Raw genomic sequence first — 55,780 nt, 5'->3', positions numbered from 1 at the left:
CGCTGGCCCTGGGCGGTGCGCTGGGCACGATCGCGGTCATCGTGCGCCAGGAAATCGTGCTCTTCATCATGGGCGGCGTGTTCGTGGTCGAGACCCTGTCCGTGATGATGCAGGTGACGTGGTTCAAGTACACCAAGCGCCGCTACGGAACCGGCAGGCGCATTTTCCGCATGGCCCCGCTGCATCACCATTTCGAAGTGGGCGGCTGGAAGGAGACCCAGGTGGTGGTGCGGTTCTGGATCATCACCATGATGCTGGTGCTGATCGGTCTTTCTACCCTGAAGTTGCGATGAATACGATGGAAACCTCCCGCGCCGATGCGCCGCTCGTCCTGATCCTCGGATTGGGAGAGACGGGCGTGGCCGCCGCGCGCTGGCTCGCCCGCGAGGGCGCCCGGCTGCGCGTGGCGGACACCCGTGCCGAGCCGGGCGGTCTGGAGGCCCTGCGCGCCGCGCTGGCCGATGCGGACGTGGAATTCCGTCTGGGCTGCGACCAGTTCTTCGAACTGGCGCTGCTGGACGATGTGGACCAGGTGGTGGCAAGCCCGGGCCTGGCGCCGCGCCAGGCGCCGGCCGGTCCGCTGCTGGCCGAGGCGCGCGCGCGCGGCATCGAAATCGTGGGCGAAATCGAGCTGTTCGCGCGTGCGCTGGCCCAGCTGGCCGAGCAGCGCGAATACCGGCCCCGCCTGCTCGCCGTCACGGGCACTAACGGCAAGACCACGGTCACCGCCCTGACGCGCGCGCTGGTCGAGGCCAGCGGCCTGTCCGCGCTGGCCGCCGGCAACATCGGTCCGGCCGCGCTCACCGCGCTGATGCGCGCCCTGGACGAAGACGCGCTGCCGCAGGTGTGGGTGCTGGAACTGTCGAGCTTCCAGCTGGAAACCACGCGCAGCCTGATGGCCGACGCCGCCGTGGTGCTGAACGTCACGCAGGATCACCTCGATTGGCACGGCGGCATGGAAGCCTACGCCGAGGCCAAGGCCCGGCTGCTGGGCATGGCGCGCATCGCCATCGTCAACCGCGACGACCCGCTCACGACCCGCATGGTGAAGTCGCTCAACGCGCTCAACGTGCGCAGCTTCGGCCGCGACCTGCCCGCGCTGGTGGGCGACGTGGGCCTGGAGCCGGGACAGGGCATGGCCTGGCTGGTGGCTTGCGAGCCGCTGGATTTCTACGAGCCGGCGCCGCCGGCGCGCCGCAAGAAAGACGCGCCCGAGCCGGCTCGGGCGGCCGGCCGCCCGAGCCGGCTGATGCCCGCCGACGCGCTGCGCATCCGGGGCATTCACAATGCCCTGAACGCGCTGGCCGCGCTGCAGCTGGGCCGCTGCCTGGACCTGGGCTGGGCCGCCATGCTGCGCGCGCTGCGCGAATACGCCGGAGAACCGCACCGCGCCGCTTTTGTGCGCACGGTCGGCGGCGTGGACTACATCAACGACAGCAAGGGCACCAACGTGGGGGCCACCGTCGCCGCGCTGGAAGGGCTGGGCCAGAAGGCGGTGCTGATCGCCGGAGGCCAGGGCAAGGGCCAGGATTTCTCGCCGCTGGTGCCGGTGGTGGCGCAGCATGCGCGCGCCGTGGTGCTGATCGGCCAGGACGGGCCGGAGATCGGCCGCACGCTGGAAACCACGGGCGTGCCCTGCGTGTCCGCCCACGACATGCGCGAAGCCGTGCGCCGCGCCGCCGAGCTGGCCCGGGAGGGCGATGCCGTGCTGCTGTCGCCCGCCTGCGCCAGCCTCGACATGTATCGCAACTATCCGCATCGCGGGCAGGTGTTCGTGGAAGAGGTCGAGGATCTGGCCCGCGACCGGGGAGAGGTGGCATGAGCCTGTTCGCCGAACTCACTGCCAGCGTCAACGCCGTGCGGCCCGGCCGCACCCGCATGCGCAACTACGACCTGCCGCTGGTGCTGGCCGCGTCCACGCTGCTGCTGCTCGGCCTGCTGATGGTGTATTCGGCGTCTATCGCCCTGGCCGACGGCCCGCGCTACGCCTCCTACGGGCGCTATTACTTCGTGCTGCGCCACGGCCTGTTCATCTGCGCCGGCCTGGTGGGCGGCGCGGTGGTGCTCACCATTCCCATCCGCTTCTGGCAGCGCATGGCCTTCCCCCTGTTCGCCGTGTCGCTGGTCCTGCTGGCGGCGGTGCTCATTCCGGGCATCGGCCGCGAAGTCAACGGCGCGCACCGCTGGATTCCGCTGGGGCCGCTGAACTTCCAGCCGTCCGAGCTGATGAAGGTCGCCGCCTTGCTCTACGCCGCCGACTACACGGTGCGCAAGCAGGAGCACATGCAGTCCTTCCTGCGCGGCTTCGTGCCCATGGCCTGCGCCCTCGGCGCGGTGGGCCTGCTGCTGCTGCTCGAGCCCGACCTGGGCGCGTTCATGGTGATCGTGGCGATTGCCATCGGCATTCTTTTCCTGGGCGGCATCAACGGCAAGTTCTTCAGCAGCCTGCTGGGCGTGCTGATGGGCACCTTCCTGCTGCTGATCTGGTTGTCGCCTTGGCGCCGGGCCCGCCTGTTCGCCTACCTGGATCCCTGGAACGAGGACAACGCCTACGGCAGCGCCTACCAGCTCTCGCATTCGCTGATCGCGCTGGGCCGCGGCGAATGGCTGGGCGTGGGACTGGGCGCCAGCGTCGAGAAGCTGCACTACCTGCCGGAGGCCCATACCGACTTCCTCATGGCCGTGGTGGGCGAGGAACTGGGCTTTGCCGGCGTGATGCTGGTGATCTGCCTGTTCGCCCTCATCGTGCAGCGCGGTTTCGACATCGGCCGGCAGGCCATCGCCATGGAGCGCACCTTCGCCGGCATGGTCGCGCAGGGCGTGGCGATATGGTTCGGCGTGCAGGCCTTCATCAACATGGGCGTGTGCCTGGGACTGCTGCCCACCAAGGGGCTGACCCTGCCGCTGATGAGCTACGGCGGCTCGGGCGTGGTCATGAACGTGTGCGCGCTGGCCATGCTGATCCGCGTGGACGTGGAAAACCGCATCATGATGCGCGGGGGGCGGGTATGAGCGCGGGCACCATCCTCATCATGGCGGGCGGCACGGGCGGACACATCATGCCCGGCCTGGCCGTGGCCGAGGTGCTGCGCGCGCGCGGCTGGCGGGTGCTGTGGCTGGGCAATCCGGAAAAGATGGAAGGCCGCCTGGTGCCGCCGCGCGGCATCGAGCTGGTGCCGCTGCGCTTCGCGGGCGTGCGCGGCAAGGGATTCTCCACCTTGCTCAAGCTGCCGTTCATGCTGCTGCGCGCCTTCGCGCAGGCATGGTCCAGGCTCTCGTATGCGCGCCCCGACGTGGTGCTGGGCATGGGCGGCTACGTGGCATTCCCCGGGGGCGTGATCGCGGCCCTGCGCGGCCTGCCGCTGGTCGTGCACGAACAGAACGCGGTGGCGGGCACCGCCAACCGCTGGCTCGCGCGCATGGCGCGCCGCGTCCTGAGCGGGTTTCCGGAGGTGCTGCCCAAGGGCGAGGCCCTGGGCAACCCCGTGCGGGCCGATTTTTGCGCGCTGCCCGGGCCGGCGCGCCGCTACGGCGAGCGCACCGGCCCGTTGCGTCTGCTGGTGGTGGGCGGCAGCCTGGGCGCGCACGCCCTGAATACCGTGCTGCCGCCGGCGCTGGCCGCCATGGCTCCCGAGCGCCGGCCGGAGGTCGTGCACCAGGCCGGCGAGCAGCACCTGCCGGCGCTGCTGCAGGCCTACGCCGGGGCGGGCGTGCAGGCCGACTGCCGCGCCTTCATCGACGACATGGCGGGCGAGCTGGGCGCGGCCGACCTGCTGATCTGCCGCGCCGGCGCCATGACGGTGTCCGAAGTGGCGGCGGCGGGCGTGGCCGCGCTTTTCGTGCCGTTTCCGCACGCCATCGACGATCACCAGACCGCCAATGCGCGCTTCCTCAGCGACGCGCAGGCCGCCTGGCTGCAGCCGCAATCCGCCCTCACGCCCCAGTGGCTGGCGGACTGGCTGGGCCAGCGCACCCGGGAAGAACTCCAGGCCGTGGCCGAACGGGCGCGCGCGCATGCGCGCCCCGAGGCCGCGGCCCATATCGCCGACGTTTGCGAACAGGCAGCGGGGCGTCAATCATGAAACACAGAATTCAACACATCCATTTCGTCGGCGTGGGCGGTTCCGGCATGAGCGGCATCGCCGAGGTCCTGCTCAACCTGGGCTACGCCATCAGCGGCTCCGACCTGCACGAATCGGCGGTGACCCGCCGCCTGGCCGGCCTGGGCATGAAGATCTCCATCGGCCACGTGGCCAGCAACGTGACGGGCGCCGACGCCATCGTGACCTCCACGGCGGTGGCGGGCGACAACCCGGAAGTCATCGCGGCGCGCGCCGCGCGGATTCCGGTGGTGCCGCGCGCCATCATGCTGGCCGAGCTGATGCGCCTGAAGCGCGGCATCGCCGTGGCCGGCACGCACGGCAAGACCACCACCACCAGCCTGGTGGCCAGCGTACTGGCCGCGGGTGGCCTGGATCCCACCTTCGTCATCGGCGGCCGCCTCAATTCGGCGGGCGCCAACGCGCGGCTGGGGCAGGGCGACTACATCGTGGTGGAAGCGGATGAATCCGACGCCTCCTTCCTCAACCTGCTGCCCGTGATGGCCATCGTCACCAACATCGACGCCGACCACATGGACACCTACGGGCACGACGTGGCGCGCCTGAAGAGCGCGTTCATCGAGTTCACCCAGCGCCTGCCCTTCTACGGCAGCGCGGTGCTGTGCGCGGACGACGCCAACGTGCGCGAGATCATGCCGTTCGTCTCGCGGCCGATCACCACATACGGCCTGGGCGAAGACGCGCAGGTGCGGGCCTACGAAGTGCAGCCCGAGGGCACGCGCATGCGCTTCAACGTGCAGCGCAGCCATCGCGACACGCTGCTGCCGCCGCTGCGCGTGGAGCTGAACCTGCCGGGCCTGCACAACGTGCGCAACGCGCTGGCGGCCATCGCGGTGGCGACCGAGCTGGGCGTGGAAGACGACGCGATCTGCGAGGCGCTGGCCTCTTTCCATGGAGTGGGACGCCGCTTCACGCAGGTCGGCGATTTCCCGGTGCCGGCCGCGCACGGCGGCGGCACCTTCACGGTGATCGACGACTACGGCCACCACCCCGTCGAAATGGCGGCCACGCTGGCCGCCGCGCGCGGCGCCTGGCCAGACCGCCGCATCGTGCTGGCGTTCCAGCCGCACCGCTACACGCGCACCCGCGATTGCTTCGAGGACTTCGTGCGCGTGCTGGGCACGGCCGACGCGGTGCTGCTGACCGAGGTCTATGCCGCCGGCGAGGCGCCGCTGGTTGCGGCCGACGGCCGTGCGCTGTCGCGCGCGCTGCGGGTGGCGGGCAAGGTGGAGCCGGTGTTCGTCGAGGACGTGGCCGAGCTGCCGCAGGCCGTGCTGGACTTCGTGCGCGACGGCGATGTGGTGATCGTGATGGGCGCGGGATCGATCAGCAAGGTCCCGGCCCAGGTGGGAGAGCTGGCATGAAAGCGGAATTCGGCAAAGTCGGCGTGCTGTACGGCGGACGCTCCGCCGAGCGGGAAGTGTCCCTGATGTCGGGCGCGGGCGTGCATCAGGCGCTGTTGAGCGCCGGGGTGGACGCGCACCTGTTCGACACGGGCGAGCGCAGCCTGGCGGAACTGGCCGCCGAGGGCTTCGAGCGCGTGTTCATCGCGCTGCACGGCCGCTACGGCGAAGACGGCACGCTGCAGGGCGCGCTGGAACTGCTGGGCATCCCCTATACGGGCAGCGGCCCGCTGGCCTCGGCCCTGGCCATGGACAAGACCATGACCAAGCGCATCTGGCTGCAGCACGGCCTGCCCACGCCGGCCTTCGAGGTGCTGGACGCCGACACCGAGCTGCGCACCGTGCCCGACCGCCTGAGCCTGCCGCTCATCATCAAGCCGCCGCACGAGGGCTCGACCGTGGGCATCACCAAGGTCGTGGGCTATTCCGACATGAAGCGGGCCTACGCCGAGGCGGCCCGGTTCGACGAAGTGGTGCTGGCCGAGCAGTTCATCAGCGGGCGCGAGCTGACCGTGGCCGTGCTGGGTTCGGGCAGGCAGGCCCGCGCGCTGCCGGTGATCGAGATCGCGGCGCCCGGCGGCAACTACGACTACGAGCACAAGTATTTTTCGGACGACACCCAGTACTTCTGCCCCGCCGACCTGCCGCCCGACGTGGCGCGGGAAGTGGCCGACATCGCCGTGCGGGCCTACCAGGCCCTGGGCTGCGAGGGCTGGGGGCGCGCCGATTTCATCCTCGACCGCGAAAACCGGCCGTGGCTGCTTGAAATGAACACTTCGCCCGGCATGACCAGCCATTCGCTGGTGCCCATGGCCGCCAAGGCCGTCGGCATCAGCTATGCGGAACTGTGCGTGGCGATCCTGTCCGAGGCTGCGTGCAAAGTGCGCAGCCCCGGCCGCAACGCCTGACCTGGACGCCCTGTGTGGAACGACGCCCGAACGACCAACCTGATCGCCAACACGCTGGCCGTGCTGGCGGTGTGCGCCTTGCTGCTCGCGGGCGTGGCCTGGGTTGCGCAGCGTCCGTACTTCACGCTGTCGGCCATCGAGCTGGAGCCCATGCCGGACGGCGAGCTGCACTACGTGTCGCCGGGAGCGGTGCGGGCGGCCATCGCGGGCCGGTTCAAGGGGAACTTCTTCACCGTGGACCTGGACGAAGCGCGCGAGCTCTTCGAGTCGGTGCCCTGGGTGCGGCATGCCAGCGTGCGGCGCATCTGGCCGAACGTGCTGCGCGTGCGCATCGAAGAGCAGCAGCCCCTGGCGCTGTGGAACGAGAACCAGATGATCAACACCTGGGGCGAGGCGTTCACGGCGAATACCGGCGAGGTGGACGACGAGACGGTGCTGCCGCAGTTCTCCGGCCCGGAAGGCACGGAATCGCTGGTGGTTCAGCGCTACGCGGAACTGGCCCGCTGGTTCGCGCCGCTGGACCTGCACGTCGCCAAGCTCGAGCTCAGTCCGCGCTATGCCTGGCGGGCGGTGCTGTCCAACGGCCTGCTGCTGGACCTGGGCCGCGATCCGGGCGCCGACGCGCCGGATCCGCACGGGCTGCCCGGCGCCTTGCCCTTCGCCGCCCGCATCCAACGATTCGTGCAGGCCTGGCCCACGGTGACGGCGCGCCTGGAAGGGCGCACCGTCACGCAGGCGGACCTGCGCTACCCCAATGGTTTCGCCCTGGCGCTGGCCCCGTTGCCCGCGTCGGAAACCCAATCCAAATCCACACCCAAACCCAAGAAACGCTAACGCCATGACCCGTGACATCAAGGACCTTATCGTCGCCCTCGATATCGGCACCAGCAAGGTGGTGGCTGTGGTGGCTGAAATCCTGCCTGAAGGCCGATTCGAAGTGCTGGGCCTGGGCCAGCACGAGTCGCGCGGAATGCGCAAGGGCGTGGTCGTCAATATCGAGACCACGGTGAATTCCATCCAGCGCGCGCTCGAAGAAGCCGAGCTGATGGCGGATTGCAAGATCCGCGACGTTTACACCGGCATTGCCGGCAGCCACATCCGCAGCTTCAACTCCAGCGGCATGGTGGCCGTGAAAGACAAGGAAGTCACCGCCACCGACGTCGCCCGCGTGATCGAGACCGCCAAGGCGGTGAACATTCCCACCGACCAGCAGGTGCTGCACGTGCTGACGCAGGAATTCATCGTCGATGGCCAGGAAGACATCCGCGAGCCCATCGGCATGAGCGGGCTGCGCCTGGAAGTGCGCGTGCACATCGTGACCGGCGCGGTCAGCGCGGCCCAGAACATCGTGAAGTGCGTGCGCCGCTGCGGCCTGGAAGTGCAGGACCTGATCCTGCAGCCGCTGGCCTCCAGCCTGGCGGTGCTCACGGCCGACGAGAAGGAGCTGGGCGTGGTGCTGGTCGACATCGGCGGCGGCACTACCGACGTGGCGATCTTCACCGGCGGCGCCATCCGGCACACCGCCGTGCTGCCGATCGCCGGCGACCAGATCACCAACGACATCGCGGCCATGCTGCGCACGCCCACGCCGGACGCCGAGGAAATCAAGCTGCGCTACGGCGTGGCCAAGCAGGTGCTGGCCAGCCCGGACGAGTCGGTCGAAGTGCCCGGCCTGGGCGACCGTGGTCCGCGCCAGGTCAAGCGCCAGGCGCTGGGCGCCGTGATCGAGCCGCGCGTCGAGGAGCTGTTCACCCTGGTGCAGCAGGTCGTGCGCGATTCGGGCTACGAAGACCTGCTGGCGTCGGGCGTGGTGCTCACCGGCGGCTCGGCGCAGCTGCCCGGCATGGTGGAGCTGGCCGAGGACGTGTTCCTCAAGCCGGTGCGGGTGGCGGTGCCCGACTACGAAGGCAGCCTGGCCGACGTGATGCGCAATCCGCGCTTCTCGACCGTGATGGGGCTGCTGCAGGAAGCGCGCATGCAGCGCGTGCGGGGCCGCAAGGTGGCCGCGCAGACGGGCAACTTCAAGAGCCTGCTCGCGCGCATGAAGGAGTGGTTCATGAATTGAGTGGGGAGGCGGGTTGGGGCCCGCTTCCTGGCCCGCACGGCGGCGGTATCGCCGGACGGGCCGCAAGGGGAGGCGTCTCACACGTGTTGCGGGCCAGGCCGGCAACGTGTTTGAGGCGATTCACAAAAAATAGGTTGTTGGGGAATTTTGTGATTTGCAAATCGGACTTGTGAGGGAGTCATCATGATGAACTTTGAGATGCTTGAGAACACCACCAAAGGGACCGTTATCAAGGTCGTTGGTGTCGGGGGCGCGGGCGGCAACGCCGTCGCGCACATGATCCGCAGCGGCGTGAGCGGCGTGGACTTCATCTGCGCCAATACGGACGCGCAGGCGCTGGCGGCGACCAATGCGCCGGTGCAGATCCGCCTGGGCCGCACCGGCCTGGGCGCGGGCGCCAAGCCCGAGCAAGGCCGCGCCTCGGCCGAAACGGCGCGCGAGGAAATCCGCGCGGCGCTCAACGGCGCGCACATGGTGTTCATTACCGCCGGCATGGGCGGCGGCACCGGCACGGGCGCCGGCCCCGTCGTGGCCGAAGTGGCCAAGGAGCTGGGCATCCTGACCGTCGGCGTGGTCACCAAGCCTTTTTCCTTCGAAGGCACGAAGCGCCTGAAGATGGCCGAGGACGGCATCGCCGAACTGGGCAAGCACGTGCACTCGCTCATCGTGGTGCTCAACGAGAACCTCTATGAGCTGATGGACGAGGACGCGACCCAGGAAGACTGCTTCCGCGCCGCGGACGATATCCTGCACAACGCCTGCGCCGGCATTGCCGAGATCATCAACGTCGAAGGCAATGTGAACGTCGACTTCGAAGACGTGAAGACCATCATGGGCGAGCAGGGCCAGGCCATGATGGGCACCGCCACGGCTTCGGGCGCCGACCGCGCCCGCGTGGCCGCCGAACATGCCATCGCGTGCCCGCTGCTCGAAGGCGTGGATCTCAACGGCGCCCGCGGCGTGCTGGTCAACATCACCGCCAGCCGCTCGCTGAAGATGCGCGAAACGCGCGAAATCATGGAAACGATCCGCAGCTACGCTTCGGACGACGCCACCGTGATCTTCGGCACCGCCTACGACGAGTCCATGGGCGAGAACCTGCGCGTGACCGTCGTCGCCACCGGCCTGGGCCGCGCCCAGTCGCGTCCGCAACTCGTGCAGAACACCGCCGAGGCGCTGCGCACCGGCACCGACAACCTGGCCATGGACATGATGCCGTCCACGCAAGGCGACTACCGCAACCTGGACATGCCCTCGGTGATGCGCAACCCGCGCAGCCAGGCATCGGCCCAGGTGCGCGCGCTGGAAAGCTCGGGCATGGACCACTTCGACATTCCGGCTTTCCTGCGCAAGCAGGCGGATTGAACCTGGAGCCCGATCCGGGCTCTAACCTTGCTCCCTCATCTCCGGTCCGCCTGTCCCCGCGGGCGGACCGGAGGCGGAGAGGTCTGTTTTCTTCGTGCAAGAAAACAGGGACGGTTTTTTCGGCCAAATCCGCCGCCTCGATGGCGCCCGGATGCGGACAGCGTTACAATAGTTCGGTTATGGCGGCAATTTTCCAGCCATTTTGCCGGCTTCTGACTCAAATTCCAGATCATGGTCCGACAGCGCAGCATACAGAATCTCGTCCGCACGACAGGCGTCGGCGTCCATTCCGGACGGCGGGTCGAGCTGACGCTGCGTCCGGCACAACCCAATACCGGCATCGTTTTCCACCGCGTCGACCTGCCTGAAGTGGTCGACCTGCCCGCACAGGCCGAAGGCGTGGGCGATACGCGCATGGCCTCGGTGCTGCAGAAGGGCAACGTACGCGTTTCCACGGTCGAGCACCTCATGTCGGCGCTGGCCGGCCTGGGCATCGACAACCTGCACGTCGACCTGACGGCCGAAGAAGTGCCCATCATGGACGGCAGCGCCGCCACGTTCGTCTACCTGCTGCGCTCGGCGGGCATCGTGGAGCAGAACGCGCCCAAGCGCTTCATCCGGGTGCTCAAGCCCGTCGAGGTGCGCGAAGGCGAGGGCCGCAACGAGAAATGGGCGCGCCTGGAGCCGCACGAAGGCTTCGCGCTGGCCTTTTCCATCGACTTCCGCCATCCGGCCATCGATTCCACGGCCAATTTCGCCGAGATCGACTTCGCCACTCATTCGTACGTGCGCGAGATCGCCCGCGCCCGCACCTTCGGCTTCGTGAACGAGGTCGAGGCGCTGCGTTCCATGGGCCTGGCGCGCGGCGGCAGTCTGGACAACGCCATCGTCATGGACGAATACCGCGTCCTCAACAGCGACGGGCTGCGCTACGACGACGAATTCGTGAAGCACAAGATCCTGGACGCCATCGGCGACCTGTACCTGCTGGGCAAACCTCTGGTTGCCCGGTATGTGGCCTGCAAATCGGGCCACGGCCTGAACAACCAGCTCGCGCGCGCCCTGCTGGCGCAACGCGACGCCTGGGAACTCGTCACCTACGACTCGCAGGCCGAGGCGCCGCAGGCGTTCCGCCACGAGTGGAAGCTCGCCTGACCCGCTGATCTGAGGTCCGGCCGGGCCTTCCCAGCCGCGGCTCCCGCTGGTTTCGGGCTTCAGGGGTTTCAGCCTGCCTGCCGAACGCCCGGCCTCCAATGGCCGAGGGCCGTGGCGGCGGACGGCATCCGCACGATACGCGGACGCATCCCGCCAGGCGCCGGATACCGGCCGGCGCTCCGCCATTCGGCTCTTGCTGGTTTCGCTTCGTTTCCCCGGGTGCCGGACGGCGCGCAATGACGTTATAGTCAGCCAGACCTGTGATGCCTGAGCAGGCGCGCGACGGCGTCGGCCAGCGGGCCGGGCCGCAGCCGCTCCTGCAGTTCCTCGAAGGCGTGGAGCGCGGTTTCGTCCAGGGGCTGCGCCTCTTTGGGCGGCGGCGGCTGGCGCATGCCGGGCTTGGGCAGGCCGGCTTGTACCTTCACGGCGATTTCGCTAAGGTTCCAGCCTCGGTCGGTGAGCGCCTGCGCGATGCGCGGGGCGAGCTGCCGCAGCTTGGCCGCGTGCGCCGCCGTGGGCACCACGAGCTGCAGGCGCTGGTTTTCCAGCCTGGCCACCTGGCACACGGAACCCAGCGGCGCGGGCAGCACGGCCGCCACCGCGTATTGAATCTGTAGATGCTTGCGGGCGGTCGCCAGCACGCCGGCGCCCCGCGAGTCATGACCCAGCCATCCCAGGGCGGTATCTTCGCCGCGCCGGCTGGCATTGGAACGTTGACGGTATGAAGCGGGTCTATTCATGCCGGCTGCAAGACATAGGATGTGAACCTTGAAAATAGTCATTATGCACGCCCGGGACGGGCGGGCCGGGAGTTTCACTCTCGGCGGGGCCAGGCTGGCCCTTTTCATGGGGGCCGCACTCGTTACCGCAGCCATCGCCGGCGCCGCCGTCCAGCGCTATCTGAGTCCCATGCTGCCGCAGGTGCACGCCGTGGGCTGGCCGCTGGCGCAGCAGCCCGCCCGCGATGCCGACTTCCTGCGCGAGAGCATGAACCTGCTGGCCGCCAAGGTGGGCGCCTTGCAGGCCAGGCTGGTCAGCATCGACGGGCTGGGGCAGCGCGTCGCCCGCGCGGCGGGCGTGGCCTATACCGACCCGGAACTGGCCACCCAGATCGCGACGGGGCCCCAGGCCGCCATTGCGGCCGGCCAGCCCGAGGCCACTCAGGTCATGGACGACCTCTTTACCGACCATCCGCCTCCCAGCGCCGCCTCGGCCGAGGCGCTGGGCCGCCAGCTCGACGAGATCCAGGCGCGCCTGGCCCAGCAGGCCGACAATCTCAAGCTGCTGGACGCGGCGCTCACCCGGCGGTCGGCCGACCAGGCGCGCATGCCCACCGCGATGCCGATTACCGACTATCCCTACCTCAGTTCGTCCTACGGCTGGCGGCGCAATCCGGTGACGGGCCGCACCGCCATGCACGAGGGCCTGGATTTCGCCGCGCCGCCCGGCACGCCCATCCTGGCCGCCTCGGGCGGCGTGGTGCTGGAAGCGAAATTCCACCCCGGCTACGGCAACCTGGTCGAGATCGACCATGGCGACGGGCTCATCACGCGCTATGCCCATGCCTCCACGCTGCTGGTCCGGCAGGGCGAGCTGGTCGAGCGGGGCCAGCCCGTGGCGCGGGTCGGCAGCTCGGGCCGCTCCACCGGCCCGCACCTGCATTTCGAGGTCCGGCTGGCCGGCCAGCCGCTGGACCCGCGCCTTTTCCTGGGGCCGCAGCAGCAGCCCGCCCCGACGGCCGTGACGCGCCAGGCCGCTGCCCCCTGAACCCCGGCGCGACGGGCTTGTCATAGGTTCAGGCTATTGCGGTCCAGGTAAGTTAAACTGGTTCGTTTTCCAGCGGTCTCCGCTCAACCCAATAACAAAGTCACGGGCTTGCCCGGGCCCTTGCGGGCCGGGGCATGTTGTCCGTGTGGCCGACATACGCATGGTTTCTCTGCTCAAAAAACTCATAGGCAGCCGCAACGACCGGCTGCTTAAGCAGTATCGCAAGCTGGTTACCCAGATCAACGGGCTCGAACCCAAGATTTCCGCGCTTTCCGACGCGGAGCTTTCGGCCAAGACCGACGAATTCCGCAGCCGCCATGCCCAGGGCGAGTCCCTGGACGATCTGCTGCCCGAAGCGTTCGCGGTGGTGCGCGAGGCAGGCAAGCGGGTGTTCGGCATGCGCCATTTCGACGTGCAGCTGCTGGGCGGCATCGCCCTGCACAACGGCAAGATCGCCGAGATGCGCACGGGCGAGGGCAAGACGCTCATGGCCACGCTGCCGGTCTACCTGAACGCCATTTCCGGCAAGGGCGTGCACGTGGTCACGGTGAACGACTACCTGGCCCGCCGCGACGCCGAGTGGATGGGGCGCCTGTACCGCTTCCTGGGCATGACCACCGGCGTGGTGGTGCCCCAGCAGCCCAACGAGGAAAAGAAGGCCGCCTACGCTGCCGACATCACTTACGGCACCAATAACGAGTTCGGCTTCGACTACCTGCGCGACAACATGGAGTACCGCGTCGAGGACCGCCGCCAGCGCGGGCTGTCCTACGCCATCGTCGACGAAGTGGACTCCATCCTGATCGACGAGGCCCGCACGCCGCTCATCATTTCCGGCCAGGCCGAGGATCACACCGAGCTCTACATCCGCATGAACGCGGTGCCGCCGCTGCTCAAGCGCATGGCGTCCGAGCCCAAGCCGCAGGAGCCGGAACCCGAAGGCGATTTCTGGGTGGACGAAAAGAGCCAGCAGGTGTACTTGTCCGAGGCCGGGCACGAGAACGCCGAGGCCATCCTGGCGCGCCTGGGCATCCTGCCCGAGGGCGAATCGCTGTACGACCCGCGCCACATCGCCCTGATGCACCACCTCATGGTGGCGCTGCGCGCCCACACGCTGTTCTTCCGCGACCAGCAATACGTGGTGCAGGACGGCGAAGTCATCATCGTGGACGAATTCACCGGCCGCCTGATGGCGGGCCGCCGCTGGTCCGACGGCCTGCACCAGGCCGTGGAGGCCAAGGAAGGCGTGAAGATCCAGCACGAGAACCAGACGCTGGCGTCCATTACGTTCCAGAACTACTTCCGCATGTACGACAAGCTGTCGGGCATGACCGGCACCGCCGACACGGAAGCCTACGAATTCCAGGAGATCTACGGGCTGGAAACGGTCATCATCCCGACCAACAAGCCCATGATCCGCAAGGACCAGAACGACCAGGTCTTCAAGACCGACCGCGAGAAGTACGACGCCATCCTGGCCGACATCCGCGACTGCCACGAACGCGGCCAGCCGGTGCTCGTGGGCACGACCAGCATCGAGAACTCCGAACTGCTCTCGGGCCTGCTCAAGCAGGCCAAGCTGCCCCACGAGGTGCTCAACGCCAAGCAGCACGCGCGCGAAGCCGAGATCGTCGCCGAGGCCGGCAAGCCGGGCCGCATCACCATCGCCACCAACATGGCGGGCCGCGGCACCGACATCGTGCTGGGCGGCAGCGTGGACAAACAGGTGGATCTCATCCAGACGGACGAATCGCTGCCCGCGGCCGAAAAGGCCGCGCGCATCGAGCGCGTCCGCGACGAATGGAAGCCGCTCAACGAGCAGGTGAAGGCCGCCGGCGGCCTGCGCATCATCGGCACCGAGCGGCACGAGTCGCGCCGCATCGACAACCAGCTCCGCGGCCGCGCCGGCCGCCAGGGCGATCCGGGCTCCTCGCGCTTCTACCTCTCGCTCGAAGACCCGCTGATGCGCATCTTCGCCGGCGACCGCGTGCGCGCCATCATGGAGCGGCTCAAGCTGCCCGAGGGCGAGCCCATCGAGGCGGGCATGGTGACCCGCTCCATCGAAACTGCGCAGCGCAAGGTGGAAGGCCGCAACTTCGACATCCGCAAGCAATTGCTGGAATACGATGACGTGGCCAACGACCAGCGCAAGGTGCTCTACGCCCAGCGCAACGAGGTGCTGGAGGCATCCAGCGTGGGCGCCGTGGTGGAAAACCTGCGCGACGCCGCCGTGGTCGAGCTGTTCAATACCTACGTGCCGCCCGAGTCGGTCGAAGAGCAATGGGACGTCCCCGGCCTGCAGAAGGCGCTGGAAGGCGACTGGCACCTGCAGCTGCCGCTGGTCGAAATGCTCGAGAAAGAACCCAACCTCACCGACGACGATCTGCGCGAGCGCGTGGTGGCCGCGGCGCGCGACGTCTACGCCGGCAAGGTGGCCATGGTCGGGGCGGAAGCCTGGTCGCAGTTCGAGCGTTCGATCATGCTGCAGGCCATCGATACGCATTGGCGCGAGCATCTTTCGGCGCTGGACTACCTGCGCCAGGGCATTCACCTGCGCGGCTATGCGCAGAAGAATCCCAAGCAGGAATACAAGCGCGAAGCCTTCGAGCTGTTTTCCGGCATGCTGGACCGCATCCGCGACGACGTGGTGCGCGTGCTGATGACGGTGCGCGTGCAGTCCGCCGAACAAGTGGAGCAGGCCGAGGCGGATGCCGCGCAGTCACACGTGCAGAACGTGCAGTACCACCACTCCGACTACGACGAGGCGCTGGCGCAGGGCGCCGGCGAAACGGGGCAGCAGCCCGTGCGCAACGTGGTGCCGAAGGTGGGGCGCAACGATCCGTGCCCGTGCGGCAGCGGCAAGAAATACAAGCAGTGTCACGGCAAGCTGGTCTGATCCGGGAGCGCGCGCCATGCTGCATGCCGTAGGACGCACCGAGTTCGACCATGCCGTGATCATGGTGCGCGACCGGCTCGACGAACTGGCGCCGCACTTCGAGCGCCAGGGGTTCCACCTGAGCGAAAAGGCGGTGCACAACCTCGGTTCCTGCAACCGGCTCATCGTGCTGGAAAGCGCTTACATCGAGCTGCTGGGCTGGCCGCAGGGCGCGCCGCCGGCCCGCAAGGAAATCGCCGACTCGCCCTTCGGGCTGGAAGCCCTGGTGTTTCGCACGCACGATGCCCAGGCTACCTACGAACGCCTGCGCGCGGCGGGCTTTGCGGTCAATCCGGTGCAGGAACTCACCCGCCCGGCCCTGGTCGACGGACGCGAGATGCAGGCCCGTTTTCACACGGTGCGCTTTGCCGAGCAGCCGCTGCCGGGCATACGCATGTACTTCTGCCGCCACCTGACGCCGGAGTGCGTGTGGTCGCCCGGGCTCATGGTTCATCCCAACGGCGCCACCCGCATCCTGCGCATCGACGCGCGGGCCGCGGACCCGCGCGCGGCGGCCGAGCGGCTGGCGCTGGTGGCCGACGCGGCCGCCGAACCCGGCGCGGGCGGCTGGGACGTGCCGCTGGCCAACCTGCGGTTGCGCGTGCGCGAAGACGCATCCGCGGCCACGCCCGCCCTCGAGTCCCTTACCCTGGAGAACCGGGGCGGCTCGCACTACACGCTCGATACCGGCCTGTAGCGGGAGAGGCCGGCTCCCTATCCGAATACCTACCAGCAGACAGGGGAATCAGCATGACCATGACATTTTTCAAGCGCGCGCTGGCTGCGGCCTGCATGCTGGCCGCGGCGGGCGGCGCATTGGGCACGCCCACGGCGGCGATGGCCGCCGACCAGCGGCCCCTGGTGCTGGTGGTGCCGTATCCGCCGGGCGGCAGCACCGACATCCTGGCCCGCATCCTGCAGCCGCGCCTGTCCAAGGAACTGGGCGGCCGGCCGGTGGTGGTGGAGAACCGCCCCGGCGCCGCCAGCCAGATCGCCACGGCCTTCGTGGCCCGCGCCGAGCCCGACGGCAACACGCTGCTGGTGAGTTTCGACAATCACGGCATCAATCCGGCCGTCAAACCCAACCTGCCCTACGACACCTTCAAGGATTTCGTGGCGATCACGCAGACCGTGCGCTTTCCGCTGGTGATCGGCGCCAATCCTTCGGTGCCCGGCAAGACGCTCAAGGAATTCCTGGCTGCAGCGGCCAAGCAGCCGCCCAACAAGTTCAACTATGCCTCCACCGGCGTGGGCTCGCTGAACCATCTGGCTCCGGAAGAACTGAAACGCCTGTCCAAGGTGGATCTGCTGCACGTGCCGTATGGCGGCGGCGGACCGGCCATCCAGGCCGTGGTGGGCGGGCAGGCCGACATGACCTGGCTGAGCTTCGCCGCGCTGCGCGGGCAGATCCAGGCCGGCAAGATCAAGCCGCTGGCGGTGGCCGGCGAAAAGCGCCTGGCCGACCTGCCCGACGTGCCCACCGTGGCGGAGTCCGGCTTCCCGGGCTTCGTGGCGTATTCGTGGAGCGGCATGTTCGCGCCCAAGGGCACGCCGGCCGCGACGATCCAGAAGCTGACCAAGTCCTTCCAGACCGTGCTGGCTGATCCCGATGTGCGCCGCAAGCTGGCCGAGGCCGGGTTCGAGATCGTGGCCTCGGATGGGCCCGCGCTGGACGCCTACGTGAAGTCCGAATACCAGCGCTGGAGCACCTTCATCAAGAAGAACCACATCAATCTGGAGAACTGATCCGCAGGGGCCGCAAGGCCCCTTTTTCATGGGCGGGCGGAATCGGTTCGGCCCTCCGCCTGCACGAGGTGGTTCACGCCCGTGCAGATATCGGACTCGGCCACGCCGTAGATATGCAGGGACACCGCCACCTGCTCCGAGGCATTGCCCAGGCGGTGGATCTGGCGCAGCCCCTGGACGGCGGTGACCACGTCGCCGGGGCGGCGCACGACCCGGCCATGGGGGATGGCGGTCCGGGTGGACGGATCCCAGCGGTAGTGGGTTTCGCTCAGCTCGCCTTGCAGGACCTGGTAGGTGCACCAGGTCTTGTGGCCGTGCACCGGGCTGAACTGCCCCGGGCGCCAGATGAGATAGGCAATGGTGAATGCGCCGTGCGGATCGGCGTAGGCAATGTGCCGGGTATAGGATTCGGCGCGGCCGGCGCGCAATTCGGCGGGCAGGCCGGCCAGCATGTCGCCCGCGTCGGCCACGCGGCTGGCGAGCTCGCGCAGCAGCGTGCGCGCCGCGTTCATCTGGGCGGCTTCGACCGAGGCGCCCAGCGAGCGCAGGTCGGGTGAAGCGTGGGCAAGGATGGACATGGAAAAGTCTCGGCGCGAATCAGGGAAACCGGGGTGGAACCGTTTTCATCTTAGGGACTCTCGCGGGAATGCCTTTGCCAAATTCGGCGCGCCGCCGGCTTCGATTAGAAAAATATTCCATTTCCCGGGGCGGCGGCCCCACCTATACTGGTCGCTCGCGGGAAAGCGCGCCGTGGGGGCGCGCTGCGCGCCTAGGGAGTCAGGCATGGATCTGGGCATCGCCGGCAAGACGGCGCTGGTGTTCGGGGGGAGCCGCGGCATGGGCAAGGCATGCGCCTTGCAGCTCGCGCGCGAAGGCGTGCGCGTGACCATTGCGGCCCGCAATCCGCAAACGCTGGAAGCGGCGGCAAAAGAGATTTCGGAGGCGACCGGCATCGGCGTGGGCTGGGTTTCGGCCGACCTCACGCGCGAGGCCGGGCGCGAAGCCGCGGTGGCCGCCTGTCCGCATCCGGACATCCTCATCAACAACGCCGACGGCCCGCTGCCGGGAGATTTCCGCGACTGGACGCGGGAAGACTGGATCGCCGCGCTGGATGCGATGATGCTGGGGCCCATCGACATGATCCGGCGCGTGGTGGACGGCATGGTGCAGCGGCGCTTCGGGCGCATCGTCAACATCGTGTCGCGCAGCGTGAAGGCCCCGCACGCCGAGCTGGGGCTGTCCAACGGCGCGCGCTCGGGGCTCATCGGTTTCGTCGGCGGGCTGGCGCGGCAGACCGTCAGGCACAACGTCACCATCAACAATCTCCTGCCCGGCGCATTCGCCACGGACGCCCAGGTGCGGCACATCCAGGGCATGCTGGCCGACCACAAAGACAAGACCTTCGAGCAGTTGTGGGACGAACGCGGGCGCGCCAGCCCGGCCGGCCGCTATGGCCAGCCCGAGGAGCTGGGGGCGCTGTGCGCATACGTGTGCTCGGCCCAGGCCGGCTACATGACGGCGCAGAACATCCTGCTCGACGGCGGCGGATATCCGGGCACGTACTGAAGGAGAGGGGCGGGCCCCGCCGGCCGCGCCTCGCCGGCCGCGCCTGGCCGGCCGCGCCTGGGCCGGCCGCGCCTGGGCCGGCCGCGTCTTTACGCGGCGCGGCGGAACGGGCAAGATTGGGCCCTTATCGCGGCAGGACGGCGGCGTGCGCCGGGTTGCCGTCCCGAGGAAAGCCCATGGACCAGACCGACATCAAGATCTTGGCCTTGCTGCAGAAAGACGCTACCTGCTCGGTCGCGGAAATCGCCGAGCAGGTGAACCTTTCCGTCACGCCCTGCTGGCGTCGCATCCAGAAGCTCAAGGACGACGGCGTCATCGCGCGCAATGCCATCCTGCTCGATCCGCGGGCGCTGGGGCTGAACCTGACGGTGTTCGTGTCCATCAAGACCAGCCAGCACAATGCCAAGTGGACGCAGAGCCTCATCGGCGCGGTAATGGCCCTGCCGAACGTGGTGGAGTTCCACCGCATGGCGGGCGACATCGATTACCTGCTCAAGGTGGTGGTCGAGGACATGGCGGCCTACGACCGCTTTTACCGGCGGCTGATCGACGCGGTGGACCTGCTGGACGTGAGCGCCAGCTTTTCCATGGAAGTCATCAAGAGCACTACCGAGCTGCCGCTGGACGCCGTGTGAGGCGGGCAGCCCGCCGCGCGCCGGTTCGCGCGGCGCGCAAATTTATTTCCCCGGAAGGCCGCGCGGCGGATGCAATTTGCCGGCGGACGGCTGTCGCCCCCCTCATCGCGCAATGATTTTGCGTGGTCCGCGGCGTAGGATATCGCCCATTCCCGCATGGGAGCGTATTTCCGGGCTATCAGAGGAAGCTATGTCGTTGGCAGTGCCCGCCGGCTGCGGCGGATCGGACAAGACGCGCGGCGCGGCGTCGGTGGAGGAATTGCTCGCCGGCTGGAACGGCGTGGACGATCTCTGGGTGTTCGCCTATGGCTCGCTGATCTGGCGGCCCGGCTTTGCCTGGCGCGAGCGCCGCCTGGCCACGGTGCGCGGCTACCACCGCTCGCTCTGTCTCTGGTCGCACGATCATCGCGGGTCGCCCGACAATCCCGGTCTGGTGTTCGGGCTCGACCGGGGCGGCTGCTGCCGCGGGGTGGCGTTCCGGGTCGCTGCAAACGAGGTGCCGGACGTGTTCCAGATGCTGTGGCGGCGCGAAATGGTGTCGGGCGCCTACACGCCGCGCTGGCTGGCCTGCCATACCGATCCACAGCCGGTCAGGGGATTGGTATTCCTGCTGAACCGCGCATGCCGGCACTATGCCGCCGGCCTGAGCGAAGACCGGCTGCTGGCCTCGGTGCGCAATGCGGTGGGCCAGTCGGGTCCCTGCCTGGACTACGTGGTCGAAACGGAGCGGGCGCTGCGCGCGCACGGCATCGAGGACTGGCGCCTGGGCGAACTGGTGCGCAGGCTGGGCGGCGGCATGATGGGACGTCCTCTCGAAGAAGCCGGCGCGGGCGGCTAGAGCGCTTGCTTCAGAAGGCCCAGCGTCCGAACACGAAGAGCACGTTGCCCGCGCCCTGGCCGCCCGGGATGTAGGTGGCGTAGAGCATGGCGTTCCTGTATCCCGCGCCCACTAGCGGCAGCACGCCGGGAAAGGGCACGTAATGCATGATGTCGCGCCTGGCGGTGAGAAACACGGTGTAGCCCGCGCCGAGCCGGAAGTTCTCGCTCACCTGGCCGATTTTCAGGAAACCGTAGCCCGCGATGGGTTCGACCTTGCTGTGCGAATCCAGGAAGGCCATGGCGTACAGGCCCTGCCAGTCGCCGTCTTCGTCGTAAATGCTGCGCCCGTATCCGCCGCCGATGGCGAACTCGCGGAAGCTCCGGATCTTGTCCGCGCTGTACGCGCCGCGGTTGTGCCAGGCATAGCCGGTCAGATAGAGATCGTCGCCGCCCTGGCTCCATATCTGGTCCAGGCGGCCGCAGGCGGACCGGGCCCACGCGGGCACGCTGTCGCATGCGCGGGCGGCGTGGGGAAAGACGGAAAGGGAAAACAGGAAGCAGGCGAGGGCGATGCGGACTCTGGCGTACATGCGGCGGCAAACCGGGGCGGCCGTGGGCCGCGCGGCGGGAGAGAAAGACAACGCCCTCTACTGTAAAGGCGCTGTCACGGGTTTCCCTGTCGGTCGGCTTTCAGCCCGGCGCGCGCCGCCCGCCGGCGGCAAGATTCGTAGGTTTACGTTGTGCCGGCCCTACAAAAGAAAGAGCGTGGCCAGTCCCAGGAAAATGAAAAACCCCAGCGAGTCGGTGGCGAAGGTGAGCAGCACCGAAGAACCCATGGCCGGATCCTTGCCAAAGCGCGCGCGCACCATGGGCACGAGCACGCCGACGCTGGCGCCCACCAGCATGTTGCAGACCATGGCGGCCATCATGACGAGCGCGATGGAGATCGAATCGGAAATGGCCCAGGCGAAAAGCGCCGCGCCCACGCTGCCGCACAGGCCCACCATGAGGGTCACGAACAGCTCCCGCTTGATGAGCTGCCAGATGTTGCGCCCCGTGATGCGGCCCATGGCCAGGGCGCGGATGATGAGCGTCATGGTCTGGTTGCCCGAATTGCCGCCGATGCCCGCCACGATGGACATGAGGAAGGCGAGGATCACGATGTGGCTCACCGTGCTCTCGAACTGGGACGCCACGAAGGAGGCCGTGGCGGCCGTACAGAGGTTGAACAGCAGCCACGGCGCGCGGTTGCGCAACGCGGTGGTCACCGGCGCGAAGATGTCTTCTTCCTGCAGGCCGGCGCGCGAAAGCGCCTGCTCCTGGGAATCTTCGCGCATCACGTCCACCACGTCGGCGATGGTGACGCGGCCGATGAGGCGGCCCTGGTCGTCGATGACCGGCGCGGACACCAGGTCGTAGCGTTCGAAGGCGCCGGCCGCGTCGGCGTCGGAGTCGAGCGGGTTGAGCGTGAGGAAATCGGAGTTCATCACGGCCCGCACCTCGGTCTCGGGCTCGCTGACGAGCAGGCGCGAGAGCGGCAGGATGCCCTGGAGCTTGTCCTGGCGGTCCACGACGAAGATCTGGTCGGTGTGGTCGGGCAGTTCGTGCAGCCGCCGCAGGTAGCGCAGCACGACTTCCAGGGTCACGTCCTCGCGCACCCGCACCATCTCGAAGTCCATGATGGCGCCCACGCTGTCTTCCGGATAGCCCATGGCTTCCAGCAGTTGCGCGCGCTCTTCTTCGGTCAGGCCCTTCTGGACCTCGGCCACCACGTCGGGCGGCAGGTCCGGCGCCAGGTCAGCCAGCTCGTCGGCGTCCATGTTGCCGGTAGCGGCCACCAGGTCCTGGCGGTCCATCGCCTCGATGAGCGATTCGCGCACCCAGTCTTCGACCTCGAGCAGCACGTCGGCGTCGTGTTCGGGGCTGACCAGCTTCCAGATGGCCTGGCGCTCGTCCTTGGGCAGCGACTCCAGGATGAAGGCGATGTCGGCCGGATGCAGGCCGTCGAGCAGCTGCTTCAGCTCGGCCTCGTGCTGGCGCTGCACCAGGTCTTCGACCAGGGATGCCTTGTCGTCGCCTTCTTCCTGGCGGTGCACCAGGTCGGAAACCAGTTGCTGGCGGCGCAATCGCTCCTGGACTTCGGCCAGGGCGTGCTGGGCGTCTTCGGGGTCGAGGCGGCGGGGCGTCGCGGGCGGTTTCTGCGCGGCGGCGGACTGCGTCATGCGTTACGGCTCAAAGTTTGGGTAGGGGACGGCTGCGGCGCGCTTCGTCGGTGGCGACGTAGGTGAGGGTGGCTTCGGTGACCTTGACCACCTCGGCGTCGAGCCGCTGGCGTTCGGCATAGACTTCCACCGCGACCGTGATGGACGTGGTGCCGGTCTTGACGATGGCGGCGTAGAAACTGAGCAGATCGCCGACGAAGACGGGCTGCTTGAACTGGAACGCGTTGACGGCCACGGTGGCCACCCGGCCCGCGGCCCGCCGGGCGGCGGGAATGGAGCCGGCGATGTCCACCTGCGACATGATCCAGCCGCCGAACACGTCGCCATGGATGTTGGCGTCGGCCGGCATGGGCATGACGCGCAGCACGGGTTCGCGGTCGGTGGGAAGCGTAGTGAAGGGGACGGGGGTGCTGGAGGTCATGCGGCCGGCTCCATGGCGGGAAACCAGCCGATTATGCAGGAAAAATCAGACCCGGGTATGCCGCTTTGCGCCCGCCCGCCGCCGGCGGGCGGCGTCAGGCGGCGAGTTTGACGATGCCGTAGCCTCCAACCAACAGCCAGGCGTATAGGATGAGGCCCAGCGCCATTACGCGGGGGCCGGCCTTGCGGATCTGCGCGAAGCGGGTTTCGATGCCCAGGGCCGTCATGGCCATGGTGAGCGCGAAGACGTCGAGCCGGCGGATGGCGGCCACCGCGTCGGCCGGCAGGACGTGCAGCGAATTGATGATGGCCAGCGCGAGAAAGCCCACCGCGAACCAGGGAATGGGCAGCTTGGCGCCCTTGCCGTGGCCGCCGGCATGGCTGGCGGCGCTGCGCAGGTACATGCCCAGCACCAGCAGCACCGGCACCAGCAGGGCCACGCGCGTCATCTTGACGATGGTGGCGACTTCGGTGGTGGCCGGATCGATGTTGCTGGCCGCGCCCACCACCTGGGCCACCTCATGTATGGTGCCGCCGATGTAGATGCCCAGCGCCTGGGTGTCCAGGCCCAGCCAGCCCGCGTGGTAGAGCACGGGGTACAGGAACATGGACAGCGTGCCGAACAGCACCACCGTGGCGACCGCCACCGCGCTCTTGTGCGGGGCCGCGCGCAGCGTGGGCTCGAAGGCCAGGACGGCGGCGGCGCCGCAGATGGCGCTGCCCGCCGAGGTGAGCATGGCGGTGTCGCGGTCCAGGCCCAGCAGGCGCTGCCCCACCACGGTGCCGATGACCAGGGTGCCCACCACGACCGAGACCGACACCGCCAGGCCCGGCAGCCCGACCGCCATGATCTGCTGGATGCTGATGTTCAGCCCGTAGAACGCCACCGCGATGCGCAGCAGGCGGCGCGCGGTGAAGTTCACGCCCGCGCCCCATTCCGCCGGCATGGTGCCGCGCAGGAAGTTGCCGTACAGCATGCCGCAAACGATGCCCACCACCAGCGGCGAGAACCCGAGCTGCCGGATGAAGGGCAGGTCGGCGAGCTGCATGACGGCCGCGGCCATCAGGCCGACGAACAGCACGCCGTTGAGGCGGTCGCGCCATGGCGTGGCGGGCGCCGCGTGGGCGGGGCTCGCGGCGGGTGCGGAAAGCGGGGCGGCGGTGGAGGAGGAGCTCATGGCGGGCCTTTCTGGGCATAACTTAATAACTTCCCGAAATATTAATGAGGCCGCTATTATTTGAAAAATTTTTATTTTCTATAATTACTATCCAAATTACCGATATCGAGCCATGACGCCCGACCAGCTCCTCACCTTTGCCTGCGTGGCCGATGCCGGCAACATCAGCCGGGCCGCGCAGATTCTGCATCTGTCCCAGCCGGCGGTCTCGGGCCAGTTGCGAGCGCTGCAGGAGTGGTTCGGCGAGCCGCTGTACCGGCGCAGCGGCCATGGCGTGGCGCTCACGGACGCCGGCGAGCGGCTGGCCGAACAGGCCCGCCAGCTGCGGCAGGCCTACCGCCAGGCGCACGCGGTGCGCGATGCCTGGCGCGGCCTGGAAACGGGCGTGCTGCGCCTGGGCGCCAGCACCACGCCGGCCAGCTACCTGTTGCCGCGCCTGGTGGCGGATTTCCGCCAGTCGCATCCGGCCGTGAGCCTGCACCTGTCGGACGGCAACACGCGCGAAATCGTCGAGCGGCTGCCGGCGCTGGACCTGGCTTTCATCGAGGGCGACGTGCCGGCGGGCCTGCCGGCGGACACGGCCGTGCACGCCTGGCGGCAGGACGAAGTCGTGGCCGTCGTGCGGGCCGATCATGCCCTGGCCGGCAAAGGCGCCGCCACGCTGCGCGACCTGGCGGCGTCGCCGCTCGTCATGCGGGAGCCCGGTTCGGGGGTGCGGCGGCTGGTGGAGCGGGCTTTCGAGGATGCGGGCCTGGCACCCGCCGTGGGGCTGGAACTGGCGGGCGTGGAGGGGGTGAAGCAGGCGGTGCGGGCCGGGCTGGGCGTGGGGTTCGTCTCGGTGATGTCGATGCGTCACGAAGACGGCGCGCTGGCCGCGCTGCGGCTGCTGCCGCGGCCGCTCACGCGCACGCTCAGCATTCTGGTGCCGCATGCCGATGCGGCCGCCCGGTCTGCCGGGCGCTTTCTCGCGCTGTGCCTGGCCGCCCGTCCGGGCCAGGAAGCCTGATCAGGGGCGGGCCAGCCACTGCAGCGCAAGCTGCACCCAGTATGTGCCGCCCAGCGGCAGGAGCTCGTCGTTGAAGTCGTAGCTGCCGTTGTGCAGCATGCAGGGGCCCAGGCCATGCCCGCTGTCGCGGTGCTCGCCGGCGCCGTTGCCGATCCAGACGTAGCAGCCGGGTTTTTCCTGCAGCATGAACGCGAAATCCTCGGCGCCCATGGTGGGTTGCACGTGGTCGTTCACGTTTTCCGCTCCCACGATGCCGCGCAGCACCTCGGCACAGAATGCGGCTTCGTCGGCGTGGTTGATGGTGGGCGGGTAGTTGCGGTGGAACTCGAAAGTCATTTCGCAGCCCAGCGCGGCGCAGGTGTGGCGCGAGATTTCTTGCATCCGGCGCTCGATGAGGTCGAGCACTTCCAGGGTGAAGGTGCGTACCGTGCCGCGCAGTTCGGCGTGGTTGGGCACCACGTTGTCGGCGCTGCCGGCATGGATCTGGGTGATGCTCAGCACGGCGGCGTCGAGCGGATTGCGGTTGCGCGTAATGATGGTCTGCAGCGACTGGGCGAGCTGCACCGCGGCCATGACGGGGTCTATGCCCAGGTTGGGCATGCCCGCGTGCGAGCCCTTGCCCTTGATGACAATGGAGAACTCGTTGCTGGAGGCCATGATGGGGCCGGCGGTGAGGCCGAACGCGCCCACCGGCAGGCCCGGCCAGTTGTGCATGCCGAACACCGCTTCCATGGGAAAGCGCGTGAAAAGGCCGTCGTCGATCATGCGCTTGGCGCCGCCGCCACCTTCTTCGGCCGGCTGGAAGATCAGGTAGACGGTGCCGGCGAAGTCGCGGTGCTGCGACAGGTAGCGGGCCGCCGCCAGCAGCATGGCCGTGTGGCCATCGTGGCCGCAGGCGTGCATCTTGCCCTCGTGCCTGCTGGCGTGGGCGAAGGTGTTGGCTTCCTGCATGGGCAGGGCGTCCATGTCGGCGCGCAGGCCGACCGCGCGTTCGCCCGGCCGGTTGCCGCGCACGATGCCCACCACGCCGGTGCCGCCCAGGCCCCGGTCGGTTTCGATGCCCCATTCCTGCAGCTTGGCGGCCACCACGTCGGCGGTGCGGAATTCTTCAAAGGCAAGTTCGGGATGGGCGTGGATGTCGCGGCGGATGGCGGCGATGTCCTGGCGCCAGGCGACGATGGGTTCGAGCAGTTTCATAGGAATCGGCGCAAGAGAGGGAACGAAGGAAGGGTATCATCAATCCAAAAATCGATTAAGGGAGACAAATACGATGGACCGTCCCTGGCTCGCGCACTATCCCGAAGGGGTTCCGGCGGAGATTTCCACCGATGGCTACGGCTCGCTGGTCGACCTGCTCGACCGCGCGTGCCAGCGATATGCGTCGCGCATCGCCTGCACCGCCATGGGCAGCGACATCACCTATGCCCAGCTGGACGCCCACGCCCGCGCCTTCGCGGGCTGGCTGCAGGGCCTGGACCTGGCGCGGGGGGCGCGGGTGGCGCTCATGATGCCGAACGTGCCGGCCTACCTGGCGGGCATGCTGGGCACGCTGCGCGCCGGACACGTGGTGGTGAACGTGAATCCGCTCTATACGGCCGAGGAGCTGCAGCGCCAGCTGCTCGACAGCGGCGCCTCGGTCATTCTCATCCTGGAGAATTTCGCGCACACGCTTGAGCAGGTGCGCGACCGCGGCTCGCTGAAGCACGTGGTGGTGACGGGGCCCGGCGACCTGCTGGGCGGCCTGAAGGCGCCGCTGGTCAACCTGGCGGCGCGCTACGTGAAGAAGATCATCCCGGCGTGGCGCATCGACGGCGCCCGCAAGCTGGTCGACGTGCTTGGCGAGGGCGCGCGCCGCAGCTTCACTCCGCCCAGGCTGGCCATGGGCGACCTGGCGGTGCTGCAGTACACGGGCGGCACCACGGGCGTGCCCAAGGGAGCCATGCTGTCGCACGGCAACCTGGTCGCCAACGTGCTGCAGACCGAGGCGGTGGCGCAGCCCGTGGTGCACGACCTGGCCGGCCAGCAGCTCACCATTCTCAGCGCCCTGCCGCTCTACCACGTGTTCGCCATGACGGTCTGCGGTCTGTACGGGCTGCACGCGGGCATGCGCAACGTGCTCATCATCAATCCGCGCGACCAGGCCTCGCTCATCGCGGCGTGGCGCAAGACGCCCATCAACGTGTTTCCGGGGGTCAATACGCTGTTCAACGCGCTGGCCCACAATCCGGCGTTCGCCAGGCTGGATTTCTCGGGGCTGCGGCTCACCCTGGGCGGCGGCATGGCGGTGCAGCGCCAGGTGGCCGAACGCTGGCTGCAGATCACCGGCAGGCCGCTGGTGGAGGGTTACGGGCTGTCCGAAACCTCTCCCGTGGCCACGGTGAACCCCACCAACGCCACCGCGTATTCCGGCTCCATCGGATTGCCGCTGCCCTCGACCGACGTGGCCATCCTGGACGACGAGGGACGTGAAGTCCCGCGGGGCGAGCGCGGCGAGGTGGGCATACGCGGGCCGCAGGTCATGCTGGGCTACTGGCAGAAGCCCGAGGAAACGCGCCACGCCATGACGGCCGACGGTTTTTTCCGCACGGGCGACATCGGCATCATGGACGAGCAGGGCTACACCCGCATCGTGGACCGCAAGAAAGACATGATCGCGGTCTCGGGCTTCAAGGTCTATCCCAACGAGGTGGAGGCTGCCGTGGCCGCGCACCCGGGCGTGCTGGAATGCGCCGCCGTGGGCGTGCCCGACGAGCATTCGGGCGAAGCCGTGAAGGTGTTCGTGGTGAAGAAAGACGCCTCGCTGACCGAGGCGCAGATCCAGGACTGGTGCAAGGACAAGCTCACCGGCTACAAGCGGCCGCGCTACGTGGAGTTCCGCGACGAACTGCCCAAGAGCAACGTCGGCAAGATCCTGCGGCGCGAGCTGCGCGACGAGGCCGTGTCCGCCATGTCGGGCCATTGAAGCGGGCGTTGCGCTTCGGCCCCCCGCCTATTTCCGCAGGTGCGGGGCCACCATGTCGTAGAGGGCCTGGCCCACCCGCGGATTGCCGGCCACGAGCCGACCGCCGATGGGCCAGGGATCTTGCCGGTGCATGTCCCAGCACACGCCGCCCGCTTCGCGCACGATGACAGCGCCCGCGGCCACGTCCCAGGGCGCCAGCCCCATTTCCCAATAGCCGTCGTACCGGCCGCAGGCCGTCCAGGCCAGGTCCAGCGCCGCCGCGCCCATGCGGCGCACGCCGCGCGAGCGGTTGATGGCGTCGTGGAGCATGGGCATGTACTGGCCGGCGAAAGAGAAATCGCGGAACGGAAAGCCGGTGGCGAGCACCGCGTCGTCGATGGACGGGGTGCGGGAGACGGCGATGCGCCGGCCATTGAGCCAGGCGCCCAGGCCGTGGGCGGCGGTGAAGAGCTCTTCGCGGTTGGGGTCGTAGATCACGCCCACTACCGGGGTGTCCTCGGCCAGCGCCTGCTGCGCCGATACCTGGGCGCCGGCGCGCGCGACCAGGGCGATCGACACGGCGTAGTGGGGAATGTCGTGCAGGAAGTTGGTGGTGCCGTCCAGCGGATCGATGTACCAGGTGGCGGCGCCGTCGGCCTGCCCTCCGGTTTCCTCGGCCACGATGGCGAAGCCCGGCGCCCGCGCGCGCAGTTCCTCGATGATGACGGCCTCGGCCTCGCGGTCGGCCTGGGACACGAGATCGTTGCGGGCCTTGCGGTCGATGACCAGGTCGGCCCGGTGATGGGCATAGGATTGCAGCACGGCGGCCCCGGCGTGGGCCGCGTTGACAGCGGCGTCGATGGCTGCGCAGAGGTCGATCGGCAGCGCCTTGGGGCGGGGCGGGTCGTAGGTGTCCATGGGCCCAGTGTAAGCCCGAGCCTGCGCCTAAGGTCGCAATCCGCCGCCCGGGCTGTGGCGCGCATCCAACGCGGCGCGGGATAATGGCGTCCGTTTCATGTCACCCGCCCGTCCCTGCCGCGCCATGTCCGATTCCTACGAGCCCCTCATTCCCGCCGAGGCGGAAATCGACGAACAGGGGCGTCTCTATTGCCCCGCGTATGGCGACGTGTACCACTCCAGCGCGGGGGCGCTGGGCCAGGCCCGGCACGTGTTCCTGAACGGCAACGGCCTGCCCGCGCGCTGGCGCGGGCGCGATGTTTTCACGGTGTGCGAGACGGGTTTCGGGCTCGGGCTGAACTTCCTGGCGTTGTGGCAGGCCTGGCGCGAGGATCCGGCGCGCCCGGCCCGTCTGCACGTGCTGTCGATCGAGGGGCATCCGTTCCGGCGCGATGCGCTGGCCGCGCTGCTGGCCCGCTATGCGCACGGATCCCAGGCGGATCTGGCGGCGCAGCTGGCCGCGCAATGGCCCTTGCCTCTGCCGGGCCTGCACCGCCTGGAGTTCGAGGGCGGCGCGGTCACGCTCACCCTGGCCTTCGGCCGGGCCGAGGCGGTGGCGCCCTGGCTGGATGCGCGGGTGGACGCCTATTTCCTGGACGGCTTCGCGCCGGACCGCAACCCCGGCATGTGGTCCCCGGCGCTGATGCAGGCGCTGGCGCGGCTGGCCGCGCCGCAGGCCACGGTGGCCACGTGGTCGAGTTCGGGGGCCTTGCGGCGGGCGCTGGACGAGGCGGGGTTCGAGGTGCGCCGCGCGCCCGGTTTCGGGCCCAAGTGGCATATGACCCAGGGTGTCATCCGGGCGGCCCGGCCGCGGCCCGCGCCGTGGCCGGGCGGCGAGCGCCATGCGCTGGTGGTGGGGGCCGGCCTGGCCGGCGCCGGGGTGTCGCGCGCGCTGGCGCGGCGCGGGTGGCGGGTGACCGTGGTGGACGCGGGGCGGGCCGGCGGGGCGCCGGTCCACGCGGGCCATGCCGCGGCGGCCCTGACGCCGGTGATCGCGCGCGACGACAATGCGCGCGCCCGTCTGTCCCGGGCGGGCAGCCTGTGCGCGCAAGCCCGCTGGAGCGGCCTGCCGCCCTCGGCCGCGCCCCGGGTGTGCGGCACGATCCAGCTGGAACGCGATGCGGGCCGCGCCTCGGCCATGGCCGACACGCTGGCCGCGCTGCGTTTTCCCGAGCAATGGGTGCGCCAGGTGGACCGCGAGGAGGCCAGCGCGCTGGCGGGCCTGCCGGTGGCGCGCGGCGGGGTGTTCTTTCCGCACGGCATGCTGATCCGGCCCGGCGCCCTCATCGATGCGCTGCTCGCGGCCGACGGCATCGGCGTTCTGGGCGGCGAGGTGGCGCGCATCGCGCGCGAGGGCGGCGGCTGGCGCGCACTGGACGGCGCGGGGCGCGAACTGGCCCGCGCCCCGGCCGTGGTGCTGGCCAACGCGGCCGGCTCGCGCGCCGTGCTCCAGGCCAGCGGGCTGCTCGATCCGCTGCCCCGGATGGCGCAGATGCACGCCCTGGCGGGCGAGGTGACCCTCGTGCCTCCCGGGGCCCTGGACGGCGGGCCGCGCTGCATCATCGGCGGCGAGGGCTATCTGCTGCCCGACTCGGGCGACGGCTGCGTGGCGGGCAGTACCTATGTGCACGGCGCCCGGGCGGCGGCGGTGAGCGCCGAGGGCCAGCGGGTCACGCTGGGCAAGGCCGCCGGGCTTCTGGGGCGGCGGTTTCCCGGCCTGGAGGCGCTGAAGCCGGGCGCTTTGCCGGGCTGGGCGGGCTGGCGCGCCGTGCTGCCCGGCCGCCTGCCGGCGGTGGGCGAGCTGCCGCACGCCCCCGGCGTCTGGCTGGCGGCCGGTTATGCGTCGCGCGGATTGTCGTGGTCGGCGCTCATGGGCGAAGTGATCGGGGCGGCGCTGGCCGGCGAGCCCATGCCGCTGGAGTCGGATCTGCTGCGCCTGATCGGGCCGCGCTGACCCTTGGGGGCGGGGGGCGTAGCCCGGCGGTTATGGACAGTTGGGCGAGCTTGCGCGAATGTGGCGCCACAATGCCGCGAAAACCCCGCCGGCGGGCCGCGTCCGAAGGACGGAAGGCGCGCCGTTTTGCGGCCCTTTTTTTGGATGAGGATACCGCCCAGAAGAGGGACCGAGTTTATTTCAAAGCCCAAATCCGTCAAAATAGCGTCTTTTGATGGTTTTTGGCTTAAGCCGGGGGATGCTCTGTGCCGCCCAAGTTCGACTTTGCCCATACTACCCAGCTCGACAATGTCGACCTGCTGACGTCCCGTCCCAGTCGTATCGATTTCGACGCGGGCGATGGGTTGCACCTGGTAGTCGAGGCGCATGCGCCCGGCGTATTCCGCCTGCGCTGCGGCGCGGCCAACCTTCTTGCCGACGATATCAAGCCCGGCTCCCGGGCGCGCGTGGTGGCCGAGATGCTGCTCGCGCGCCAGGAGGCCGTGGGAGAAGCCACGGTTTCGCCCCGCGACGATGGCGAGGGCTGGCGCATCGCGCAGGGCGACGTGGCGCTCGAGGTGCTCACCAATCCCGTGCGCGTGGCGCTGGTGCGCAATGAAGAACGCGTGCTCGAATCCGACGTGTCGGCCCACGCGCCGGCCTTCGGCCACGATGGGCTCGCCGAGCCGGCGGATGCGGTCTGGACGGCCGCGTTCGCGCTGCACGGCGACGAGCGCGTCTACGGCCTGGGCGAAACTCCCGGAGACCTCAACCGCCGCGAGGAAACCGTGGTTTCCGACGACCCCGAGCATCGCGCCCTGCCGCTGGCATGGAGCCCGCGCGGCTGGGGCGTGTACGTGAACACCGTCAGCCGCGTCGAGCACGCGGTGGGTGCGGAGCCGGCGGAGTCGGCCTACGTGCTCACGGTGGAAGACAGCGTCCTCGACCTTTTCTTCTTTGCGGGCGAGCCCGCCGAGATCCTCAACCAATATTCGGCGCTCACCGGCCGCGCGGGCCAGCCCGTGCTGTGGGCCATGGGCGCCTGGCTGCAGCAGGCCGCCGGCGAGATGCCCACGCAGACCGCCGCCCTGGTGGCCCGCATGCGCGAAAACCAGATTCCCATCGACGCGGTGAAGCTGGCCCAGCCCGCCGCCTGGGGCTTCTCGCCCGACAAGGCCGTCTTCGAGTGGGACGCGCAGCGTTTTCCCGACGCGCGCCAGATGCTGGCGCTTTTCCACAAGCACAACGTGCACGTTGCGGCGTCCGGTTTCCCGGGCGTGCTCAAGAACAGCCCCTTGTTCGAAGAGCTCGAAGACCGGGGCTGGCTGCTCACCCGCGACGACGGCTCGGCCCAGGTGTTCGACGGCAACGCGGCCACCTCGGGCCAGCCCTACGGCCTGCTCGACCTCACCTACCGCGACATCTACAACCTCTGGGTGGAGCGTCACCGCCAGCTCATCGAAGACGGCCTGGACGCGCCCGCCTGCGACGCCCAGATCGCGATTCCCGACGGCGTGTCCGCGCGCGGCGGCGAAACCGGCGCCACGCTGCGCACGATCTACCCGCTGCTCGCGCGCCGCGCCCTGTTCGACGCCGTGGCCGGCCTGAAGGTGCCGCCGGAAGGCGTGGTGCCCAGCGGCGACCTGTTCCCCGCCGCCCAGCGTCTGCCGTGGCAGGCCGGCCCCGAGGTGGACAATACCTGGGAGGGCCTGCGGCACACGTTGCGCACGGCGCTGTCCATCGGCGCCAGCGCCGTGCCGGTGCAGGTGCACGGCATCGGCTCGGCCGCCCGCGACCGCGCCGGCATGACGCCCGAGCTGTACCTGCGCTGGCTCACCGCCGGCATCTTCTCGGCGAACTTCGCGTTCCAGGGCGCGGACGGCCTGATGCCCTGGGACTTCGGCGAGGAAACCCTGGCCCATGCCCGCACCTGGATGCAGTGGCGCTACCGCCTGGTGCCCTACGTGCTGGGCGCCATCGAGGATTCCGCCCGCACCGGCCTGCCGGTGCAGCGTTCCATGGCCATGTCGTTCCCGCACGACGCGCACGCGCACGACTGGGACCTGCAATACCTGCTGGGCCCCGCGCTGCTGGTGGCGCCCATCACCGAGCCGGGCACCCAGGCGCGCGTCTATCTGCCCAAGGGCGAAGCCTGGTGGGACCTCAACACCGGCCACCGCTACGAAGGCGGCACCACCTGGACGGTCGAGTGCGACCTGGGCCAGTACCCGGTGTTCGGCCGCGAAGGCCACATGCTCTGTCTCGGACCCGCCGCCCAGCACACCGGCGAGTTCAACTCCGCGCGCATCCTCGACGAGGTCTGGATGTTCGGCATGCCCATGCATAACCCCGTGGTCATGCGCAACAAGATCCGCGTCATGCAGATGCAGGGATCCAGCTACATCAAGGGCCTCGAAGGGCTGCGCATCTCGCCCTCCGAGGGGCTGGAAGTCAAGCGCCGCGGCGCCGAAGTCCGCATTTCACGGGCGCGCTAGCGCCGGCGCCGGCCGGCGGCATGCCGGGGCGCAGGACAAGGCGAAGGGCAGTCGGGAGGCCATGCCTCGCGGCTGCCCTTTCCGCGTTTTTGGCGGGCCCTCATTCCTGCCGCGAAGCGCGCTTGCACTGGACTTTATATAACCAATAGTTATTAAAAGTGGAACAAACTGTCGTTCTCTTAAGAAGAGAAAAGATACAAAATCGCTTGCCATGATTCACATCGAGAACCTATCCAAGACCTACGCGACGCCGCACGGCCAGTTCCAGGCGCTGCGCGGCATCAACCTGCGCATCGAGCAGGGCGAGGTCTTCGGCATCATCGGCCCCAGCGGCGCCGGCAAAAGCACGCTGGTCCAGTGCATCAACCTGCTGGAGCGGCCGAACGAGGGCAGCATTTCCATCGGCGGCACCCAGCTCACCGGCCTGACCGAAGCCCAGCTACGCAGCCAGCGCCGCCGCATCGGCATGGTGTTCCAGGGCTTCAATCTGCTGTCGCGCCGCACGGTGTACGGCAACGTCGCCTTGCCGCTGGAGATCGCCGGCGTGGCCAAGAGCGAGATTCCCGCCCGCGTGGAGCGGTTGCTCGCGCTGGTGGGGCTGGAGCACCTGCGCGACCGCTATCCCAGCCAGATCAGCGGCGGCCAGAAACAGCGCGTGGGCATTGCGCGCGCCCTGGCCAACGACCCCGACGTGCTGCTCAGCGACGAGGCCACCTCGGCGCTCGACCCGGAAACCACCCATAACATCCTGGCCCTGCTGCGCGACATCAACCGCAAGACCGGCGTGACCGTGGTGATGATTACTCACCAGATGGAAGTCGTGCGCGAAGTGTGCGACCGCGTGGCCGTGCTGTCGCAGGGCCAGGTGGTGGAACTGGGCAGCACCCGCGAAGTGTTCGCCCAGCCGCGCCACGAAGTGACCCGCGCCATGGTGTCGGCCGCCACCGCGTCCGATCTCACCGACGCCACTCTGGCGGCCGTCAAGGAGCGCATCGCCGCGCAGGCGCAGGCCCGTCCCGGCCACGCCGTGCGCCTGCTGCGCCTGTCGCTCAAGGGCAATGACGCCTCCGGCTCCTTCCTGTCCGACCTGGCCCGCCAGCACGGGCTGGACCTGGGCCTGGTGCAGGCGCGCGTAGAAGACATCCAGGGCGTGGCCGTCGGCACGATCTTCGTGCTGGCCCAAGGCGCGTCCGCCGCGGTCCGCGACGCCATCGCCGCCCTGGCCGCCCGTGACATTACCGTTGAAGAAATCGCTCATGAACCCGCAACTGATCGACCTGCTCATCACCTCGCTGCTTGACACCCTGCTCATGGTGGGCGTGGCCAGCGCCATCGCGGTGGCGATCGGCATTCCGCTGGGCGTGACGCTCACCGTGACCTCGCGCGGCGCCATGCTGGAGAACCAGCCCGTCAACCACGTGCTGGGGGCCGTCATCAACGCCACGCGCTCGGTGCCGTTCGTGATACTCATGGTGGCCATCATCCCGTTCACGCGCCTGGTGGCGCAGACCTCCATCGGCACCACGGCGGCCATCGTGCCGCTGTCCGTGGCGGCCATTCCGTTCATGGCGCGCATCGCCGAGAACGCCATGCGCGAAGTCGATCCGGGCCTGGTCACCGCGGCGCGCGCCATGGGCGCCTCGCCCATGCAGATCATCGTGAAGGTGCTGCTGCCCGAGGCGCTGCCCGGCCTGGTGGCCGCCACCGTCGTTACCGTCGTCAGCCTCATCGGCTACTCGGCCATGGCCGGCGCCATCGGCGGCGGCGGGCTGGGCGACCTGGCCATCCGCTATGGCTACCAGCGTTTCCAGTCCGACGTGATGGCCGCGGTGGTGATCGTGCTGATCGTGCTGGTGCAGGCCATCCAGAGCCTGGGCGACCGCTTCGTGCGGCGCATGTCGCACCGCTGACCCGGCAGGTTTTCTTCCTTTTCCTTTCCGTCTACCTGGAAATCCGCAACATGAGCATCAAGCTTCTGAAGTCGCTGGCCGCGTTCGCCCTGGGCGCCGCCGTATTCGCCCAGCCCGCGCTGGCGCAGGACAAGCCGCTGAAAATCGGCGTTACCGCCGGCCCGCACGCGCAGATCATGGAAGTGGTCAAGCAGGAGGCTGCCAAGCAGGGCCTGAAGATCGACATCATTGAGTTCTCCGACTACGTGCAGCCCAACGTGGCCCTGGCCTCGGGCGACCTGGACGTGAACAGCTACCAGCACCAGCCGTACCTGGACAACGCCAACGCCGACCGCGGCTACAACCTGGTCAGCATCGCCAAGACCGTCATCTTCCCGATCGGCATCTACAGCAAGAAGATCAAGTCGCTCTCCGAACTGAAGGAGGGCGCCCGTTTCGCGCTGCCCAACGACCCCACCAACGGCGGCCGCGCGCTGCTCCTGCTGCAGGCCAACGGCCTCATCAAGCTGCGCCCGGAGGCGGGCCTGAAGGCCACGCCCATCGACGTGATCGAAAATCCCCGGAAGCTGCGCTTCATCGAGCTGGACGCCGCCCAGCTGCCGCGCTCGCTGGACGACACCGACGCGTCGGCCGTGAACACCAACTTCGCGCTCGAGGCCGGCCTGAACCCCGCCAAGGACGCCATCGCCCAGGAATCGCCCGATTCCCCGTACGCCAACGTGCTCGCCGTGCGAGCCAAGGACAAGGATCGCCCCGAATTCGCCAGGCTGGTGTCCGTCTACCACAGCCAGCCGGTGAAGGACTTCATCCAGAGCAAGTTCAAGGGCGCGGTGGTGGCGGCCTGGTAAGCGCCAGCCCGCCGTGTTTTGACAGCAAGCGCGAAATCCGCCATAATTTCGCGCTTCGGTCGGGTGGTTAGCTCAGTCGGTAGAGCAGCGGACTTTTAATCCGTTGGTCGCGAGTTCGAGTCTCGCACCACCCACCACTTCCTCATTCCTGCCTCATTCGAGGCGAAGACGTTTCTGGCGTCGTTCAGTAGTATGTGGCCTGTGCGTACTACTTACTGTGTCCGATTCTGTGACCCCTTCCCTTTGAACACGACCCATAGAGTCGTCACCCTCTGTCGATTCATCGAATGGAGGCGATCCAGGGCATCCGCCGCGTCGGCTCCAGTCGCTTCAGGCGACAAGTGCGCGTACTTCTGAGTCATTACGACGGTTGCGCGCCACAGGAGCTTCGACACCTTCAGCAGCGATCCGCCCTTCGCCTGAACAAGCCGCGCCGCGTAGGCGTCGCGGACTGCGTGGGGCGTTACCCCGTCCGCGTCCGGGGGCCAGGTTACGTTCACACTTCTCAATGTGATTCTGGATCGCGCCGGTCGCACGGCCTCGCAGTAAGTCTTCGCGCGCCCATCGACGCCCCTTGAGCTTGGGGGAAACATGACGGCAGCGAAAGCCCTTCACGGATTCGCGGCGTTCCCGCAGCATCGCCCGCGTGCGACTCGGGAGCGTCAAGATGCCTTCGTTGTCCATCTTGGATCGCTCTGGATGAGCGACATCTCGCGGTTGCCCTGGCATCGGATATCCCATCGTTCCGCCGCGCCGCGCTTGCCGGACCGCGAGGGCGCGTTCCAGTTTGCGGGTGCCGCAAAACAGGAACCTGGCATAGAATCGCGGGGACCACGAGGTTTTATGCAACTGCGCCCGATTCCTTCCTGTTGATGCGTTTTCGCTGACATGCTCCGTCCCGCTCGCCGGGCGGACAGGTTGGACATCGTTGATTTCCGGAGTTGCACTATGTTCCTCGCATTGAGATCGTTGCGCCGCCGCGCGCGCCTGCCTGTCCTGCGCGCCGCAGGCTGGGCGGCCGGAGCCGTCCTGGCCCTGGCTTTCCTGCCCGCCCACGGGGCGGAGAAATTCAAGGTTGTCACCACCTTTACCGTCATTGCCGACATGGCGCGAAATGTGGCGGGAGACGCCGCGGAGGTGGTTTCCATTACCCGTCCGGGCGCGGAAATCCACGAGTACCAGCCCACGCCGGGCGACCTGGCGCGCGCGCAGGGAGCGCAACTGGTGCTGTGGAACGGTCTGAATCTGGAGTTGTGGTTCGAGCGCTTTTTCCAGCGGCTCAAGGGGATTCCCGGCGCCGTGGTGACCCAGGGCATCGAGCCGATGAGCATCGACGCCGGCCCCTACCGCGGCAAGCCCAATCCGCACGCCTGGATGTCGCCGGACAATGCGCTGGTCTACGTCGACAATATCCGCGACGCGCTCGCCAGGCATGACCCGGCCCATGCGGACACGTACCGCGCGAACGCGGAGGCGTACAAGGCGCGCATCAGGGAATCGATCGAGCCGATACGCGCGCGGCTGCAGGCCATCGCCCCCGAGCGGCGGTGGCTGGCCACCAGCGAGGGCGCGTTCAGCTACCTGGCGCGCGACTTTGGGTTGAAGGAACTCTACCTGTGGCCCATCAATGCCGATCAGCAGGGCACGCCGCAGCAGGTGCGCCGCGTCATCGACACGGTGATCGCGAACCACGTGCCCGCCATCTTCAGCGAAAGCACGGTGTCGGCCGATCCGGCGCGGCAGGTGGCGCGCGAGACGGGCGCCCGCTATGGCGGCGTGCTGTACGTGGATTCCCTCAGCGATCCGGCCGGACCCGTGCCCACGTATCTGGACCTGCTGCGGGTGACCACCGAAACGATCGCCCGGGGGCTGGAGCCTTGAGCGGGCCGGCCCCCGACGAGGCGTCGCCCGGCCTGCAGGTGTGCGGCGCGACGGTTACCTACCGCAATGGCCACACCGCGTTGCTGGACGCGCGGTTCGAGACGCCGGCCGGCACCATCACGGCATTGGTGGGCGTGAACGGCAGCGGCAAGTCCACGCTGTTCAAGGCCATCATGGGCTTCGTGCGGCTGGCCCGGGGGCGCGTCGCCGTGCTCGGGTTGCCGGCCCGGGAAGCCCTGCGCCGCAAGCTGATCGCCTACGTGCCGCAAAGCGAGGACGTGGACTGGAATTTCCCCGTGCTGGTGGAAGACGTGGTCATGATGGGCCGCTACGGGCACATGGGCTGGCTGCGCCGGCCCGGGCCGGCGGACCGGCAGATGGTCGAGGCGGCGCTGGCGCGCGTGGGCATGGAGGCGATGCGCCGGCGGCAGATCGGCGAGTTGTCGGGAGGACAGAAGAAACGGGTCTTCCTGGCGCGGGCGCTGGCGCAGGACGCCCGCGTCATCCTGCTCGACGAACCCTTCACCGGAGTGGATGTGACCACCGAGGACGCCATCATCGCGTTGCTCGGCCAGTTGCGCCGCGAGGGCCGCGTGATGCTGGTGTCCACCCACAACCTGGGCAGCGTGCCGGAGTTCTGCGACCGCGCGGTGCTGCTCAACCGCAAGGTGCTGGCCTACGGGCCGACCGCCGAGGTGTTCACGCGCGCCAACCTGCAGGCGGCGTTCGGGGGCGTGCTGCGGCACTTCATGCTGAACGAAACCGACGAGCGGCGGCGGCAGAGTGTGGGCATTTTCTCCGACGACGAGCGCCCTCTGGTGTTCTACGGCGACACCGCGACGGCGCGCGATCCCCAGGACAGGCCGGGAGGCGGGCCATGATCGGTCTGCTGGCCGAGCCGTTCGGCTACGGCTACATGGTCAACGCCATGTGGGTGTCCGCGCTGGTCGGAGGCGTGTGCGCGTTTCTCTCGGCATATCTCATGCTCAAGGGCTGGTCGCTGATCGGCGATGCGTTGTCGCACGCCATCGTGCCGGGCGTCGCGGGAGCCTACATGCTGGGGCTGTCGTTCTCGGCCGGCGCGTTTCTGTCGGGCATGCTGGCGGCCGGGGCCATGCTGTTTCTGAACCACCGCACGCGGCTCAAGGAAGACGTGGTCATCGGGCTGGTTTTCTCCGCGTTCTTCGGGCTGGGCCTGTTCATGGCCTCGCTGTCTCCGGTGTCGGTCAACATCCAGACCATTATCCTGGGCAACATTCTGGCCATCACGCCGGAAGACACGCTGCAGCTCGCCATCATCGGGAGCGTGTCGCTGGCCGTCCTGCTCTGCAAATGGAAGGCATTGCTGATCGCATTCTTCGACGAGCATCATGCGCGCTCGGTGGGCATAAACCCGGTGCTCATGAAAGGAGTCTTCTTCGTCCTGCTCTCGGCCTGCACGGTGGCGGCCATGCAGACGGTCGGCGCGTTCCTGGTGGTGGCCATGGTAGTGACGCCGGGCGCCACGGGATACCTGTTGACCGACCGCTTTCCCCGGCTGTTGGCCATCAGCGTGGCGATCGGCGCGTCGACGAGCCTGGCGGGCGCCTATGCGAGCTATTTTCTGGACGGCGCCACCGGCGGCATCATCGTGACGCTGCAGACGCTGTGCTTCCTGGCCGCTTTCGTCTTCGCGCCCAGGCATGGCCTGCTGGCGGCGCGCCGCCGCGCGGCCTCGGGAGCGGCCGCGCCATGAAGATTCTCGACGTTCTCATGGCGCCGCTGCAGTTCGATTTCATGTTGCAGGCGCTGCTGATTTCCGTGCTGGCCGCGGTGCCCACGGCGCTGCTGTCGTGCCTGATGGTGCTGCGCGGCTGGGCGCTGATGGGCGACGCGGTGTCGCACGCCGTGTTTCCGGGCGTGGTGCTGGCCTACATCCTGGGAATTCCGCTGGAGGCGGGGGCGGTCGTGGCTGGCCTGGCGTGCGCGCTGGGCACCGGCTACATCCAGGCCAACAGCCGGCTCAAGCAGGACACGGTAATGGGCGTGGTGTTTTCCGGCATGTTTGGCCTGGGCGTGGTGCTCCACGCCGGCATCCGGGCCGACGTGCACCTGGACCACATACTCTTCGGCGACATGCTGGGCGCCGGCATGCGCGACCTGTTGGAAAGCGGCGCCGTGGCGTTGCTGACGACCGGCGTGATTGCGCTGAAGTGGCGCGATTTCCTGCTGCATGCCTTCGATCCGGTGCAGGCCCGCACAGTGGGACTGCGCGTGCGGCTGCTCCATTACGGGCTGCTGATACTGCTTTCGCTGACGATCGTGGGAGCGCTCAAGGCCGTCGGCGTCATTCTGGTCATCGCGCTGCTCATCGCGCCCGGCGCCATCGCCTTTCTGCTCACCCGCAGCTTCGGCGCCATGCTGGCGGCGGCTTGCGCGATCTCGGTGGCGGCATGCCTGTCCGGCGTGTACCTGAGTTTTTTCCTGGACAGCGCGCCGGCGCCGACCATCGTGGTCGTGCTGTCCGTTCTGTTCGTCGCTGTCTTCGGACGCGCGTCGTGGCGGGCGCGGCGCGCCACGACGAGGCGCGCCGCGCCGCGATGAGTTTCACGGGCGCGTTCGCGCCATCGCCGCCCGGCGGGAGCGGCGATGGCCGAGGGCGCGGCGGATTTACAGCCCGGCCTTGAAGTCCTTGTTCCAGAACTCCAGGATGTCGGCCTTGGCCTCGGTCAGGCCCTTCAGGTCGTAGCCGTGCAGCAGCTTGACCTCGGCATCGGTGAAGCCGACGCGTTTGAGGTCGTCCGGCAGGGTGGCGTTGGCGACGGTGGGCGCGTAGCCCATCTTGCGCGCGAAGCCGACCTGGCCCTCGGGCTCCAGCATGGCATTGAGGTAGGCCCAAGAGGCATCCTTGTTGCGGCTGTTCTTGGCCACGGCAGCCTCGAACGAGACGGGCACGGAACCTTCCTTGGGAATGGCGAAGCCCAGCGGCAGGCCGCTGTCTTTCCATTGCAGCGCGCGCGCCTTCCACATGCACGCGATGGAAATCTCGCCCGACTTGAACGCCGCCGCCACCGCTTCGTTGGACGGATAGATGCGCGGCGCGTTGGCCTTGAGCTTGCTCAGGAAGCGCTTGCCGCCCTCGAAATCCTTGGTCGTGCCGTTGGCGCCCAGCCCGACGAAGACGGCGTTGTACAGGTAAAGAATGTCGGAGAAACCGACCTGGCCCTTCCATTTGGGATCGAGCAGCACTTGCAGCGAATCGGGCGGGGCGGCGAATTTCTCGGTGTTGTAGACCAGCGTCATCGCGCTGAAGATGTGCGGAATGGAGTAGGGCGTCTTCAGCGCCTCGATGGCGTGCGCCAGGTTGGGCACCTTCTTGGCGTCTACGCGCTCCAGCGTGCCCGAGCGTTCGGCGTCGTACATGTCGACCTCGCCCAGCAGCGCCACGTCCATGCTGCCGCGCCGCGAATTCTTTTCGGCGCGCAGCTTGGTGACGCGGCCCACGGCGTTGCCGGTGTCGTAGACCACGTTGACGCCGGCCTTGGCCACCAGCGGATTGATGATCTGCTGCAGCAGGTTCTGGTAATCGCCGCCCCAGGTGCCCACCACGATCTGCTTGTCGGCGGCCAGCGCCATTGCCGGCAGCCAGCCCATGGCGGGAGCCAGGGCCAGGCCGGATGCCGTCTTGATGAATCCACGGCGAGTCAGGTTTTTATCTTGCATAACACGACCTCATATCGAAGAGGGACTGACGACTTGCAAAGGAACGGCGTCCGGCGCGGAGTGCTGCCGGGCTTCCGCTGCGGCTTCGGCGCCGCCCGCGCCCGCGGCTGCGGGCATGGACGGGGCCAATGGAAAACATCAGGCGAGCACCTCCACCGGCGCGTCCGGCACGGCCGCGCGCAGCGCCTGGGCGTCCACGTCGCGGGCGATGACGATGATGGATTCGGGCGCGTCGGGCTGGCGCGTCAGCCGCTGCGGCGCGCTGAACGTGGTGCCCACGGACTGGATCAGGATGGGTTCGACGCTGTCGCTCACGCGCACCACGGCCTTGAGCCGCAGCAGCCGCCCCCCGCAGAAGCCGGCGACGTTGTCCAGCCATTCGGAGAATGCGGCCCAGTCCAGCCCGGCGCGCGCGCGGGCGGCGATGACGCGGATGCGCGGATGCGCTCCCGCCGCGGCGCGCGGCGCGGCCAGCGCGCGCGCCGCCTGGGCGGCCAGGTCCGCCCCGCCCTCGAAGGGCGCGAAGGCTTCGGCCACGGCGCGGCGCCGGTCCGGACGGGCGATGACGTCGGCCAGCGGATTCCAGCGCGCGGCCTGTCCGGCTCGCACGCGCAGCGCGGCTTCGTCGAGCAGGTCGGTCTTGGTCAGGACGATGCGCTGCGCCGCGCCGAACTGGGCCATGGCTTCGTCGGTTTCCTGCAGCGCGGCAGGATCGCGCGCGCAGTCGTCGGTGCACACCACCACCAGGCGCAGCCCCCGGCCCACCAGGGCGGGATCGGCCAGCGAGGCGATGATGGGGCCCGGCCGCGACAGGCCGCTGCATTCGAGCACCACGCGCCGCAGCGGGTCCGAGCCGGACGGGCGCGGCGCGTCGAGCAGGGCGGCGAGCGTGTGCACCAGGTCGCTGCGCAGCGAGCAGCAGACGCAGCCGTTGGACAGCAGGGCCATGGGCACGCCGTCGCTTTCGTTGGCCACAATGGCGCCGTCCACGCCGATCTCGCCCGCTTCGTTGACGATCACGCCCGTGTCGGCCGCGGCCGGGTCGCGCAGGAAATCCACCAGCAGCGTGGTCTTGCCGCTGCCCAGGAAGCCGCAGAGCAGGAACAGGTCAATGGCCATCTTGCGGCGGGCTCCCGGCCCCGGGCGGCGTTTCGCCGTCCCAGCTCTGGCTGACCATGGCGCGCACGTCGGCCAGCAGCTGGGCCGTGTCGTACACCACGCCCTGCTTGATGGTCGTCCGCAGGCAGCGCTGCCATTCGACCTGCGCCGTGTCGTCATTCAGGCGCATGGCGCCGGTGCCGTACAGCAGCTTGAAGTCGGCCAGCGGGTTCTGGTCGTGGATGAGCAGGTCGGCGTCCTTGCCCACGTCGATGGAGCCGGTCTGTTCGCCGATGCCGAGCAGGTCCGCGCTTTGCGAGGTGGCGGCGCGCAGCACCTCGAGGGGATGGAAGCCCGCTTCCTGCAGCAGCTCCAGTTCGCGGATGAAGCCGAAGCCGTAGATCTGGAAGATGAAGCCCGAATCCGAGCCCGCGCATACGCGACCGCCCAGGTTCTTGTATTCGTTGACGAACTGCATCCAGAGCCGGTAGTTCTGTTTCCATTCGATTTCGTTGGACGTGCTCCACCGGTACCAATACGCGCCGTGGCCGCCGCGCTGCGGCTGGAAGTATTTCCAGACGGCCTTCCAGGTGTAGGCGTCGTGCCAGTCGGCGCGGCGCGCGCGCATCAGGTCGCGGTTGGCGTCGTAGATGTTGAAGGTGGGCACGAAGGTGTGGCCCAGCTCCAGGAACGCGTCCATGACCTCACGCCATTTGGCCGAGCCGGGCTGCGCGGCCTGCAGAAAGGTCTGTCCGGCGACCGCGAAGCGGTAGTACTCGTCGCTGTAGTTGTAGTCGGTGGGAAACGACTGCACCACGCGGTCTTCGAAGAGCGCCTCGGGCAGGCCGTAGTAGTGCTCGGAGCTGGTCAGCCCCCAGCGCGCCGACTTCAGCGCGTTCACCCGCGTGACGGCCATCTGGGCATGGTGGCAGCCCGAGCGCAGGCCGACCTTGGCGGCCTCGTCCAGCGCGGCCTGCATGATGGCCGGCGGCGCGCCGAAGAACTTGATGCCGTCCGCGCCGCGCGCCTTCAGCCGCCGCACCCATTCACGGCCCTGCTCGGGGGTGTGGATGGTCTTGACGCGGTCGTTGACGGCCGGGAACACTGAATGCACGACCATGCGCGGCGCGGCGATTTCGTTGGCCGCGGACATCTCGCGCTGGCGCAGCGTCCAGCCCAGGCCGCCGATGGCGCCCATTTCGCGCACCGTGGTCACGCCGTGGGCCAGCCACAGCTTGTAGATGTAGTCGGCCGGCGGCACGATGCCGCTCATGGCGTGGTAGGGCGTGCCGATGTGGGCGTGGGCGTCCACGAAGCCCGGCGTGACGAATCTGTCGTGGCAGTCGATCTCGTGCTCGCCCGGCGCGGGCCGGCGCCGGGGGTCGATGGGCTTGTGCGGCGTGCCCACGTTGACCAGCGCGGCGATGCGCCCATTCTCGACCACGATGTCCACCGGCCCCCAGGGGGGGGCGCCGGTGCCGTCGATGATGGTCGCGCCGCGCAGCACCAGCCGCCCGAACGGGCCCTGGCCGCGGTCGCGCGGGGCGGGATCGGAGGGCGGGTGCCAGCCCTTGGCCGCGTTGACGTCGCGCGATTCCTCGCCGACCTCGCTATCCTGGAAATTGTCGCTCATGGTGTCGGTTCTCCGTGGCGCTGCCGCGCCCCCGTTCAGAGGCCCAGCGCGTTGTGTTCGATGACGCCCGCCTTCATGACGAGAGGAATATGCTCGCCCTGGCCCAGCAGGCACGACAGGTCGCGGTACGGGTTGCCGTCCACCAGCAGGATGTCGGCCTCGGCGCCGGCCTGCACGCGTCCGAGCTGCCCGGTCTGGTTCAGCACTTCGGCCGCGGTGGTGGTGGCGCTCTGGATGATTTCCTGCGCGCTCAGCACTTCGGCCCGGATGCGGAATTCGTCGCTCTGCAGGCGCTGCGACGGGCCGAGCAGATCGGAGCCGAAGCCCATCTTGACGCCGGCCTTCTTGTAGATCTCCAGCGAGTGCAGCCCCGCGGTGCGCACGGTGGCGATCTTGGCCACCGAGTCCGGCGGCAGTCCGTACTCGGCGCCCTCGTTGGCCAGGGCTTCGTAAGTGACCAGGGTGGGGACGACGTAGGCGCCTTTTTCGGCCATGAAGCGCGCCACGCGCTCGTCGACCAGGTTGCCGTGCTCGATGGTGCGCACGCCGTTGCGCACCGCGCGCTCGATGGCGTCGGCGGTGTAGGAGTGAGCCATGACGTAGGTCTGGCGGCCCGCCGCCTCTTGCACGATGACGCGGATCTCGTCTTCCGAGTAGCCGAAGGAGGCGATAGGGTCGGTGGGCGAGGCCACGCCGCCGGAAGCCATCATCTTGATCTGGTCGGCGCCCATCTGCAGTTCCTGGCGCACCGCCTTGCGCACGTCGTCGATGCCGTCGGCCACGCGGCCGATGTCGCCCGCGCGGAAGCAGCAGCCGCAGAAGCTCATGGGGCGCAGGTGGTCGGAGCGGGGGCGCGGATCGCCGTGGCCGCCCGTCTGGCTGATGGCGCGGCCGGAGATGAAAAGGCGCGGCCCCTTGACCGTGCCTTCGTTCACGGCGCATTTCAGGCCCCAGCCCGCGCCGCCGGCGTCGCGGATGGTGGTGAAGCCCCGCCGCAGCATGGCGGCCATGATGGGCACGGCGCGCATCATCACCAGGGCGTCGGGCAGCACGCCCTGGGTGCTGAGGTTGAGCTGCGTGGCCATGACGTGCGCATGCAGGTCGATCAGCCCGGGCATGAGCGTGCGCCCGCCCGCGTCGATCACCCGCGCGCTCGAGGACGAGAGGGGCTTGTCGGAGACTTCCTTGATCTTGCCGTCTTCGACCAGCACGTGATGGCCTTCCAGCAGGTCGGCCTGCAGCGGGTCGAGCAGGTTGGCGTTCTTGAAGAGCACAGCGGACATGGGAATTCCTCGTAGAAGCGCCGGCGTCAGGACGCCATGGTCTTGACGTAGCGGCGGTGGATCAGCCAGTTCGAAATCAGGGCAATGACGAGCGTGCCGCACACCAGCACCACGGCCAGCGCCGCGCCGAAGGGCCAGTTGGACGCCTTGGTGATCTGGTCGTAGAGCGCCGGCGCCATCATGGTGAGCCCGGAACCGCCCAGGAGCACGGGCGTGGCGTAGGCGTTCATGCACAGGATGAACACCAGCATGGTGCCGGCGGCCACGCCGGGCGCGGCGATGGGCAGCACGATGCGGCGGAAGGTGGTGAAGAAGCTGGCGCCCACGTTGCGCGCGGCTTCCTCCACCGACAGGTCCATGCCTTCGAGCACGCTCTGCAGGGTGAGGATCAGGTAGGGCATGACCACGGCCGTGGTGCCGATGACCACCGCCGCCGGCGTGTACATAAGGGCGACGGGCTTGTCGATCAGGCCCAGGCCCTGGAGCACCGCGTTGACCACGCCCGCATTGCCCAGCGCCACCATCCAGCCGGCCGCCCGCACCACGTTGCCCACCATCAGCGGGAAGACCAGCAGGATCACGAACAGGCTCTTGTAGCGGCTCTGCGTGCGCGCCAGGAAATACGCTACCGGGAATCCCAGCACCAGCGCCAGCACCGTGCACAGCGCCGCGATCCACAGCGTGGTCAGGAAGATGTCGCGGTAGTACGGGTCGCCGAAGAACTTGGCGTAGTTCTCGAAGGTAAAGGCCGTCTGCATCAGCTCGGCCGGGTCGAAGTGGTTGAAGCTGTAGCGGGCCAGCTGCAGGATGGGAACCATGATGATGATGAGCACCACCAGCGATGCGGGAAACGCCAGTCCCGCTCCCAGCCAGCGGGAGCCGCGGCCGTTTTGGCTCGAGGTTTGCATGCCCGGCTCCTATTGCGTGAAGGCCACGCAATCCGCCGGCTCGAAGCAGGCGTAGACGCGCTCGCCGGGCGCGGGCGCCGCCGAGCGCTCGCCGCCGTTGACGATCTGGCTGACGAGGCGGTCGCCGCCGTCGAGCCGCACCCGCACTTCCAGCACGGACCCGAGATAGAGCGACGATTCCACCACGCCGGCCAGGGCGTTCGCGCCGGCCGGCTGCGCCTGCAGCCTGACGCGCTCGGGCCGCACGCCCAGGTGCGTGGCCTGCGCGCCGTCCGCCGCGGCGATGCGCTGCCCGGCGGCGGTTTCGAACACGCTGTGCGCGTTGCCGCGTCCCTTGAATACGTTCATCTTGCCCAGAAAGTCGGCCACGAACAGGTTGGCGGGGCGTTCGTACAGCGTGTCCGGCGAGCCCACCTGCTGCACGATGCCGTCGTTCATGATGGCCATGCGGTCGGCGATGGCCAGCGCCTCTTCCTGGTCGTGGGTGACGAAGATAGTGGTCAGGCCGAGCCGCTGCTGCAGCGCGCGGATTTCCTCGCGCACTTCGACGCGCAGCTTGGCGTCCAGGTTGGACAGCGGCTCGTCCAGCAGGAATACCTTGGGCTCGATGGCCAGGGCGCGCGCGATGGCCACGCGCTGCTGCTGGCCGCCCGAAAGCTGGCGCGGGTAGCGGTCGCGCAGCTCGGTCATGCGCACCATGTCGAGCACGCGGCGGATCTTGCCGTCGCGTTCCGCCCTGGGCACCTTGTGCATCTCCAGGCCGAACGCCACGTTCTCGGCCACGGTCATGTGCGGGAACAGGGCATAGCGCTGGAACACCATGCCGGTGTCGCGCTTGTGCACGGGCAGGCGGGTGACGTCGGTGTCGCCGATGAGGATGCGCCCGGAAGTGGGTGCGATGAACCCGGCGATCATGCGCAGCGTGGTGGTCTTGCCGCAGCCGCTGGGACCGAGGAAGGTGACCAGCTCGCCTTCGGCGATGTCCAGCGTGAAGTCGGACACGGCGACCGACGCGCCGAATTGCTTGCGGAGGTTTTCGATGCAGACTTTGGCCATGACTTCCTATACCACCTGACTCAGTTTTACGTAGCGGTCGGTCACCAGCATGATGAGACCCAGCAGCAGGATCTGGACCGACGCCACCGAGGCGATGGTCGGGTCGAGATTGAATTCCAGGTACTGCATGATGGCGATGGGCAGCGTGGTGCGGCCCGGCCCGGCGAGCGAGAGCGACAGCTCCAGGTTCTCGAAAGACACGACGAAGCTGAAGAGCGCGGCGGCCACGATGGAGGGGCGCAGCATGGGCAGGGTGACGCGCATGAACGCCACCGGCGCGCTGGCGCCCAGGTTGCGGGCGGCCTCTTCGATCGAGCCGTCCAGCCCTTCCATGCCGGCCATGACCAGCCGCACGGTCCAGGGAATGGTGAGGCAGATGTGCGCGATGACCAGTCCGCCGAACGTGCCCACGATGTCCTGGTCGAGCGCGTTCTCGGCGCGCAGGTAGAACAGGTAGATGCCCACGCCCGCCACGATGCCGGGAATCAGCAGCGGCGAGAGCAGCAGCGTGTTCACGCCCTTGCTGCCCAGGAAGCGGTAGCGGGCAATGCCGACGGCGGCCAGCACGCCCATGGCCACGCCGACGACGGCGGCCAGCAGCGCCACCTGCAGGCTGAAGACGAAGCCGTTGGCGAAGGCGGGGTTGTCCCAAGCCCTCACGTACCAGGACAGGGTGTATCCCGATGGCGGGAAATACAGGATGGCGTCCTTGAAGAAGCTCAGCCACACCACGAGGATGATCGGGCAGAGCATGAAGCCGTACATGAGAACCACGAAGACGCGATGCAGCCAGGTGGCCCATGGAATCCGGGGCGCGCGGCGCGCGTGTCCGGCCATGGCGGACGAATCGATCGGGGACGTGTTATCCAAGACGTGGATTCCTTGAGTGCGAGTGCCGGCTCGGGGTTCGGGCTCCTCCGGTTACGACTCTGCGGTCTTTGCGGTTAACCAGAGAATATTGACGGGTTGCGCCTTCGAGGAACTAGGGATAACCCAAGACGGCGGGGTGTCAGCGGGTAATCCCCGAGCCGGGGCATCCCTCGGTGAACCTGCCCGTAACCAGGGCCGCACGGAGGTTGCACCCTGGAAGAGATCGAGGTGTCGCCCGCAGCCGCGCGGAAGCGGACGCGGGGGTGGGAATGAAAGCCGTGCTCATTCCCATGCGGCGGGAAACCGTCGCGCGCAGGCGGCATTCAGGACAGCGGACGGCGCGGAACCGCGGTCAGCGTCTCCAGGTTCAGGCCGCAGGCGCGGGCGCGCTCGGCCAGGGTCTCGCTGTGTTTCAGGGCGCGCTGGCTTTCGCAGAGCAGCACGTCCAACTGCTCTTCGGCGGTGCAGGCCATATGCCAGGCATGTTCGGAGAACTGCGCGGCAAAGGATTCGCAGCAGGGCCGGCACAGGGCCGCGTTGTTCTTTTCGAGCGGCAGCGCGCCCTGCGCGAGCGTGGCGTGGCAAAAAATACAGGCGAGGGCGTGGTTCATGCCTGGCGGATGGGTGGAAGAATGGGCCCGGCGCGGGCCGGGAGCGTGCCTGGAGAACGGCGCGCGCGCCGGCACTCTTAAGCCATCCGCCAGCAGGAACCGCCCGGGCGCGGCGATCCGGGTGACGATTCAGGTGACATTGAAGCCGCCCGGGCCCGACTGGCCCAGCAGCTCGCGCGCGCACTGCACGGCTTCCTCGGCCGTCGCCACCACCAGGAACGGCATGCCGAAGGCGCGCGACATTTTCTCGCCCCGCTGCCGGGTCTTTTCCCGCGCCTGCGGATTGCGCTCGACGCCCACGAAGGCGCGGCAGCGCGCCCGCAGCCGGGGCATGTTCTCCGTCTGCCATGCCACCATGGCCTTGCGGTCTTCCTGGGCCATGTCCTGCTGCAGGTTGGGCACCACGAGTACGAAGGAGCAGGGGTTGTCCACCAGCATTTCCATTTCCCGTATCCAGCCCTGCGCGTAGCCCCCGGGCCGCCCGCCGCGGGCGGTGACAATGGGAAACCGGGACAGGTCGTGGAAAACGAAGTCTTCGGGGTTCATTCGAACTCTCCTCGCATGGGCGGGTCGGCCTGGCGCCTGCGGCAACCGCAGTCGCCGTAGAGCACCAGGCTGTAGGATTGAAGGGCGAAACCGCTGCGCCGCGCGATGCGGCGCAGCAATGCATCCAGACCGGGGGCGCTGGCTTCCAGGATCCGGCCGCAATGGGTGCAGACCAGATGGTCGTGGCGCTCGCCGTCGTTCAGTTCGTACACGGTGGTGTGCACGTCCAGCGCGGTGCGGCGCAGAAGGCCCGCTTCCTCGAGCTGGGCCAGCACGCGGTAGACGGTGGCCAGTCCGATGTTGCTGCGGTCGGCCACGAGGGTGCGGTACACGTCGGCCGCGCTCATGTGCCTGTCCGGATGCTGGTGAAAGACATCCAGGATTTTCAGGCGGGGCAGGGTGGCCTTGACGCCGGCCTCGCGCAAGCGGCTGTAGTCCATGGGGTTCTCCGGCCGGGCGGCATGACGGTGCCCGGCTGATGAGAATGATGTACATTTTCAAAAGCCGTCGCTTGCGAAAACCCGACAACCAATAGCTCAAACCTGCCAACCATGCTCGATGTGGCCATTGCGCCCGCCGGCCAGGGGGAATTGCTCACTCCCTTCAGCGTCCGCGGCCGCCGCGAAACCAAAGGCATAGACGTGCCCTCCCATGCGCACGAGGACGGCATGCTCGTGCTCGTGCACGAGGGTCTGGTCATGGTGCAGGCCGAGGGCGAAGTCTGGACGGCGGTGCCCCGCAGCCTCGGCTGGGTGCCGCCCCGCCTGCAGCATGGCGCGCGCTGGTTCGGCCAGGCCCGCGGCTCGTTTCTGTACGTGCGTCCCGACGTCTGCGGCCGGCTGCCGGCACAGTGCTGCTCCTGGTCCTCGACGCCGCTCATCGACGCGCTGATGCAGCGCTTCACGCAGAGCGCGCCGGGCGAGCTGTCGCCGGCCTATCTGGCGCAACTGTTCGAGGTGCTGCTCGAGGAAATCCGCCAGCGCGAACACGCCCCGCTGCGGCTGCCCATGCCGGACGACGGGCGCCTGCGCGACCTGGCCCACACCATCATGGGCGCGCCGGACGATCCGGCCGGCATCGACGAGTGGGCCCAGCGGCTGAACATGTCTTCGCGCACGCTGATGCGGCGCTTCCGCCAGGAAACCGGCATGACGTTCGGGCGATGGCGTCAGCAGGCCCGCCTGCTGCGGGCGCTGGAGATGCTGTGCCGGGGCGGTTCCGTCACCGAGGCCGCGCTGTCGGTGGGCTACGAGAGCACCAGCGCCTTCATCGGCAGCTTCCGCGCCGCGTTCGGCGTCACGCCGACGCGCTACCTGGCCGGCCGCGGCTGACCGTCTTCAGGCGGCCGCGGGCTGGTCGGGGTGCAGCGGCCCTTCGGGATCGTTCTCCGCATCCGGGCGGGGCGGCACGGGCGCCAGGCCGAGACGGGCGCGCAGGCGCTGGCAGTCCGGATTCGGCGAGCCGTCCGGCTGCCAGATCTCGAATTCCCGGCAGGGCGACGGACGGTCTTCGTAGATGGCGCAGTGAATGCCCGGGCGGCCCAGTTCGCCGCGCAGGGCCACGCAGCGGCCGCCGCCCTGCTCGGTGCCTTTCATGCACGCGCGCAGCGGGCTCATCTGGGTGACCAGCTCCACGGGCACGCGCCCGCCGTTTTCTCCCGCCAGTTCGCCGCAATAGAACGACACGCGGAAGTGCGCGCAACAGGCGCCACAGTTCAGGCAGGGGTTGGCGGCGGGGTCGTCGCCGGCCAGGGTGGCGGGCGACACGAGGGTCAGGGCAACGGTCTCTAGGGACATGGCGGGAAATCCGGGCCGGCGAAGGACGCAAAACGGGCTTGCCGCGCGGCAAGCCCGTGTGGCCGGGAATCTGCCCGGCGTAACGCTAATTTAAAGGAATTCCGCGCCGGCGCTCCAGGGTTTTTTCCGGCGCGCGGCCGGCCTTTGGCGGGCATGCAACACGGCGGAGGGAACGCGGCGCCGGGCTGCGGTAGCATCGGACTCCGCCTCTTTCACTGCAGGAGTTACCGATGCCCGCCGCCATCGCCCACGCCGACGGACTGCGCCGCTGCCACTGGGTGGACGCGTCGCCCGAATATATGGCCTACCACGATGCCGAATGGGGTGTGCCTCGTGGCGACGACCAGGGGCTGTTCGAGCAGCTCTGCCTGGAAGGATTCCAGTCGGGCCTGAGCTGGCGCACCATACTCATGAAGCGCGAGGCTTTCCGGCGCGCATTCTCCGGCTTCGATCCGGCGCGCGTGGCGCGCTACGGCGAGCGGGAAGTGCAGGCGCTGCTGGCCGATGCCGGCATCGTGCGCCACCGCGGCAAGATCGAGGCGGTGGTCAACAATGCCAGGCGGGCGCTGGAAATGCAGGAGCGCGAAGGATCGCTGGGAGCGTTCTTCTGGGGCCACGAGGCGCCGGCCGGCTCGCCTTCCACCTACGGCGCCTCGACCTCGCCGCAATCGGAGGCGCTTTCCCGGGCGCTGAAAAAACTGGGCTGGAAGTTCGTGGGCCCCACGACCGTGTATGCCTTTATGCAGTCGGTCGGCATGGTGAACGACCACAGCCCCGATTGCCACTGCCATGCGCGCTGCGAGCGCGCCCGGCGAGCATTCGCCCGCCCGCGCTGACCGGCCGGAGTGACGCGCCCTAGGCGGACGGCGCCCGCCCGGGCAGGCAGTAGCGGCCTTCCCGGTACGCCCAGCTCGGCCAGAGCGCGTGCGCCAGCGCCTCGCGGGCCAGTTCGCGGTCGAGTTCGGCGGCGTCGTAGGTTTCGGGCGCGCAATAGCGGAATTGCACGGCCGGCCGGTTGGGCGCGAGCACCAGCAGGTCCGATCCCTTGAGATACCCGTAGGTGCTGTCGTACTGCATGATGGCGCGGTCGGGCGTGCTGCGGGTGAGATCGTGGCCGATCATGGGGTGCTCGGTGTCCACGCCGATGAGCGACAGCAGCGTGGGCGGCAGGTCGATCTGGCTGACGAGGCGGTCGTCGGCGCGCGGCTCGATGCCTCCGCCCAGCACCACGGCCGGAATGTGGAAGTGCCGCACCGGCACCAGGCTGGCGCCGAAGACCCGCGAGTCGTGGTCGGCCGCGATCAGGAATACCGTGTTTTCCCAGTAAGGCGAGGCCTTGGCCTGCTCGAAGAAGCGTCCCAGCGCCCAATCGGCGTAGCGCACGGTGTTTTCCACCGTGGCGGGATTGCCTTCGGTCTGGATGCGCCCGGCCGGATACTCCCAGGGCGTATGGTTGGACACGCTGAAGGCCAGTGTGAAGGTGGGCTGCTCGCCGTCGGCGCTCAGGCGGCGGTGCAGCTCGTTGAACATGTCTTCGTCGCTGGCGCCCCAGGTGCCGACGAATACGGGGTTGTCGAAATCGGCGCGCTCGATGATCTGGTTGAAGCCGTTGCCGAGGAAGAAGCCCTTCATGTTGTCGAAATGCGCCTCGCCGCCGTAGATGAAGCGCGAATGGTAGCCGTGGCGCCCGAGCAGGTCGGCCAGCGAGAAAAAGCCCCGCTGCGAGCGCGGCAGCTTCAGCACGGCTTGCGCGGGGGTGGGCAGGAACCCGGTGGTGACGGCCTCCAGGCCGCGCACCGAGCGGGTGCCCGTGGCGTAGCAGCGCGTCAGGGACCAGGCCCCGCGCGCCAGCGCGTCCAGTTCGGGCGTCAGGCCCATACCGCCCAGCGCGGCGCTGTACTGCGCGCCCAGGCTCTCTTCGAGAATGATGACCAGGTTGAGCGGGCGGCGGGTGCGGCGCGTAGCCGGCTGCGCGTGCAGGCTGGGGTAGTCGGGATGGGCCGGCGGACGGGGCAGCCCGGCCTGCGCCAGGACGCGCTCGTGCATTTCGGGTTCGTCCATGCCGCCGTACACATCGGAGGCCGATTTCTCGTTCTTCATGCTGTAGATGGCATAGCTCACGCTGTACAGCGAATTGAGCGCCAGCGTGTTCAGCATGCCGTCACCGCAGTAGGCCACGGAAGACGGGTTGATGGGGCGGTGGCCCAGCGTGCCGCGGATGGACAGGATGACCACGGCCAGGATGGCGAGGCTGGCCAGCGGCATCTGCCACCAGGACAGCGGCGCGTCGGGCCGCGGCGGCCAGAAAATCGCGTAGCCGGCCCAGGCGAGGAGCGCGACCGCCGCCAGTCCGCCCAGCAGCGCCGTCTTGTAGCCGCGCCACAGCATGGTGGACACTTCGCGCGGATGTTTCAGATACTCCACGAACAGCCGGTTGGGCCGGGTGTCGTATTCGAGGATGAACGCCGGCGAGGCGATCTCCAGGAAGGCCAGCAGGACGAAGGCGAACAGATACCAGCCGCTGGCGATGGCGGCGGCCAGGGGATAGTGGCCGAGCCAGGGCGAGAGCACGGCGGGCGCGGCGGCCAGCACGGCGATCTGGTGGGCGTCGATGCGCAGCCCGCCCAGCATGAGCGGAACCAGGCCGCCGGCATTGCGCATGCGCTCGCGCTGCCAGAGCGCAAGCGCCAGGCGGCTCAAGGTCAGCAAGACGAAACTCGCCGCCACGAAAATCAGGGTTGAATGCCGCATCGGGCCTCCGGTTGGTGCTGCCTGGCGTTCTCGCGAACGCGTCCGTCTTGGGTGTCGCCGGGAAGGCGCAGCGTTTTCGGTTTGTAACGCCGGGGCGCTGCGCGGCCGCCCCGCCAGCCGCGCCCGCGCCTGGGGAGCGCGGGGCGGCGGCCCGGCACGGGGCTCCGGGAGGTGGAAAGATCCACACACATTATCCGGCCGGCAAGCTTAACCCGGCGCGCGGCCCGCGCTACCCTAGGGGGACGGAGCGCCGGGGACAATCGGCGCGAAAGAACCGCGTAGGATAACAAGCATGACGCGTACAAAAAAAGCAGCAATAGGAATCGTCAGTGTCCTCGTCGTGGTTTTGGCGGCGCTGGTCGTCGTGATCGCCACGTTCGACTGGAACCGGCTCAAGCCGACCATCAACGAGCGCGTCAGCGCCGCCATCGGGCGGCCCTTTGCCATCAACGGCGACCTTTCCGTCCAATGGACGCGCGAGCCCGACGAAGGCGGCTGGCGGGCGTGGGTGCCATGGCCGCACATTGCCGCCAACGATATCGTGGTGGGCAACGCGCCGTGGGCCAAGGCGCCCGCCTTCGCCTCGCTCGAGCGCGCGGAGTTCAGCGTGGCGCCCCTGCCGCTGCTGCGCCAGCGTCTGGCGATCCGCCGCATCCAGCTCACCGGGCCCGCCGCCGACCTGCAGCGGCTGGCCGACGGCCGCGCGAACTGGGTGTTCACCCTGCCCGAAACCGGCGAGCCTTCGCCGTGGGTGCTGGACATTAACGAGATCGGCTTCGACAAGGGCCGGGTGGCGCTGGTGGACGAGACGCTCAAGGCGGACCTGACCGTGCTGGTCGACCCGCTGGGCAAGCCCGTGCCTTTCGGCGACGTGGCCGGACAGGCTTTTGCCAGGGACGGGGAAAAGACGGAGGGCGCGAAGCAGGAGGAGCCGAAGCCGGAGGACGGGCAGGAGGATGACGGGAAGCCGAAGAACGCGAAGTCCGGGCCTGCGCCCGCGCCGCGCGATTACGTCTTCGGCTGGAAGGCGGAGGGCAAGTACAAGGGGATGCCCGTCAAGGGCGAAGGCAAGGTGGGCGGCATGCTGGCCCTGCAGGACGCCAGCCAGCCTTTTCCGGTGCAGGCCGATGTGACCGTGGGCGGAACCCGCGCCGCGGTGGTGGGCACGCTGACCGACCCGGTCAACCTCGGCGCCCTCGACCTGCGCCTGAAGCTCTCGGGCGCGTCCATGGCCCAGCTCTATCCGCTGA

The 55,780-nt window shown here is 68.6% G+C and carries 51 protein-coding genes and 1 tRNA gene (2 of these 52 running past the window's edge); 32 read left to right on the top strand and 20 right to left on the bottom strand.

The features are described from left to right. The 10 genes from mraY to lpxC all read left to right on the top strand — a co-directional run. Nucleotides 1-293: the end of a phospho-N-acetylmuramoyl-pentapeptide-transferase gene (gene mraY / locus NGJ44_RS11940; RefSeq protein ID WP_053245889.1), read on the top strand. Its footprint begins 877 nt before the window's first position; the window shows 293 of its 1,170 coding nt (coding positions 878-1,170); its start codon lies off the left edge, out of view; the stop codon is at nt 291-293. Next, nucleotides 290-1,822 (top strand): UDP-N-acetylmuramoyl-L-alanine--D-glutamate ligase, encoded by a 1,533-nt coding sequence (gene murD / locus NGJ44_RS11935; protein ID WP_251864030.1) that lies wholly within the window; start codon nt 290-292, stop codon nt 1,820-1,822. The genes mraY and murD overlap by 4 nt, the downstream gene beginning before the upstream one ends. Beyond that, on the top strand, nt 1,819-3,012 hold the full coding sequence (gene ftsW, locus NGJ44_RS11930) for a putative lipid II flippase FtsW (RefSeq protein WP_251864029.1): 1,194 nt from the start codon (nt 1,819-1,821) through the stop codon (nt 3,010-3,012). Before murD ends, ftsW begins: the two co-directional genes overlap by 4 nt. After that, entirely contained in the window at nt 3,009-4,082 is a 1,074-nt protein-coding gene (murG, locus tag NGJ44_RS11925; RefSeq protein ID WP_251864028.1) for an undecaprenyldiphospho-muramoylpentapeptide beta-N-acetylglucosaminyltransferase, read from the top strand. The genes ftsW and murG overlap by 4 nt, the downstream gene beginning before the upstream one ends. Then, nucleotides 4,079-5,485 carry a UDP-N-acetylmuramate--L-alanine ligase gene (murC, locus tag NGJ44_RS11920; protein ID WP_251864027.1) on the top strand — a complete coding sequence of 469 codons (1,407 nt, stop codon included), beginning with the start codon at nt 4,079-4,081 and terminating at the stop codon, nt 5,483-5,485. Before murG ends, murC begins: the two co-directional genes overlap by 4 nt. After that, a complete protein-coding gene (locus NGJ44_RS11915; RefSeq protein WP_053246546.1) occupies nt 5,482-6,432 on the top strand; it encodes a D-alanine--D-alanine ligase in 951 nt (316 codons plus the stop codon). Before murC ends, NGJ44_RS11915 begins: the two co-directional genes overlap by 4 nt. 12 nt (nt 6,433-6,444) lie before the next feature. Further along, the gene (locus tag NGJ44_RS11910) at nt 6,445-7,266 is read left to right on the top strand and encodes a cell division protein FtsQ/DivIB (RefSeq protein WP_251864026.1); all 822 of its coding nucleotides are present in this window, start codon (nt 6,445-6,447) and stop codon (nt 7,264-7,266) included. Between the two features lie 4 nt (nt 7,267-7,270). Next, nucleotides 7,271-8,497, top strand: a complete 1,227-nt coding sequence (ftsA, locus tag NGJ44_RS11905) for a cell division protein FtsA (protein ID WP_053246548.1) — start codon at nt 7,271-7,273, stop codon at nt 8,495-8,497. Between the two features lie 183 nt (nt 8,498-8,680). Then, the gene (gene ftsZ, locus NGJ44_RS11900) at nt 8,681-9,862 is read left to right on the top strand and encodes a cell division protein FtsZ (protein WP_053246549.1); all 1,182 of its coding nucleotides are present in this window, start codon (nt 8,681-8,683) and stop codon (nt 9,860-9,862) included. A gap of 231 nt (nt 9,863-10,093) precedes the next feature. Beyond that, complete coding sequence (lpxC, locus tag NGJ44_RS11895) at nt 10,094-11,017, top strand: UDP-3-O-acyl-N-acetylglucosamine deacetylase (RefSeq protein WP_251864025.1); 924 nt, start codon at nt 10,094-10,096, stop codon at nt 11,015-11,017. Between the two features lie 248 nt (nt 11,018-11,265). Here the strand turns inward: lpxC and NGJ44_RS11890 are convergent, their stop codons facing one another. Continuing rightward, nucleotides 11,266-11,757 (bottom strand): flagellar hook-length control protein FliK, encoded by a 492-nt coding sequence (locus tag NGJ44_RS11890; protein WP_053246551.1) that lies wholly within the window; start codon nt 11,755-11,757, stop codon nt 11,266-11,268. Between the two features lie 43 nt (nt 11,758-11,800). On the opposite strand from NGJ44_RS11890, the gene NGJ44_RS11885 reads away from it, so the two are divergent. The 4 genes from NGJ44_RS11885 to NGJ44_RS11865 all read left to right on the top strand — a co-directional run bounded on the left by NGJ44_RS11885 (nt 11,801) and on the right by NGJ44_RS11865 (nt 17,465). Next, on the top strand, nt 11,801-12,784 hold the full coding sequence (locus NGJ44_RS11885) for a M23 family metallopeptidase (protein WP_251864042.1): 984 nt from the start codon (nt 11,801-11,803) through the stop codon (nt 12,782-12,784). Nucleotides 12,785-12,944: 160 nt separating this feature from the next. After that, entirely contained in the window at nt 12,945-15,680 is a 2,736-nt protein-coding gene (gene secA, locus NGJ44_RS11880) for a preprotein translocase subunit SecA (protein ID WP_286012353.1), read from the top strand. A 16-nt stretch (nt 15,681-15,696) separates the two neighbouring features. Next, nucleotides 15,697-16,416: a VOC family protein gene (locus NGJ44_RS11870; protein ID WP_251864024.1), complete on the top strand. Its 720-nt coding sequence runs from the start codon at nt 15,697-15,699 to the stop codon at nt 16,414-16,416. Nucleotides 16,417-16,469: 53 nt separating this feature from the next. Further along, entirely contained in the window at nt 16,470-17,465 is a 996-nt protein-coding gene (locus NGJ44_RS11865) for a tripartite tricarboxylate transporter substrate binding protein (RefSeq protein WP_502802126.1), read from the top strand. A gap of 26 nt (nt 17,466-17,491) precedes the next feature. On the opposite strand, the gene NGJ44_RS11860 is transcribed toward NGJ44_RS11865, so the two are convergent. Continuing rightward, nucleotides 17,492-18,043 (bottom strand): cysteine dioxygenase family protein, encoded by a 552-nt coding sequence (locus NGJ44_RS11860; protein ID WP_251864023.1) that lies wholly within the window; start codon nt 18,041-18,043, stop codon nt 17,492-17,494. Nucleotides 18,044-18,248: 205 nt separating this feature from the next. On the opposite strand from NGJ44_RS11860, the gene NGJ44_RS11855 reads away from it, so the two are divergent. From NGJ44_RS11855 to NGJ44_RS11845, 3 genes are all read left to right on the top strand, one after another. Next, nucleotides 18,249-19,031 carry an SDR family NAD(P)-dependent oxidoreductase gene (locus tag NGJ44_RS11855; protein WP_251864022.1) on the top strand — a complete coding sequence of 261 codons (783 nt, stop codon included), beginning with the start codon at nt 18,249-18,251 and terminating at the stop codon, nt 19,029-19,031. 176 nt (nt 19,032-19,207) lie between these two features. Next, nucleotides 19,208-19,666 carry an Lrp/AsnC family transcriptional regulator gene (locus NGJ44_RS11850; protein WP_053245957.1) on the top strand — a complete coding sequence of 153 codons (459 nt, stop codon included), beginning with the start codon at nt 19,208-19,210 and terminating at the stop codon, nt 19,664-19,666. Between the two features lie 190 nt (nt 19,667-19,856). After that, the gene (locus NGJ44_RS11845; RefSeq protein WP_251864021.1) at nt 19,857-20,504 is read left to right on the top strand and encodes a gamma-glutamylcyclotransferase; all 648 of its coding nucleotides are present in this window, start codon (nt 19,857-19,859) and stop codon (nt 20,502-20,504) included. A gap of 10 nt (nt 20,505-20,514) precedes the next feature. Here NGJ44_RS11845 and pagP read toward each other — a convergent pair whose 3' ends face one another. From pagP to NGJ44_RS11825, 4 genes are all read right to left on the bottom strand, one after another. Next, nucleotides 20,515-21,075, bottom strand: coding sequence for a lipid IV(A) palmitoyltransferase PagP (gene pagP, locus NGJ44_RS11840; RefSeq protein ID WP_251864020.1), 561 nt, complete (start codon nt 21,073-21,075; stop codon nt 20,515-20,517). 159 nt (nt 21,076-21,234) lie between these two features. Next, nucleotides 21,235-22,707, bottom strand: coding sequence for a magnesium transporter (gene mgtE / locus NGJ44_RS11835; RefSeq protein ID WP_251864019.1), 1,473 nt, complete (start codon nt 22,705-22,707; stop codon nt 21,235-21,237). 10 nt (nt 22,708-22,717) lie between these two features. After that, nucleotides 22,718-23,128 carry an acyl-CoA thioesterase gene (locus NGJ44_RS11830; RefSeq protein ID WP_053245959.1) on the bottom strand — a complete coding sequence of 137 codons (411 nt, stop codon included), beginning with the start codon at nt 23,126-23,128 and terminating at the stop codon, nt 22,718-22,720. Between the two features lie 94 nt (nt 23,129-23,222). Beyond that, nucleotides 23,223-24,305 (bottom strand): YeiH family protein, encoded by a 1,083-nt coding sequence (locus tag NGJ44_RS11825; RefSeq protein WP_251864018.1) that lies wholly within the window; start codon nt 24,303-24,305, stop codon nt 23,223-23,225. A gap of 112 nt (nt 24,306-24,417) precedes the next feature. On the opposite strand from NGJ44_RS11825, the gene NGJ44_RS11820 reads away from it, so the two are divergent. Next, the gene (locus tag NGJ44_RS11820) at nt 24,418-25,311 is read left to right on the top strand and encodes a LysR family transcriptional regulator (RefSeq protein ID WP_251864017.1); all 894 of its coding nucleotides are present in this window, start codon (nt 24,418-24,420) and stop codon (nt 25,309-25,311) included. Here NGJ44_RS11820 and NGJ44_RS11815 read toward each other — a convergent pair whose 3' ends face one another. Next, nucleotides 25,312-26,508, bottom strand: coding sequence for a M20 aminoacylase family protein (locus tag NGJ44_RS11815; RefSeq protein WP_251864016.1), 1,197 nt, complete (start codon nt 26,506-26,508; stop codon nt 25,312-25,314). Between the two features lie 73 nt (nt 26,509-26,581). On the opposite strand from NGJ44_RS11815, the gene NGJ44_RS11810 reads away from it, so the two are divergent. Then, a complete protein-coding gene (locus NGJ44_RS11810; RefSeq protein ID WP_251864015.1) occupies nt 26,582-28,273 on the top strand; it encodes an AMP-binding protein in 1,692 nt (563 codons plus the stop codon). Nucleotides 28,274-28,300: 27 nt separating this feature from the next. On the opposite strand, the gene NGJ44_RS11805 is transcribed toward NGJ44_RS11810, so the two are convergent. Continuing rightward, complete coding sequence (locus NGJ44_RS11805; protein ID WP_251864014.1) at nt 28,301-29,170, bottom strand: inositol monophosphatase family protein; 870 nt, start codon at nt 29,168-29,170, stop codon at nt 28,301-28,303. 124 nt (nt 29,171-29,294) lie between these two features. Between NGJ44_RS11805 and mnmC the strand changes: the two genes are divergently transcribed. The 10 genes from mnmC to NGJ44_RS11755 all read left to right on the top strand — a co-directional run bounded on the left by mnmC (nt 29,295) and on the right by NGJ44_RS11755 (nt 40,859). After that, nucleotides 29,295-31,163: a bifunctional tRNA (5-methylaminomethyl-2-thiouridine)(34)-methyltransferase MnmC2/FAD-dependent 5-carboxymethylaminomethyl-2-thiouridine(34) oxidoreductase MnmC1 gene (mnmC, locus tag NGJ44_RS11800; protein WP_251864039.1), complete on the top strand. Its 1,869-nt coding sequence runs from the start codon at nt 29,295-29,297 to the stop codon at nt 31,161-31,163. A gap of 245 nt (nt 31,164-31,408) precedes the next feature. Then, complete coding sequence (locus NGJ44_RS11795; RefSeq protein WP_053245750.1) at nt 31,409-33,637, top strand: glycoside hydrolase family 31 protein; 2,229 nt, start codon at nt 31,409-31,411, stop codon at nt 33,635-33,637. 211 nt (nt 33,638-33,848) lie between these two features. Then, nucleotides 33,849-34,937, top strand: coding sequence for a methionine ABC transporter ATP-binding protein (locus NGJ44_RS11790; protein ID WP_251864013.1), 1,089 nt, complete (start codon nt 33,849-33,851; stop codon nt 34,935-34,937). After that, the gene (locus tag NGJ44_RS11785; RefSeq protein ID WP_053245748.1) at nt 34,894-35,547 is read left to right on the top strand and encodes a methionine ABC transporter permease; all 654 of its coding nucleotides are present in this window, start codon (nt 34,894-34,896) and stop codon (nt 35,545-35,547) included. Before NGJ44_RS11790 ends, NGJ44_RS11785 begins: the two co-directional genes overlap by 44 nt. Before the next feature lie 50 nt (nt 35,548-35,597). Then, nucleotides 35,598-36,395: a MetQ/NlpA family ABC transporter substrate-binding protein gene (locus NGJ44_RS11780; RefSeq protein ID WP_053245747.1), complete on the top strand. Its 798-nt coding sequence runs from the start codon at nt 35,598-35,600 to the stop codon at nt 36,393-36,395. 61 nt (nt 36,396-36,456) lie between these two features. Continuing rightward, nucleotides 36,457-36,532: transfer RNA gene (locus NGJ44_RS11775), tRNA-Lys, on the top strand. 811 nt (nt 36,533-37,343) lie between these two features. Next, entirely contained in the window at nt 37,344-38,276 is a 933-nt protein-coding gene (locus tag NGJ44_RS11770; protein WP_082308433.1) for a metal ABC transporter substrate-binding protein, read from the top strand. Then, nucleotides 38,273-39,157, top strand: a complete 885-nt coding sequence (locus tag NGJ44_RS11765) for a manganese/iron ABC transporter ATP-binding protein (RefSeq protein WP_053245745.1) — start codon at nt 38,273-38,275, stop codon at nt 39,155-39,157. The genes NGJ44_RS11770 and NGJ44_RS11765 overlap by 4 nt, the downstream gene beginning before the upstream one ends. Continuing rightward, nucleotides 39,154-40,011: a metal ABC transporter permease gene (locus NGJ44_RS11760; RefSeq protein ID WP_053245744.1), complete on the top strand. Its 858-nt coding sequence runs from the start codon at nt 39,154-39,156 to the stop codon at nt 40,009-40,011. The genes NGJ44_RS11765 and NGJ44_RS11760 overlap by 4 nt, the downstream gene beginning before the upstream one ends. Then, nucleotides 40,008-40,859, top strand: coding sequence for a metal ABC transporter permease (locus NGJ44_RS11755; RefSeq protein WP_251864012.1), 852 nt, complete (start codon nt 40,008-40,010; stop codon nt 40,857-40,859). Before NGJ44_RS11760 ends, NGJ44_RS11755 begins: the two co-directional genes overlap by 4 nt. Before the next feature lie 66 nt (nt 40,860-40,925). On the opposite strand, the gene NGJ44_RS11750 is transcribed toward NGJ44_RS11755, so the two are convergent. The 10 genes from NGJ44_RS11750 to NGJ44_RS11705 form a co-directional block, all read right to left on the bottom strand. Continuing rightward, nucleotides 40,926-41,978: an ABC transporter substrate-binding protein gene (locus tag NGJ44_RS11750; protein ID WP_251864011.1), complete on the bottom strand. Its 1,053-nt coding sequence runs from the start codon at nt 41,976-41,978 to the stop codon at nt 40,926-40,928. A 138-nt stretch (nt 41,979-42,116) separates the two neighbouring features. Further along, complete coding sequence (locus NGJ44_RS11745) at nt 42,117-43,097, bottom strand: CobW family GTP-binding protein (RefSeq protein ID WP_251864010.1); 981 nt, start codon at nt 43,095-43,097, stop codon at nt 42,117-42,119. Next, the gene (locus NGJ44_RS11740; protein ID WP_251864009.1) at nt 43,087-44,709 is read right to left on the bottom strand and encodes an amidohydrolase family protein; all 1,623 of its coding nucleotides are present in this window, start codon (nt 44,707-44,709) and stop codon (nt 43,087-43,089) included. The genes NGJ44_RS11745 and NGJ44_RS11740 overlap by 11 nt, the downstream gene beginning before the upstream one ends. A gap of 35 nt (nt 44,710-44,744) precedes the next feature. Next, nucleotides 44,745-45,992, bottom strand: a complete 1,248-nt coding sequence (locus NGJ44_RS11735; protein ID WP_053244868.1) for a metal-dependent hydrolase family protein — start codon at nt 45,990-45,992, stop codon at nt 44,745-44,747. Between the two features lie 26 nt (nt 45,993-46,018). Continuing rightward, nucleotides 46,019-46,900, bottom strand: a complete 882-nt coding sequence (locus NGJ44_RS11730; RefSeq protein ID WP_053244869.1) for an ABC transporter permease — start codon at nt 46,898-46,900, stop codon at nt 46,019-46,021. A gap of 9 nt (nt 46,901-46,909) precedes the next feature. Further along, nucleotides 46,910-47,956, bottom strand: coding sequence for an ABC transporter ATP-binding protein (locus NGJ44_RS11725; RefSeq protein WP_053244870.1), 1,047 nt, complete (start codon nt 47,954-47,956; stop codon nt 46,910-46,912). A gap of 6 nt (nt 47,957-47,962) precedes the next feature. Then, on the bottom strand, nt 47,963-48,793 hold the full coding sequence (locus NGJ44_RS11720; RefSeq protein WP_053244879.1) for an ABC transporter permease: 831 nt from the start codon (nt 48,791-48,793) through the stop codon (nt 47,963-47,965). A 356-nt stretch (nt 48,794-49,149) separates the two neighbouring features. Then, nucleotides 49,150-49,437, bottom strand: a complete 288-nt coding sequence (locus NGJ44_RS11715; protein ID WP_251864008.1) for an MSHA biogenesis protein MshH — start codon at nt 49,435-49,437, stop codon at nt 49,150-49,152. Nucleotides 49,438-49,566: 129 nt separating this feature from the next. Further along, nucleotides 49,567-49,983: a hypothetical protein gene (locus NGJ44_RS11710; RefSeq protein WP_053244873.1), complete on the bottom strand. Its 417-nt coding sequence runs from the start codon at nt 49,981-49,983 to the stop codon at nt 49,567-49,569. Beyond that, entirely contained in the window at nt 49,980-50,423 is a 444-nt protein-coding gene (locus NGJ44_RS11705; RefSeq protein WP_251864007.1) for a Fur family transcriptional regulator, read from the bottom strand. The genes NGJ44_RS11710 and NGJ44_RS11705 overlap by 4 nt, the downstream gene beginning before the upstream one ends. A 111-nt stretch (nt 50,424-50,534) precedes the next feature. On the opposite strand from NGJ44_RS11705, the gene NGJ44_RS11700 reads away from it, so the two are divergent. Continuing rightward, entirely contained in the window at nt 50,535-51,314 is a 780-nt protein-coding gene (locus NGJ44_RS11700) for a helix-turn-helix domain-containing protein (protein ID WP_082308327.1), read from the top strand. 6 nt (nt 51,315-51,320) lie between these two features. Here the strand turns inward: NGJ44_RS11700 and NGJ44_RS11695 are convergent, their stop codons facing one another. Then, nucleotides 51,321-51,779 carry a YkgJ family cysteine cluster protein gene (locus NGJ44_RS11695; RefSeq protein WP_053244875.1) on the bottom strand — a complete coding sequence of 153 codons (459 nt, stop codon included), beginning with the start codon at nt 51,777-51,779 and terminating at the stop codon, nt 51,321-51,323. A gap of 230 nt (nt 51,780-52,009) precedes the next feature. On the opposite strand from NGJ44_RS11695, the gene NGJ44_RS11690 reads away from it, so the two are divergent. Then, nucleotides 52,010-52,615, top strand: a complete 606-nt coding sequence (locus tag NGJ44_RS11690) for a DNA-3-methyladenine glycosylase I (RefSeq protein WP_053244876.1) — start codon at nt 52,010-52,012, stop codon at nt 52,613-52,615. Between the two features lie 19 nt (nt 52,616-52,634). Here the strand turns inward: NGJ44_RS11690 and NGJ44_RS11685 are convergent, their stop codons facing one another. After that, a complete protein-coding gene (locus NGJ44_RS11685) occupies nt 52,635-54,530 on the bottom strand; it encodes an LTA synthase family protein (RefSeq protein ID WP_251864006.1) in 1,896 nt (631 codons plus the stop codon). Between the two features lie 292 nt (nt 54,531-54,822). On the opposite strand from NGJ44_RS11685, the gene NGJ44_RS11680 reads away from it, so the two are divergent. Then, on the top strand, nt 54,823-55,780 hold the 5' end (the start) of the coding sequence (locus NGJ44_RS11680) for an AsmA family protein (protein ID WP_251864005.1). 1,193 nt of this gene lie beyond the right edge of the window; 958 of the gene's 2,151 nt are visible here — the first part of the coding sequence; the start codon lies at nt 54,823-54,825; its stop codon lies off the right edge, out of view.

This window comes from Achromobacter sp. Marseille-Q4962 (assembly GCF_943737005.1).
GTDB lineage: Bacteria > Pseudomonadota > Gammaproteobacteria > Burkholderiales > Burkholderiaceae_B > Achromobacter.
This window is presented reverse-complemented; position numbering and strand designations above follow the sequence as displayed.

Bases quoted from the DNA above. Each gene is read 5' to 3' on its own strand.
- murD (WP_251864030.1), top strand. From the start codon at position 290: ATGAATACGATGGAAACCTCCCGCGCCGATGCGCCGCTCGTCCTGATC.
- ftsW (WP_251864029.1), top strand. From the start codon at position 1,819: ATGAGCCTGTTCGCCGAACTCACTGCCAGCGTCAACGCCGTGCGGCCC.
- murG (WP_251864028.1), top strand. From the start codon at position 3,009: ATGAGCGCGGGCACCATCCTCATCATGGCGGGCGGCACGGGCGGACAC.
- murC (WP_251864027.1), top strand. From the start codon at position 4,079: ATGAAACACAGAATTCAACACATCCATTTCGTCGGCGTGGGCGGTTCC.
- NGJ44_RS11915 (WP_053246546.1), top strand. From the start codon at position 5,482: ATGAAAGCGGAATTCGGCAAAGTCGGCGTGCTGTACGGCGGACGCTCC.
- ftsA (WP_053246548.1), top strand. From the start codon at position 7,271: ATGACCCGTGACATCAAGGACCTTATCGTCGCCCTCGATATCGGCACC.
- ftsZ (WP_053246549.1), top strand. From the start codon at position 8,681: ATGATGAACTTTGAGATGCTTGAGAACACCACCAAAGGGACCGTTATC.
- lpxC (WP_251864025.1), top strand. From the start codon at position 10,094: ATGGTCCGACAGCGCAGCATACAGAATCTCGTCCGCACGACAGGCGTC.
- NGJ44_RS11890 (WP_053246551.1), bottom strand. From the start codon at position 11,757: ATGAATAGACCCGCTTCATACCGTCAACGTTCCAATGCCAGCCGGCGC.
- NGJ44_RS11885 (WP_251864042.1), top strand. From the start codon at position 11,801: ATGCACGCCCGGGACGGGCGGGCCGGGAGTTTCACTCTCGGCGGGGCC.
- secA (WP_286012353.1), top strand. From the start codon at position 12,945: ATGGTTTCTCTGCTCAAAAAACTCATAGGCAGCCGCAACGACCGGCTG.
- NGJ44_RS11870 (WP_251864024.1), top strand. From the start codon at position 15,697: ATGCTGCATGCCGTAGGACGCACCGAGTTCGACCATGCCGTGATCATG.
- NGJ44_RS11865 (WP_502802126.1), top strand. From the start codon at position 16,470: ATGACCATGACATTTTTCAAGCGCGCGCTGGCTGCGGCCTGCATGCTG.
- NGJ44_RS11860 (WP_251864023.1), bottom strand. From the start codon at position 18,043: ATGTCCATCCTTGCCCACGCTTCACCCGACCTGCGCTCGCTGGGCGCC.
- NGJ44_RS11855 (WP_251864022.1), top strand. From the start codon at position 18,249: ATGGATCTGGGCATCGCCGGCAAGACGGCGCTGGTGTTCGGGGGGAGC.
- NGJ44_RS11850 (WP_053245957.1), top strand. From the start codon at position 19,208: ATGGACCAGACCGACATCAAGATCTTGGCCTTGCTGCAGAAAGACGCT.
- NGJ44_RS11845 (WP_251864021.1), top strand. From the start codon at position 19,857: ATGTCGTTGGCAGTGCCCGCCGGCTGCGGCGGATCGGACAAGACGCGC.
- pagP (WP_251864020.1), bottom strand. From the start codon at position 21,075: ATGTACGCCAGAGTCCGCATCGCCCTCGCCTGCTTCCTGTTTTCCCTT.
- mgtE (WP_251864019.1), bottom strand. From the start codon at position 22,707: ATGACGCAGTCCGCCGCCGCGCAGAAACCGCCCGCGACGCCCCGCCGC.
- NGJ44_RS11830 (WP_053245959.1), bottom strand. From the start codon at position 23,128: ATGACCTCCAGCACCCCCGTCCCCTTCACTACGCTTCCCACCGACCGC.
- NGJ44_RS11825 (WP_251864018.1), bottom strand. From the start codon at position 24,305: ATGAGCTCCTCCTCCACCGCCGCCCCGCTTTCCGCACCCGCCGCGAGC.
- NGJ44_RS11820 (WP_251864017.1), top strand. From the start codon at position 24,418: ATGACGCCCGACCAGCTCCTCACCTTTGCCTGCGTGGCCGATGCCGGC.
- NGJ44_RS11815 (WP_251864016.1), bottom strand. From the start codon at position 26,508: ATGAAACTGCTCGAACCCATCGTCGCCTGGCGCCAGGACATCGCCGCC.
- NGJ44_RS11810 (WP_251864015.1), top strand. From the start codon at position 26,582: ATGGACCGTCCCTGGCTCGCGCACTATCCCGAAGGGGTTCCGGCGGAG.
- NGJ44_RS11805 (WP_251864014.1), bottom strand. From the start codon at position 29,170: ATGGACACCTACGACCCGCCCCGCCCCAAGGCGCTGCCGATCGACCTC.
- mnmC (WP_251864039.1), top strand. From the start codon at position 29,295: ATGTCCGATTCCTACGAGCCCCTCATTCCCGCCGAGGCGGAAATCGAC.
- NGJ44_RS11790 (WP_251864013.1), top strand. From the start codon at position 33,849: ATGATTCACATCGAGAACCTATCCAAGACCTACGCGACGCCGCACGGC.
- NGJ44_RS11785 (WP_053245748.1), top strand. From the start codon at position 34,894: ATGAACCCGCAACTGATCGACCTGCTCATCACCTCGCTGCTTGACACC.
- NGJ44_RS11780 (WP_053245747.1), top strand. From the start codon at position 35,598: ATGAGCATCAAGCTTCTGAAGTCGCTGGCCGCGTTCGCCCTGGGCGCC.
- NGJ44_RS11770 (WP_082308433.1), top strand. From the start codon at position 37,344: ATGTTCCTCGCATTGAGATCGTTGCGCCGCCGCGCGCGCCTGCCTGTC.
- NGJ44_RS11760 (WP_053245744.1), top strand. From the start codon at position 39,154: ATGATCGGTCTGCTGGCCGAGCCGTTCGGCTACGGCTACATGGTCAAC.
- NGJ44_RS11755 (WP_251864012.1), top strand. From the start codon at position 40,008: ATGAAGATTCTCGACGTTCTCATGGCGCCGCTGCAGTTCGATTTCATG.
- NGJ44_RS11750 (WP_251864011.1), bottom strand. From the start codon at position 41,978: ATGCAAGATAAAAACCTGACTCGCCGTGGATTCATCAAGACGGCATCC.
- NGJ44_RS11745 (WP_251864010.1), bottom strand. From the start codon at position 43,097: ATGGCCATTGACCTGTTCCTGCTCTGCGGCTTCCTGGGCAGCGGCAAG.
- NGJ44_RS11740 (WP_251864009.1), bottom strand. From the start codon at position 44,709: ATGAGCGACAATTTCCAGGATAGCGAGGTCGGCGAGGAATCGCGCGAC.
- NGJ44_RS11735 (WP_053244868.1), bottom strand. From the start codon at position 45,992: ATGTCCGCTGTGCTCTTCAAGAACGCCAACCTGCTCGACCCGCTGCAG.
- NGJ44_RS11730 (WP_053244869.1), bottom strand. From the start codon at position 46,900: ATGCAAACCTCGAGCCAAAACGGCCGCGGCTCCCGCTGGCTGGGAGCG.
- NGJ44_RS11725 (WP_053244870.1), bottom strand. From the start codon at position 47,956: ATGGCCAAAGTCTGCATCGAAAACCTCCGCAAGCAATTCGGCGCGTCG.
- NGJ44_RS11720 (WP_053244879.1), bottom strand. From the start codon at position 48,793: ATGGCCGGACACGCGCGCCGCGCGCCCCGGATTCCATGGGCCACCTGG.
- NGJ44_RS11715 (WP_251864008.1), bottom strand. From the start codon at position 49,437: ATGAACCACGCCCTCGCCTGTATTTTTTGCCACGCCACGCTCGCGCAG.
- NGJ44_RS11710 (WP_053244873.1), bottom strand. From the start codon at position 49,983: ATGAACCCCGAAGACTTCGTTTTCCACGACCTGTCCCGGTTTCCCATT.
- NGJ44_RS11705 (WP_251864007.1), bottom strand. From the start codon at position 50,423: ATGGACTACAGCCGCTTGCGCGAGGCCGGCGTCAAGGCCACCCTGCCC.
- NGJ44_RS11700 (WP_082308327.1), top strand. From the start codon at position 50,535: ATGCTCGATGTGGCCATTGCGCCCGCCGGCCAGGGGGAATTGCTCACT.
- NGJ44_RS11695 (WP_053244875.1), bottom strand. From the start codon at position 51,779: ATGTCCCTAGAGACCGTTGCCCTGACCCTCGTGTCGCCCGCCACCCTG.
- NGJ44_RS11690 (WP_053244876.1), top strand. From the start codon at position 52,010: ATGCCCGCCGCCATCGCCCACGCCGACGGACTGCGCCGCTGCCACTGG.
- NGJ44_RS11685 (WP_251864006.1), bottom strand. From the start codon at position 54,530: ATGCGGCATTCAACCCTGATTTTCGTGGCGGCGAGTTTCGTCTTGCTG.